At 50.9% G+C, this 57,671-nt stretch carries 52 protein-coding genes (2 of these 52 running past the window's edge); 28 read left to right on the top strand and 24 right to left on the bottom strand.

What is annotated here, in order from left to right:
• Both selD and VGN67_RS07450 read left to right on the top strand, forming a co-directional pair.
• Positions 1-49: the end of a selenide, water dikinase SelD gene (gene selD / locus VGN67_RS07455; RefSeq protein WP_327486169.1), read on the top strand. It extends 995 nt beyond the left edge of the window; the window shows 49 of its 1,044 coding nt (coding positions 996-1,044); the start codon falls outside the window, past its left edge; it ends in the stop codon at positions 47-49.
• A 164-nt stretch (positions 50-213) separates the two neighbouring features.
• Positions 214-984, top strand: coding sequence for an alpha/beta fold hydrolase (locus tag VGN67_RS07450; protein WP_327486168.1), 771 nt, complete (start codon positions 214-216; stop codon positions 982-984).
• A gap of 7 nt (positions 985-991) precedes the next feature.
• Here VGN67_RS07450 and VGN67_RS07445 read toward each other — a convergent pair whose 3' ends face one another.
• On the bottom strand, positions 992-1,420 hold the full coding sequence (locus VGN67_RS07445) for a hypothetical protein (protein ID WP_327486167.1): 429 nt from the start codon (positions 1,418-1,420) through the stop codon (positions 992-994).
• 38 nt (positions 1,421-1,458) lie between these two features.
• Positions 1,459-1,902: a hypothetical protein gene (locus VGN67_RS07440; protein ID WP_327486166.1), complete on the bottom strand. Its 444-nt coding sequence runs from the start codon at positions 1,900-1,902 to the stop codon at positions 1,459-1,461.
• 170 nt (positions 1,903-2,072) lie between these two features.
• On the opposite strand from VGN67_RS07440, the gene VGN67_RS07435 reads away from it, so the two are divergent.
• The 6 genes from VGN67_RS07435 to VGN67_RS07410 all read left to right on the top strand — a co-directional run bounded on the left by VGN67_RS07435 (position 2,073) and on the right by VGN67_RS07410 (position 6,589).
• On the top strand, positions 2,073-2,792 hold the full coding sequence (locus VGN67_RS07435; RefSeq protein WP_327486165.1) for an SAM-dependent methyltransferase: 720 nt from the start codon (positions 2,073-2,075) through the stop codon (positions 2,790-2,792).
• Between the two features lie 142 nt (positions 2,793-2,934).
• On the top strand, positions 2,935-3,636 hold the full coding sequence (locus VGN67_RS07430; RefSeq protein ID WP_327486164.1) for a hypothetical protein: 702 nt from the start codon (positions 2,935-2,937) through the stop codon (positions 3,634-3,636).
• A 154-nt stretch (positions 3,637-3,790) separates the two neighbouring features.
• Entirely contained in the window at positions 3,791-4,435 is a 645-nt protein-coding gene (locus VGN67_RS07425) for an MBL fold metallo-hydrolase (RefSeq protein WP_327486163.1), read from the top strand.
• Positions 4,436-4,486: 51 nt separating this feature from the next.
• A complete protein-coding gene (gene pssA, locus VGN67_RS07420; protein WP_327486162.1) occupies positions 4,487-5,188 on the top strand; it encodes a CDP-diacylglycerol--serine O-phosphatidyltransferase in 702 nt (233 codons plus the stop codon).
• A 95-nt stretch (positions 5,189-5,283) separates the two neighbouring features.
• Positions 5,284-5,535: a phosphoribosylformylglycinamidine synthase subunit PurS gene (purS, locus tag VGN67_RS07415; RefSeq protein ID WP_327486161.1), complete on the top strand. Its 252-nt coding sequence runs from the start codon at positions 5,284-5,286 to the stop codon at positions 5,533-5,535.
• Positions 5,536-5,587: 52 nt separating this feature from the next.
• Positions 5,588-6,589, top strand: a complete 1,002-nt coding sequence (locus VGN67_RS07410; protein ID WP_327486160.1) for a beta-ketoacyl-ACP synthase III — start codon at positions 5,588-5,590, stop codon at positions 6,587-6,589.
• 195 nt (positions 6,590-6,784) lie between these two features.
• Here the strand turns inward: VGN67_RS07410 and VGN67_RS07405 are convergent, their stop codons facing one another.
• A complete protein-coding gene (locus VGN67_RS07405) occupies positions 6,785-7,144 on the bottom strand; it encodes a CoA-binding protein (RefSeq protein WP_327486159.1) in 360 nt (119 codons plus the stop codon).
• Positions 7,145-7,397: 253 nt separating this feature from the next.
• Between VGN67_RS07405 and VGN67_RS07400 the strand changes: the two genes are divergently transcribed.
• On the top strand, positions 7,398-7,970 hold the full coding sequence (locus tag VGN67_RS07400) for an HNH endonuclease (RefSeq protein ID WP_327486158.1): 573 nt from the start codon (positions 7,398-7,400) through the stop codon (positions 7,968-7,970).
• Between the two features lie 15 nt (positions 7,971-7,985).
• Here VGN67_RS07400 and VGN67_RS07395 read toward each other — a convergent pair whose 3' ends face one another.
• Together VGN67_RS07395 and VGN67_RS07390 are read right to left on the bottom strand one after the other, a co-directional pair.
• A complete protein-coding gene (locus tag VGN67_RS07395) occupies positions 7,986-11,708 on the bottom strand; it encodes an ATP-binding protein (RefSeq protein WP_327486157.1) in 3,723 nt (1,240 codons plus the stop codon).
• 59 nt (positions 11,709-11,767) lie between these two features.
• The gene (locus tag VGN67_RS07390) at positions 11,768-12,091 is read right to left on the bottom strand and encodes an iron-sulfur cluster assembly accessory protein (protein ID WP_327486156.1); all 324 of its coding nucleotides are present in this window, start codon (positions 12,089-12,091) and stop codon (positions 11,768-11,770) included.
• A gap of 158 nt (positions 12,092-12,249) precedes the next feature.
• On the opposite strand from VGN67_RS07390, the gene VGN67_RS07385 reads away from it, so the two are divergent.
• A complete protein-coding gene (locus VGN67_RS07385; RefSeq protein ID WP_327486155.1) occupies positions 12,250-12,768 on the top strand; it encodes a hypothetical protein in 519 nt (172 codons plus the stop codon).
• A gap of 22 nt (positions 12,769-12,790) precedes the next feature.
• Positions 12,791-15,199, top strand: a complete 2,409-nt coding sequence (locus VGN67_RS07380; protein WP_327486154.1) for an endonuclease MutS2 — start codon at positions 12,791-12,793, stop codon at positions 15,197-15,199.
• A gap of 163 nt (positions 15,200-15,362) precedes the next feature.
• On the opposite strand, the gene VGN67_RS07375 is transcribed toward VGN67_RS07380, so the two are convergent.
• Entirely contained in the window at positions 15,363-16,622 is a 1,260-nt protein-coding gene (locus VGN67_RS07375; protein WP_327486153.1) for an MFS transporter, read from the bottom strand.
• 240 nt (positions 16,623-16,862) lie between these two features.
• Here VGN67_RS07375 and VGN67_RS07370 point away from each other — a divergent pair, with 240 nt between their 5' ends.
• The 7 genes from VGN67_RS07370 (at position 16,863) to VGN67_RS07340 (ending at position 28,139) form a co-directional block, all read left to right on the top strand.
• A complete protein-coding gene (locus VGN67_RS07370) occupies positions 16,863-17,996 on the top strand; it encodes a Gfo/Idh/MocA family oxidoreductase (RefSeq protein WP_327486217.1) in 1,134 nt (377 codons plus the stop codon).
• 122 nt (positions 17,997-18,118) lie between these two features.
• On the top strand, positions 18,119-19,264 hold the full coding sequence (locus VGN67_RS07365) for a Gfo/Idh/MocA family oxidoreductase (protein ID WP_327486152.1): 1,146 nt from the start codon (positions 18,119-18,121) through the stop codon (positions 19,262-19,264).
• 90 nt (positions 19,265-19,354) lie between these two features.
• Positions 19,355-19,765: a four helix bundle protein gene (locus VGN67_RS07360; RefSeq protein WP_327486151.1), complete on the top strand. Its 411-nt coding sequence runs from the start codon at positions 19,355-19,357 to the stop codon at positions 19,763-19,765.
• Positions 19,766-19,810: 45 nt separating this feature from the next.
• Complete coding sequence (locus VGN67_RS07355) at positions 19,811-20,863, top strand: sugar phosphate isomerase/epimerase (protein ID WP_327486150.1); 1,053 nt, start codon at positions 19,811-19,813, stop codon at positions 20,861-20,863.
• Positions 20,864-21,601: 738 nt separating this feature from the next.
• On the top strand, positions 21,602-23,965 hold the full coding sequence (locus VGN67_RS07350) for a DUF11 domain-containing protein (RefSeq protein ID WP_327486149.1): 2,364 nt from the start codon (positions 21,602-21,604) through the stop codon (positions 23,963-23,965).
• A gap of 188 nt (positions 23,966-24,153) precedes the next feature.
• Entirely contained in the window at positions 24,154-24,579 is a 426-nt protein-coding gene (locus VGN67_RS07345; protein ID WP_327486148.1) for a hypothetical protein, read from the top strand.
• 215 nt (positions 24,580-24,794) lie between these two features.
• Positions 24,795-28,139 carry a ThuA domain-containing protein gene (locus VGN67_RS07340; protein ID WP_327486216.1) on the top strand — a complete coding sequence of 1,115 codons (3,345 nt, stop codon included), beginning with the start codon at positions 24,795-24,797 and terminating at the stop codon, positions 28,137-28,139.
• 82 nt (positions 28,140-28,221) lie between these two features.
• Here the strand turns inward: VGN67_RS07340 and VGN67_RS07335 are convergent, their stop codons facing one another.
• The 5 genes from VGN67_RS07335 to VGN67_RS07315 all read right to left on the bottom strand — a co-directional run bounded on the left by VGN67_RS07335 (position 28,222) and on the right by VGN67_RS07315 (position 31,835).
• A complete protein-coding gene (locus tag VGN67_RS07335) occupies positions 28,222-28,956 on the bottom strand; it encodes a class I SAM-dependent methyltransferase (RefSeq protein ID WP_327486147.1) in 735 nt (244 codons plus the stop codon).
• A gap of 61 nt (positions 28,957-29,017) precedes the next feature.
• Positions 29,018-29,818 (bottom strand): TIGR02757 family protein, encoded by an 801-nt coding sequence (locus VGN67_RS07330; protein WP_327486146.1) that lies wholly within the window; start codon positions 29,816-29,818, stop codon positions 29,018-29,020.
• The gene (locus tag VGN67_RS07325; RefSeq protein ID WP_327486145.1) at positions 29,799-30,017 is read right to left on the bottom strand and encodes a hypothetical protein; all 219 of its coding nucleotides are present in this window, start codon (positions 30,015-30,017) and stop codon (positions 29,799-29,801) included. Before VGN67_RS07325 ends, VGN67_RS07330 begins: the two co-directional genes overlap by 20 nt.
• A 78-nt stretch (positions 30,018-30,095) precedes the next feature.
• Entirely contained in the window at positions 30,096-31,040 is a 945-nt protein-coding gene (locus VGN67_RS07320) for a LysM peptidoglycan-binding domain-containing protein (RefSeq protein WP_327486144.1), read from the bottom strand.
• On the bottom strand, positions 31,041-31,835 hold the full coding sequence (locus VGN67_RS07315) for a DUF4905 domain-containing protein (protein WP_327486143.1): 795 nt from the start codon (positions 31,833-31,835) through the stop codon (positions 31,041-31,043).
• Positions 31,836-32,031: 196 nt separating this feature from the next.
• Between VGN67_RS07315 and kdsB the strand changes: the two genes are divergently transcribed.
• Positions 32,032-32,790, top strand: a complete 759-nt coding sequence (gene kdsB / locus VGN67_RS07310; RefSeq protein ID WP_327486142.1) for a 3-deoxy-manno-octulosonate cytidylyltransferase — start codon at positions 32,032-32,034, stop codon at positions 32,788-32,790.
• A 106-nt stretch (positions 32,791-32,896) separates the two neighbouring features.
• Positions 32,897-34,462 carry a PglZ domain-containing protein gene (locus VGN67_RS07305; protein ID WP_327486141.1) on the top strand — a complete coding sequence of 522 codons (1,566 nt, stop codon included), beginning with the start codon at positions 32,897-32,899 and terminating at the stop codon, positions 34,460-34,462.
• Between the two features lie 260 nt (positions 34,463-34,722).
• On the opposite strand, the gene VGN67_RS07300 is transcribed toward VGN67_RS07305, so the two are convergent.
• From VGN67_RS07300 to VGN67_RS07290, 3 genes are all read right to left on the bottom strand, one after another.
• A complete protein-coding gene (locus VGN67_RS07300) occupies positions 34,723-35,409 on the bottom strand; it encodes a cell division ATP-binding protein FtsE (RefSeq protein WP_327486140.1) in 687 nt (228 codons plus the stop codon).
• Between the two features lie 145 nt (positions 35,410-35,554).
• Positions 35,555-36,211, bottom strand: coding sequence for a fructose-6-phosphate aldolase (fsa, locus tag VGN67_RS07295; protein ID WP_327486139.1), 657 nt, complete (start codon positions 36,209-36,211; stop codon positions 35,555-35,557).
• Positions 36,195-36,461, bottom strand: coding sequence for a hypothetical protein (locus tag VGN67_RS07290; protein ID WP_327486138.1), 267 nt, complete (start codon positions 36,459-36,461; stop codon positions 36,195-36,197). Before VGN67_RS07290 ends, fsa begins: the two co-directional genes overlap by 17 nt.
• Between VGN67_RS07290 and VGN67_RS07285 the strand changes: the two genes are divergently transcribed.
• The 3 genes from VGN67_RS07285 to VGN67_RS07275 all read left to right on the top strand — a co-directional run bounded on the left by VGN67_RS07285 (position 36,460) and on the right by VGN67_RS07275 (position 38,371).
• Positions 36,460-37,167: a tetratricopeptide repeat protein gene (locus VGN67_RS07285; RefSeq protein WP_327486137.1), complete on the top strand. Its 708-nt coding sequence runs from the start codon at positions 36,460-36,462 to the stop codon at positions 37,165-37,167. The two genes, VGN67_RS07290 and VGN67_RS07285, sit on opposite strands and share 2 nt — an antisense overlap.
• 148 nt (positions 37,168-37,315) lie before the next feature.
• The gene (locus tag VGN67_RS07280) at positions 37,316-37,882 is read left to right on the top strand and encodes a T9SS type A sorting domain-containing protein (RefSeq protein ID WP_327486136.1); all 567 of its coding nucleotides are present in this window, start codon (positions 37,316-37,318) and stop codon (positions 37,880-37,882) included.
• Between the two features lie 153 nt (positions 37,883-38,035).
• Positions 38,036-38,371 (top strand): transmembrane 220 family protein, encoded by a 336-nt coding sequence (locus tag VGN67_RS07275; RefSeq protein ID WP_327486135.1) that lies wholly within the window; start codon positions 38,036-38,038, stop codon positions 38,369-38,371.
• Here the strand turns inward: VGN67_RS07275 and VGN67_RS07270 are convergent.
• Positions 38,368-39,198, bottom strand: coding sequence for a biotin--[acetyl-CoA-carboxylase] ligase (locus tag VGN67_RS07270; RefSeq protein WP_327486134.1), 831 nt, complete (start codon positions 39,196-39,198; stop codon positions 38,368-38,370). The genes VGN67_RS07275 and VGN67_RS07270 overlap by 4 nt on opposite strands.
• Before the next feature lie 15 nt (positions 39,199-39,213).
• Between VGN67_RS07270 and rsfS the strand changes: the two genes are divergently transcribed.
• Positions 39,214-39,597, top strand: a complete 384-nt coding sequence (rsfS, locus tag VGN67_RS07265; protein ID WP_327486133.1) for a ribosome silencing factor — start codon at positions 39,214-39,216, stop codon at positions 39,595-39,597.
• Positions 39,598-39,668: 71 nt separating this feature from the next.
• The gene (ftsH, locus tag VGN67_RS07260; RefSeq protein ID WP_327486132.1) at positions 39,669-41,738 is read left to right on the top strand and encodes an ATP-dependent zinc metalloprotease FtsH; all 2,070 of its coding nucleotides are present in this window, start codon (positions 39,669-39,671) and stop codon (positions 41,736-41,738) included.
• A 74-nt stretch (positions 41,739-41,812) separates the two neighbouring features.
• Here the strand turns inward: ftsH and VGN67_RS07255 are convergent, their stop codons facing one another.
• Together VGN67_RS07255 and VGN67_RS07250 are read right to left on the bottom strand one after the other, a co-directional pair.
• Positions 41,813-43,339, bottom strand: coding sequence for an aldehyde dehydrogenase family protein (locus VGN67_RS07255; RefSeq protein WP_327486131.1), 1,527 nt, complete (start codon positions 43,337-43,339; stop codon positions 41,813-41,815).
• A 47-nt stretch (positions 43,340-43,386) separates the two neighbouring features.
• Positions 43,387-44,454: a saccharopine dehydrogenase family protein gene (locus tag VGN67_RS07250; RefSeq protein WP_327486130.1), complete on the bottom strand. Its 1,068-nt coding sequence runs from the start codon at positions 44,452-44,454 to the stop codon at positions 43,387-43,389.
• 296 nt (positions 44,455-44,750) lie between these two features.
• Here VGN67_RS07250 and VGN67_RS07245 point away from each other — a divergent pair, with 296 nt between their 5' ends.
• A complete protein-coding gene (locus tag VGN67_RS07245) occupies positions 44,751-47,192 on the top strand; it encodes a TonB-dependent receptor (RefSeq protein ID WP_327486129.1) in 2,442 nt (813 codons plus the stop codon).
• A 39-nt stretch (positions 47,193-47,231) separates the two neighbouring features.
• Here VGN67_RS07245 and VGN67_RS07240 read toward each other — a convergent pair whose 3' ends face one another.
• Positions 47,232-49,040 (bottom strand): tetratricopeptide repeat protein, encoded by a 1,809-nt coding sequence (locus tag VGN67_RS07240; protein ID WP_327486128.1) that lies wholly within the window; start codon positions 49,038-49,040, stop codon positions 47,232-47,234.
• 213 nt (positions 49,041-49,253) lie between these two features.
• Complete coding sequence (locus VGN67_RS07235; protein WP_327486127.1) at positions 49,254-49,874, bottom strand: DNA-3-methyladenine glycosylase; 621 nt, start codon at positions 49,872-49,874, stop codon at positions 49,254-49,256.
• 296 nt (positions 49,875-50,170) lie between these two features.
• On the opposite strand from VGN67_RS07235, the gene VGN67_RS07230 reads away from it, so the two are divergent.
• Positions 50,171-50,485 carry an HPF/RaiA family ribosome-associated protein gene (locus VGN67_RS07230; RefSeq protein WP_327486126.1) on the top strand — a complete coding sequence of 105 codons (315 nt, stop codon included), beginning with the start codon at positions 50,171-50,173 and terminating at the stop codon, positions 50,483-50,485.
• Between the two features lie 67 nt (positions 50,486-50,552).
• Here the strand turns inward: VGN67_RS07230 and VGN67_RS07225 are convergent, their stop codons facing one another.
• Both VGN67_RS07225 and pdxA read right to left on the bottom strand, forming a co-directional pair.
• On the bottom strand, positions 50,553-51,440 hold the full coding sequence (locus VGN67_RS07225; RefSeq protein ID WP_327486125.1) for a YicC/YloC family endoribonuclease: 888 nt from the start codon (positions 51,438-51,440) through the stop codon (positions 50,553-50,555).
• A gap of 9 nt (positions 51,441-51,449) precedes the next feature.
• Positions 51,450-52,556, bottom strand: a complete 1,107-nt coding sequence (gene pdxA / locus VGN67_RS07220; RefSeq protein WP_327486124.1) for a 4-hydroxythreonine-4-phosphate dehydrogenase PdxA — start codon at positions 52,554-52,556, stop codon at positions 51,450-51,452.
• A 119-nt stretch (positions 52,557-52,675) separates the two neighbouring features.
• Between pdxA and VGN67_RS07215 the strand changes: the two genes are divergently transcribed.
• Entirely contained in the window at positions 52,676-53,632 is a 957-nt protein-coding gene (locus VGN67_RS07215) for a 2-hydroxyacid dehydrogenase (protein ID WP_327486123.1), read from the top strand.
• A 227-nt stretch (positions 53,633-53,859) separates the two neighbouring features.
• Here VGN67_RS07215 and VGN67_RS07210 read toward each other — a convergent pair whose 3' ends face one another.
• The 3 genes from VGN67_RS07210 to VGN67_RS07200 form a co-directional block, all read right to left on the bottom strand.
• Entirely contained in the window at positions 53,860-54,252 is a 393-nt protein-coding gene (locus tag VGN67_RS07210) for a nuclear transport factor 2 family protein (protein ID WP_327486122.1), read from the bottom strand.
• Positions 54,253-54,368: 116 nt separating this feature from the next.
• Entirely contained in the window at positions 54,369-55,721 is a 1,353-nt protein-coding gene (locus VGN67_RS07205; RefSeq protein ID WP_327486121.1) for an MFS transporter, read from the bottom strand.
• Positions 55,722-55,769: 48 nt separating this feature from the next.
• On the bottom strand, positions 55,770-57,671 hold the 3' portion of the coding sequence (locus VGN67_RS07200; RefSeq protein ID WP_327486120.1) for a PQQ-binding-like beta-propeller repeat protein. It continues 360 nt past the right edge of the window; the window shows 1,902 of its 2,262 coding nt (coding positions 361-2,262); the start codon falls outside the window, past its right edge; it ends in the stop codon at positions 55,770-55,772.

Here is a 57,671-nt window from a genome sequence, read left to right as displayed (position 1 = left end):
CATTGGCCAGTTAGTAGCCCCGCGGGAAAAGGTGGTGTATGTACAGTGAGGAGGAAAGGAGGAAGGGTGCGAAAGGAGGAAAGTTACGAAAGGCAGTTTATTGTTGAGTTTCGATTGCAGACGGTTCTCCGTTGCGAATGTTGAATAAAAAGGAAGAAAGGCGGCGGCTCATTCACTCATCCACTCATTCACTCATCCACTCACTAAATACACATGGAGCTTAATTATAAGAAAATAGGAGAAACGGGGCAGCCGCTTCTGATTCTGCACGGCTTGTTCGGGTCGTTGGATAACTGGCTGTCGCTGAGTAAAACCATGGCTGACCAGGGGTACTCGGTATACCTGATTGACCAGCGCAATCACGGTCGCTCGGGGCACCACGAGGATTTTTCCTACGAACACATGGCGGCTGACCTGAAAGCCTTTCTGGAAGAGCACCAACTCAGTAACCCAATACTGCTGGGGCACTCGATGGGCGGCAAGACGGTCATGCAGTACGCGGTTACCTACCCCGGTACCTTTGATAAGCTGGTGGTGGTGGATATGGCCCCCAAAGCCTACCCGGTCCACCACGGGGAAATTCTGAAAGGGCTGAATACTATTCCACTCAACGAACTGGAAGGCCGGAACCAGGCCGATGAGCTATTTGCTCAACACGAGCCTAACCTGGGGGTGCGACAGTTTCTGCTCAAAAACCTGTACCGTACCGACGACGACACCTTTGCCTGGCGGTTTAATCTGCCGGTTCTTACCCGAGATATTGAGAACGTCGGCGTAGCTGTTTCGGCCAGCGGGCCCATTTCGGCCCCTACCCTATTTATGCGCGGTGCGAAGTCCGATTACGTACTGGATTCGGATTGGGAGGCTATTCAGAAAATTTTTCCCAATGCGGTACTTGATACTATAGCCGGAGCGGGACATTGGATTCACGCCGAACAGCCAAAGGCTTTTATGGAGTCATTGGTGAAATTTATGAAGAGCTAGGGAGGTATTACAAGCGGACGAATCTGCTCTTTCCCGAATTGCTGTTCGGGCAGGTGAAGAAAAACTCCTGCCCCTCATTTCGAACGTCAATATGCCATACTTCACAGGTCGCACAAAGGGCAAGCGCGCAGGCAGGATTTTCGGGCAAAGTACCCTTGGGTTGAATCCGAAAAAAATTTCCGTTGATACGCAGCGCCGACGGCCCGCAGCAGATGGGCAGGCCGGCTTCATTCAGCAGTACACCATCTTCCCGGATTTGTAGCGTGTAGCCTTGTCCTGCGGGTAATTCGACCCAGACTGTCTTTCCGTTTTGCGTTTCCTCGTAGGCGGCCAGATGCCAGGTACCTACCAGCGGTTTTACCACTTCCGGTGAAACCTCACGGTCGCGGCAGCCCCACAAAAACAGCAACAGCAAACAATAGTTCAGGTACTTCATCAGTCTGGTCTAATTTATTCTTTACAAGAGTAATGTCTTTATATCCGCACGTACCTGCTCTTCCCGATATTTCCGCTTTGGCAGCTACTTATAAACTCATTACCCGCCACTTCTATATGTAGAACGCCACAACCTATACAATCAATCAGGTGGCATTGAGGATTGTCGGGTAACGCTGCTTTTGGCTCAATAGCAAAGGTTGTACCATTGATACGCAACGCCGATGGACCACAACAGGCAGGCAGCCCTTTGGAATCAAGTACTACGCCATCAAACCGGAAGCTAAGGGTGCTGGCTCCCGCGGCCGTTCCCACGGCGGCGGGTACCTCTACCCATTTAGTTTTTCCGTTAAGCGTTTGCTCGTAGGCTGCCAGTCGCCAGGTACCCGCCAGGGGTTTGAGTACTTCGGGCGTTATGTGCTTGTCCTGGCACCCCCACATCAGCAATAGAAACAGCACAAAGTTCAGGTACCTAAGCATCATAAAGTAGTTGGTATTGTTTAGATAAAGAGCCGATTTCAGGGTAAAAGGTTGGAAGTTACAATAAAGATTTTCTACCACCGGCCGGGAGGTACTTAAGAATAGTACCTCCCGGTAAATGCTTTACCTTTGTACCTACGCAACAACCTAACCAGGTACCTGGTCCGCCACCTATGAATAACCAACAACCCGCTGCTACCACGCTCTACCTCATCCCTACCGTACTGGCGGAAGATACCGCACCGCAGGTACTTAGCCCACAAATTCTGGAAGTAGTAGGCCAACTGGACCATTTTTTGGTGGAGAATGTACGGACCGCCCGCCGCTTTATCAGTAGCCTCCGGCTCGGGAAAGTCATTGATGAACTGCAATTTTTTGAATTGAACAAGGATACCCCCGAGTTCCAGACGTATGAGCACCTTCGTCAGCTTCCGGCGGGCACCCGGGTTGGGATACTGTCGGAGGCGGGCTGCCCCGGCGTGGCCGACCCCGGTGCGGTGGCCGTGGGGCTGGCCCACCAGCTGGGGTATAAGGTAGTACCGCTGGTGGGGCCTTCGTCTATCCTGCTGGCGCTGATGGCCTCCGGCATGAGTGGACAGTCCTTTGCTTTCCACGGGTACTTGCCCATTGATAAGGTACAACGCCGCAAAGCCATTCAGCAGCTGGAGCGGGAAGCCAGCCAGCGGCATCAGACCCAACTTTTTATGGAAACCCCTTTTCGTAACAATCAGCTCCTGGAAGCCATTCTGGAGGCTTGCCTCCCCGATACCCGGCTCTGCATTGCCTGCAACCTTACCGCCCCCGACGAGCTGGTACGTACCCTCCCCATCCGGGCCTGGAAGCAGCAGAAACCCGACCTGCACAAGAAACCGACCATCTTTCTGCTCGGCTAAATTTTTCCGCGCTCTATTTTCCAGTAAGCCAATCATTTATAAAATATTTCGTTTTACCATTCCAACCTCTCCGTCCGGGGGTTGCTCTTTTAGGTAGTTCTTTAATTTTTTAATCACCTAACTCAACAAACAATTTATCGCCATGAAGAAATGGATGTGGTGGGGCTGCGCAGCCCTGGCAGTGGTAAACCTGTCAGCTTGTGACCCTCAGAAAGATGCAGTTGACGCCGAGAAAACAGTAGTCTCAGACTTTGAAAGTGGTACCGACGACTGGTCAGGAGACTTTGCCGAGTACTCTACCCAGCAGGACGACATCATGGAGTTCAAGCTGGAACGGGCTTCGCTTCCGGCGGCGCTGGATGCCAGCAAAAAAGCCATGAAAATTGAAGGCCACAACCGTAGTGATGACATGTTTATGTACCTGAAAAGAAAGGTGACCGGCTTAGACCCCAGCCGTACCTACAAGGTTACGTTCGAGATTGACCTGGGTACCGACTACCCCGCCAATAGCGTAGGTATCGGTGGCTCGCCCGGTAGCTCGGTGTACCTGAAAGCGGGTGCTTCGCCCAACGAGCCGGTTAAAAAACTGGTTGATGATTTCTACACCGTAACCATTGACAAAGGTCAGCAGGCAGTAGGTGGTAAAGAAATGATTGTAATTGGCGATGTAAGCAACGGGGTAGAAGACTTCGTGTATAAACTCGTAAAGCGTACCAACTCCGAAACCCCCGTTTCAGTGAAGCCTAACGCCAACGGTGAAATCTGGCTGTGCGTAGGTACCGACTCCGGATTTGAAGGAAAATCAACCCTTTATTACGACAAGATAAAGGCCGTCATAAAGTAAGGTCCTAACTTTGTTGTCAGGAAAGAGCCGCTCCCGTAGCGGCTCTTTTTTTGTGCCCGGTAAAAATACCGCTCCTTATGAATATACCCCCGGCGCTATTCTGTTTCCCAACAGTTTCTTAACTTCGCCCTCCTACCAACGATTAACCCCAGGTATGATCCATATAGAGTCTTTTACATTTAATCCTTTTGCCGAAAATACGTTTGTACTCCACGACGAAACGGGCGAGGCCATTTTTGTGGACCCAGGCAACCATAATCAGCAGGAGCACGATGTACTTAATACTTATGTACAGAGCAATAACCTGAAGCCGGTACAAATAATTAATACCCACGCCCACATTGACCATGTACTCGGTATAGCCTACCTCAAAAGAAAATACGGTATCCCTTTTAGCCTGCATCCAATTGACGAGCCTCTTCTCAAAGCCGTGAAAGTATACGCGCCTAACTACGGCTTCCCGGGTTTTGATGAGCCCGAGGTAGAACAGTGGTTAGAAGAGGGAGATGTGGTCACATTTGGAAACTCGTCGCTACGGGTCCTGCACGTGCCGGGCCATGCACCGGGTCACGTGGCTTTTGTGCAGGATGAGCAGCGCTTTGTAATGGGGGGAGATGTCCTGTTCCGCCAGAGTATTGGCCGTACCGACCTGCCCGGTGGCGACCACAATACGCTTCTGCGGAGTATTTGTACCAAGCTATTCCCCCTGGGCGACGACTACACTGTATACGCCGGCCACATGGAACCTACCACCATTGGGTTTGAGAAAAAACACAATCCGTTTCTTACCAATTCCTAAGGGTGAATACTTTTCCAGTAGCCAACTAATCGCTCTATTTCTCCTCCTCACATGAAGCGTCACCTACCCAATGCCCTTACCTGCGCCAACCTGCTCTGCGGCTGTGTAGGTATAGTAGAAGCTTTCCACAACAACCTGGTCCTGTCCTGCGCTCTTATTGGCCTGGCGGCAATATTTGATTTTCTGGATGGCTTTGTGGCCCGGCTCCTGCACGTAGCTTCGCCTATTGGCAAAGAACTGGATTCCATGGCCGACATGACTACTTTTGGCGTACTTCCCGCCATTATTGTGTATCAGCTCCTGATGGAAAGTATACCCGACCTGCCGGGCATCTGGCAAGCCTACCTGGCGTTTTCGCTGGCGGTATTTTCGGCCCTGCGACTGGCCAAGTTCAATATTGACCCCCGTCAGAGCGACCAGTTCATTGGGGTACCTACACCCGCCAATGCCCTGCTGGTAGCATCGTTGCCGGTTATTGTTCACTTCTACGGCGAACCCTGGCGGTCCATTATTGTAGATACTACCCATCTGCTGATTTTTACGGCTGTCATGTCTTTTTTACTGGTGGTAGAGCTGCCCTTATTTGCATTAAAGTTTAAATCGTTTGGCTGGCCGGGCAATGAAGTACGTTATTCGTTTTTGCTGGTTTCGCTGGTTTTGTTGCTGTGGCTGGGGGTACTGGCGGTGCCGCTTATAGTTGCGCTTTATGTAGTACTGTCGCTGGTACTTAAGCTTATGTATTCCAAATCGTAATTGGTAATAGATACAATTTGTTGCAATTTTGCGCTTTCATTTACCCACGGGTACTAACAGTGCCGCTGTTTAATTTACTACTTCATAGTTAACTCATGGAATTTATTGCTGATATCAACGTCATGCCGATGAAGGAAATCCTTGATCCACAGGGAAAAGCCGTTAAACTGGGGCTGCACAACCTGGGTATTGATCAGGTAGCCGACGTGCGCATTGGAAAACACATTACCCTACGGCTCGAGGCCGCTGATGCTGCCGAGGCAGAGGGCAAAGTCCGGACTGCCTGCGAAAAGCTGCTGGCCAACCTGATCATGGAAGAATTTACCTTTGAGGTACGCCCCGCGTAGGGCGGCCCGCGTAGCCCCCCTATCCTTTTCTTTTTATTTGCTTATTCAGCACATGACTTACTCCCGGATCACAGGACTTGGCTACTATGTACCTGAGCATGTGGTAACGAACAACGACCTCACTCAATGGATGGAAACCTCTGATGAGTGGATTCAGGAACGGACCGGCATCCGTGAGCGCAGGTACTTCACCTACGGCAAAGATACTAATGCCAGCATGGCAGCGGCAGCTTCGAGGCAGGCCCTCGAACGGGCCCGGCTCACGCCTGCCGACGTGGATGTGATCGTGTACGCAACAATTACGCCGGACTACTTTTTTCCTGGCTCGGCCTTTCTGATGCAGCGGGAACTGGGCATGGATGGCAAACCCGTTATTGATATTCGGGAGCAGTGTTCAGGGTTTGTTTACGCGCTCTCCATTGCCGACCAATTTCTTAAATCGGGTATGTACCGAACAGCCTTGGTGGTAGGTTCGGAGATACAGTCTACCTGGATCAACAAGAGTACCGCCGGTCGTAACGTGGCCGTCATATTCGGCGATGGCGCGGGAGCCGCCGTCCTACAGGCCACTCCGGATGCCGAGCATCGCATTCTTTCCACGCACCTGCACGCCGACGGCCGCTACGCCGAAGACCTCTACGTACGGGAGCCCGGGAGCAGTCGCCCGTCGCGGGCGGCCACCAAAGAAATGGTCGACGAAGGTGGTTTTGATGTGGTCATGAACGGCAACGCCGTTTTCAAGCACGCGGTGGTACGTTTCTCGGAAGTTATTCAGGAAGCCCTGGCCGCCAATGGGCTGCAGGCCGAAGATATTAACCTGCTGGTGCCCCACCAGGCCAACCTACGTATCAGTGAGTACGTCAGGCAGCAAATGGGGCTAGCCGAAGAGCAGGTAGTAAACAATATTCAGCGATTTGGCAATACTACGGCCGCTTCTATACCCATAGCCCTCACCGAAGCCTGGGAACAGGGACGTATACAGGAGGGCGACCTGCTCTGCCTGGCCGCTTTCGGCAGTGGTTTCACCTGGGCCTCGGCCCTCATAAGGTGGTAAAGGTGCGAAAAGTGAATTGTGAATGAGTGAAAGAGCGGTCGTTGTGCGTTGTCTAAACCCGGGTGGAAAAAAGAAAGATTAAAGGTGCCGAAAAGAGTTTTCCTATGGTGCCGCCGCCCAAAGCTCCCTTACCCTACTTCAAAAATCGAATCCGAAATTCTCACTCTTCCGCTCTTTCTCTCTTCCGCATTTGAATCAATACTGCCCCATCGACAGCATCACCAGGGTACAGGCGTGCAGGGGTTGAATACCTTCCTCCCTTAACATCCGTTCCAGTTCATCATTTTCCGTTCCCGGATTAAATATGACCCTTCTTGGCTTGAGCGACAGAATATAGTCGTAGTACTCCGGCTGATTGCGCGGACCTACGTAGAGCGTCACCGTATCAATATCGTCTATCTCAACTTTCTCGGTTTCTATTGTTTCACCGGCTACCTCTCCTTTTTTGAGGCCAATCGGTACTATGGGATGTCCGAATCCTTTTAAACGATGCGCCGCTATGTAGGCATAACGGGCCGGATTGGTACTGGCTCCAAGAATGAGTGTTTTCTTCATAAAAAATCATCTTATCTACACATTTAAACGTATGTTAAGAACAGTTCAAAAAAGGAAAGGTTTCTGTTAGGCTCCGCCAATAGGTTATGTACCCCCTGTACTTGTATAAGTAAGCATGCACAATACCTTACACTATACGTCAGCTAATAGCCTTATAACTAATTTATTTAATTTTTTTATACTTTCAAAAACCTTATCTTTGTTTAAGCAGTTATAGATTAAATTAAACAAACTTATCTTAACGATCAGCCCCATGAATGATTCCAAGAAAAACGGAAATTACTGGAATGAGGTGTGGAAGAGAATCAATTTTCATGAAATTGAAGATGCCCCCCATTATGAAGTTTCGAACTATGGTCGCTTGAAAAGCTTCCAGAACGACCCGAAAGAGGGAAGTATTATTAAAGGTTCGGTGATCCAGGGGTACCGCTCCCTGAATATCCGGGCGGCCGGAGGTCGAACCCTTAACCGCTATGTACACAAGCTGGTAGCGGAGTACTTCTTACCGCAACCGGTGGAAAATCAGAAGTTTGTGATTCACCTGGATTTTAACAAGCAGAACAATTTTCACGAAAACCTGAAGTGGGTGACTAAGGAGGAGATGGCTGACCACAACCGCGAAAATCCGGCTCTGAAAAACCGTGTGATGCCCCGCCGTACCAGCAACTACAAGCTCACCGAAAGTAAGGTAAAGATGATTAAAAAGCTGCTGAAGAATGACAAGAACCGCCTGAAGATGATCGCCAAGCAGTTTGGAATTACCCATACGCAGCTTAACCGGATACGTTCGGGAGAGAACTGGAAACACGTCACCGTAGAAGATTAATCCTTTTTTTAGTAATCAGGATTGGTTTTGGCTGTACTGGTCGTAGTCAGCCAGGGGGATAGACAAGTGAAACGTAGTACCCATATTTTCCTCCGTTTCAAACCAGATACTCCCTCCGGCGTGCTCGATAATCCGCTTGGCCATAGCCAGACCTAGTCCTGTACCTCCTTCGCGCGTAGTAAAGTTCGGCAGAAACACGCGGTTTCTGATACTCTTTGGTATACCCGATCCATTGTCTTTTATTTCAATCAGGACGTCATCGTCGTGCGTATACAGCCGTATACTGATAATAGTTTTCCGGATTTCGGGTACTGACTGCTTGGCATTAATGATCAGGTTGGCAATAGTAGAGCCAAACTGCTTACGGTCGCCGCTGATGTAAACAGGCTCTGCCTGAATATCGCGGTGAAGAATTATCTTATTATCATTGGCGTACAGCTCAGAGGCTTTCCTCAGCACGGACGTTACTTCAAATACTTCCTTTTGGGGCAGCGGCATCTTGGCAATATCCGAAAACGACTGGGCTATATGCCCGATATTATCAATCTGTTCAATAATTGATTCCATGGCCCGGCTTACCTTTTCGAGGGCCTGAGGGTCGTCGCGGCTGATGGTCCGCTGAAGTTGCTGCAGTGTCAGTTTCATGGGGGTAAGCGGATTCTTGATTTCGTGCGCTACCTGTTTGGCCATCTCCCGCCAGGCCGACTGTTTTTCGTTGGCCGAAAGTACCTGCTTGTTCTCTTCCAGGTTAACCAGCATCCGGTTGTACTGCTTTATCAGCAGGCCTATTTCGTCTTTGGATCGCCAGTCAATGGGTTCATTGAGCTTGTTCAGGTTGGTCCTTCCAATTTTCCGGGTTAGTACCTTGAGGGGTTTAATCAGGAGGTTGGAGGCAAAGTAGGAAACCGCCAGAAACACCAGCAGCATGGCCGTAAAGACAATCAGGACTGAGGCCACGATGTCAATAATCTGCCGGTCCAGGTCGGGTTTGGAGTCAAAGTAGGGAATACTTACCACGCCCAGCAGTACCTGGTTGGCGGACTTGAGCCCCACGTAGGCGGTACTGTACTCCTTCGTACCCAACGACTCACTCAGGAGTACCTGATTGTCTTTTTCCTCAATAATCTGTTGATGAGCTTCGGGATTGATAAAAGTAGAAAGCAACCCCGACTGGTACATAAGCGGTTTGGTAGCCAGCAGCAGATTTCCCTGGGTATTGTATACATTAATATCCAGGTCCGCGTCGCGGGCGATTTGCTGCACCTCCTGTTCAAGGTAGGCTTTACTCATGCGGCCCTCGCGGTAATCGGACATGAATCCGCTGATATTAGCGGCAATGTTATGGGTGTTGTTGAGGTACATGCCCTCCTGACTTTCCTCGTAATTGCTGTAAATGACCCTGAGAATAAAAAACAGTACGATCAGCAACGGAAAAATAAAGGCCGCGTTGAGAAGTACCTGAATCTTGGTCGAGTAAGTGAGCTTCATGGTTGAAAGCCCGTGCTTGATGGTATGCCCCGCAATAACAAAAGCGACAAATACCACCAGGATCAGGTACAGAAACGAAAAATTGGCCAGTACACCCTTCCAGGCCCATTCTTTGGAAGACACCACGATTTTTCGGTTACTTCCTCCTTTTTTTCCTACGTGGCGGTAGCTGTTCAGGGAAACCCCCTGGTCGTACAGCACCGAATCGCTCAGCAGGTAAGTCGGGAATTTGCGGTCGTAGTTGTAAGTACCACTACTAAACAGCCTGCGCCTGGGACCATAGATGGCGTAACTGTACTCGCGGGTTTCGGCGGCCTGTACAAAACGCTTGTCCAGTAACAGCTCCGGATAAGCATCCTGAGGTGACGTATCCGTTTGTCGCAGATTCAGTACCACATGCCCAACGGTAGCAGAGTCCTGCTGTACCGTCATAAAACTTACGTACTGCTTCTGTACCCCGTTTTCGGGCTGATTGATAAAGTACACATCCTTGTATTCAGACTGGTAGACCGGCTTGTGGAACCGGCTCTGGTAGTACGACAGGTCATTGGCATCAACCCGGTTGTCCAGCGGCCTGCCGGTAGCATTAAACGAAAGTACTTCAATAGTATACCGGTGCAGGTAGTGGTCCAGATAGGTACTCCTGATTCTCTGCTGGATAATGGCCCACGACAGCACCGAATCACTCGTAAATACGGCCCGCAGGACCGTATCGCCGGCCATGGCGTCATTGGCTTTCTTGAGTAAGAATTCCGCGTAGGGATCGTTTTCATTCAGGAGCTGCTCCCCGAATTCCTTTTTATTCAGGGTATCTTTTTTAACTTCCTGCTGGTGCACCACGTGGGTAGTAGACAGGGCGCAGATAATAGCCCCCAGAAAGTAGTAGATAGTAGTCGGGTGCCGGAAACCGTAAAAAGCCTTCGGCAGACGCATCAGGTACAGGGCAAACAGATAAACCGTGTGCGCCAAAAACACCCATTGGAGCCAGATGTCAAGTACCAGCGCAAGTACCCAGAACACCAGGGTAGCCAGTACGATCAACACGAGTCCTTTCATGACAAACTTGTTCAGGCGCAAAAAAAGGCACATGACCAGGTGCGTAAGCAGAAAGTAAATAATGGACAAACTGACAAATACCAGCAGACAGGCTATTTTGAGCGGACTGAAAGAAATACTCAGGGTTATGTCCAGCGAGAAATTCGACTTTTCGTAGATATTTATCAGCTCACAGTAAAACCCGTAAAACAAGCCGTAGCTGACCAGCAGGATCAGGAACGACCATATATTCCGCGCCCACTCCGACAGATTGATCAGCCACTGGTAACTTAAGGTTCGAAAATAAACACTGGTGGCATAAATAAGCAGCAGGATAACCGCCACGGCGTTGAGCAGCATGTCGCCCAGGGAAGGCACGAGCGTAGAAGCATGGTAGTACTCCGGATTGAACACCTCTCCCCCAAAGAAAACAAAGGGAATGGAAAAAAGGAGCATCAGCCCCCGCAGTACCACCAGGTACACCGCCAGCAGTATCAGGCCGTATCCGTACCGGCGGCGGCTCCGCAACCGCAGTACCGAGAATATGACGTGTACCCCATACAGTACTGCCGACAGTAGCAGCAGGAATATGGTCGTCAGGGAAGTAGAGCGGTTGTAGTAAATGGCCGAGTCGGGCAAGCCCAGGGAGAACAGTTCTTCCCCTCCGGGCCCTACTACTACTTCACGGCCCGTAAAGGGTGGTCCTTTGATAAAACGGGGCGAAACCGGAAACAAAATCTGATTGTAGCCCGACTGTAAGTAGTTGTTTTCCGTCTTATAGCGGCGGAATACGTTTATCAGCGAGAAAACATCGTACCGGCTCCCCCGCTGCACCAGCGAGGCCCGAAGTACCAGGTACTGCCCCTGGGGCAGGGCAACCAGTGCCGGTGCCTGGTAGGGAACCAGCCGCTTGTAATCAGGTACCAGGCGGTGGTCCGACCACATGGCCAGGCGGCCGTTCTGGTATACGTAGTAAGGATGGTGGCTGGTTTGGTAAAAATTGCCTCCCGAGTCCGGATGCTGGGTTTTTATTCTTTCTACTACCTGTAGTACATCCTGCTGGGACAGCTTTATCTGTTCATCCACGCGTTCCTGAACGGCCGCCAGGTAGGCCTTTTGGGTTTCAGAGCCCTTCTCCAGTAAGTAGAAGCCAACTGCCAGCACGAGGGCTATCAGAGCTGCAATAAGAAAAGGATATTTTCTGAAATATTTCAAGGGTTATAAACAGATTTCATCGCCCTATATAAACCTAAAACCGTGCCAAAAAATAGGGGCTAAAAACTTACTTTATCGGGCAAAAAAACGGTAAAACCGCGGCCGTAGGCACCTTCTTCAAAATCAACCACCACGCCCAGTACGTACATCAGGTGCCGCCGGTCTATCAGTACTTTTATCCCGTCGACCAGGTACTCCTGGTCCATCTGCGCGCGGGTATCAAAGCCCAGCAGAAACGTACCGCTGCACCCTCCTCCTTTCAGCCCTACCCTAAGGCCGTACGTATCCGGTATTTTATTGGCACTAAGTGTATCGAAAATTTCGTGTCGGGCCCGGTCGGTCAGGCGAACCGGAGCCACCAAATCATTGTTTTTCTCTGGCATATCCTTGCTTTGTAGTAGCTTGGTTAAGGCACCAACCGGCGGCAGTTTTCCGGTCTGTGCGGCCCCTGGGCGTTTGTACTGCCCCAAATGCTATAACCTCTGCGTAAAAGTGTACTTTTGTATTTTTGTAAGAATACCTATATAACGAATTAACCCGTATGGAACTATACTCTCTGCTCACTATTGCTCTGGTAGCAGGTATTGTCACGTTTGGCCTGTACCTGACCATAACCACGGTGGCCAACAGTGTTTTTGAAAAACAAAGATGGGACATCCGGAGCAAAAATAGTGAAATAGTGTTGCCCCTCCGTTTGCAGGCTTATGAGCGCATGTGTCTCTTTCTGGAACGCATCACGCCCAACAACCTGCTGCTGCGCCTGACAGGCTCCGCTACCAGCGCCCTGGATTTCCAGCAGCTGTTGCTACGCGAAATCCGGGAGGAGTTTAACCACAATCTGGCCCAGCAGGTGTACATGAGCAACGACGCCTGGGAGCAGATCAAAAAAGCCATGAACGAGGTGGTATCGCTGATCAACCAGGCGGCGGGTGAAGTACAAGCCGACGCCCCGGCCAACGAACTGGCCCGGAAAATTTTTGACAAGGTAATTCAACAGGACATACAACCGTCTACGCACGCCCTGAAAGTGCTAAAAAAAGAGATTCAGGCGGTTTTTTAATCGAAGTATTGACCAACAGATAATGCTATATCCCCATAACATAGAACAAAAATTAGGATTTGATCGGCTCCGCGAATGGCTTCTTGACGCTTGCATAAGTCCGCTGGGACGCTCCTTCGTGGAGAAGATCCGCTTCTCGGAAAATTTTGGACTGGTTGACAAGCTGGTGCGGCAAACCGCCGAAATGAAGCAAATAATACAGTACGGTGAAGAGTTCCCGTCCCAGAACTACCTCGACGCTACGCCTTACCTAAAGCGGGCCGCCATTGAAGGTATGCTGCTTACCCAGGAAGAATTTTTCAATATAAAAGTATCCCTGGCTACCATCCGACAGTGCCTGCGGTTCTTTGAGAAACACGAGCCGGAAGAATTTCCGCTGCTGAACGAGTACGCCCAGACCATCCGGATAGAGCGGACCGTAACCGAAGCCATTGACCGGGTTATTGACGATCGGGGACAAGTACGTGACAACGCCTCGGCCGAACTGGCGCAGATTCGCCGCCGACTCATTGCCGAACAGGCCGGTATGCGCAAAAAATTAGATACCATTCTGCGCACCGCCAAAAACAGCGGCTGGATTGGCGATGATGTATCGCTGACGGTACGGAACGGGCGTATGGTTATTCCCATTGCCGCTGAGCACAAGCGCAAGCTGAAGGGGTTTATCCATGATGAGTCCGCTACCGGTCAAACGGTATTTATAGAACCCACCGAAGTATTTGAATCAAACAATGCCATTCGGGAGCTGGAGTACGAAGAGCGACGCGAGATTAACCGGATTCTGGTCCGGCTGACTGACCAGCTGCGCCCGTTCCTGCCCGACCTCAACAAGGCCTACCAGTTTCTGGGCCTGATGGACTTTCTGCGGGCCAAAGCCAAACTGGCCGTTCAGCTGGATGCTATAAATCCGCATTTTGAAAATCGTCAGTTTGTGGCCTGGCGGGAAGCACGACACCCTATTCTGCACCTTTCGTTTCAGAAACAGGGCAAAAAGGTAGTACCACTCAGCGTGGAGCTCAACCAGAAGCAACGTATCCTGATAATCTCCGGGCCTAACGCCGGTGGAAAGTCGGTGTCACTCAAGACCATCGGCCTGATCCAGTACATGTACCAGTGCGGTTTGCTGGTACCTATGGCCGAAGGCTCCACGATGGGTATCTTTCACGATATTTTTATTGATATTGGTGATGAGCAGTCGCTGGACAATGACTTGAGTACCTACAGCTCCCACCTGACCAACATGCGTCAGTTTCTGGCCCGATCTAACAAACGAACCCTGTTTCTCATTGATGAGTTTGGTACCGGTACCGAGCCGGGACTGGGCGGCGCCATTGCCGAGGCCATTCTGGAAGATCTCACCAAGTCGGGCGCTTACGGGGTAGTTAATACGCACTACACCAACCTGAAAGTACTGGCCGACAAAACCGAAGGACTCACAAACGGGGCCATGCGCTTTGACGGGGAGCACCTCGAGCCGCTGTACAAGCTGGAAATCGGAAAGCCGGGAAGTTCGTTTGCTTTTGAGATTGCTTCTAAAATAGGGTTACCCAAAGCGGTGGTAGAGCGGGCGCAGCAAAAACTGGGTACCCAGCAGGTCAATTTTGAGAAGCTGCTGAAAGAACTGGACATCGAACGGCGGGTATTTGCCGAAAAGAACCTGGAACTGGGTATCAAGGAGCGAAAACTGGCCCAGCAACTGGCCGAGTACACTGCCCTAAAAACTGGCCTGGAAAACAACGAGAAGCGGATTGTCAACGAAGCCAAACAAAAAGCCCGCACCTTACTGGCCGAAACCAACCAACGAATTGAGAATACCATTCGGGAAATAAAAGAAAACAAGGCCGAACGGGAAGTTACGCGGGAAGTACGTACCGAACTGGACCAGTTTGTCAAGAAAAACCTGCAGCTGGAAGCCGTAGCCGAGGCCCCGTCGACGGAGGTGGAGTACGAACCCGAGAGCGGAGCTATCACAGTAGGTAGTTACGTACGTATCAATGGACAAACTGCCGTGGGGGAAGTACTGGCCCTGAAAGGGAAAGACGCCGAAATCCGGATCGGCGAGTTGAAATCAAACGTAAAACTGAACCGGCTCGAAAAAGTATCCAACAAAACCTATAAACTGGCAACGGGCGAAAAGAAAACCCGCAGCCAGACCGGCGGAGTGGACCTGAACGAGCGCATGATGAACTTCAGCTTTAACCTGGACATTCGCGGCAAACGCGGAGAGGAAGCTATAATTGAACTGGACCAGTTCATGAACAATGCCGTAATGCTGGGCTACGAAGAAATTCGCGTCGTGCACGGCAAAGGCGACGGTATCCTGCGCAACCTCGTCCGCACGCACCTGCGTACCTACCCTCACGTGGCCTCCATGCAGGACGAGCACGCCGACCGCGGCGGCGCGGGTGTGACGGTGGTGAAGATGCGGTAGGAAGACACACCGGAGTCAATTGTTTAGTAGTAGCTCCTGCGAGACGTTGGTGAATTTCGTTCTGACAAAATAAAAACAGGTACTTACTCAGGTACCTTGTAAAGACAAGGGCCCGTCTCCAATCGGAAAACGGGCCCTTATTTTATTTGTATACCAGAAAACCTTACAGCTGCGGCTGCTGTAACACTTCTGATTTAGGCAAGCCTTCGTTGTTTTTATTACGAGAGCGCACCCAGAAAAGCAGAAGGGTAAAGGCCACGACCAGAATAATCGGGAAGGTCGTCATATTCATCAGTGTGGCTTGTCCCGCCGCTAATTCCAGCGCGTCACCGGAAAGTCCCTGAGCGGCAAAAGTGGCCCGGTGGTCATCGATCCAGCCACCAATGATAGGCTGGAAAATAGAGGTAGAGAACATGCCCATTCCTCCCACAATTGACATTCCCAATGCACCACTCAGCGGTATCTTTTCGGCTACGAAACCAATCATCGTAGGCCAGAAATAGCAAACGCCTAAGGCAAAGAAAATAGCGGCTACGTAGGCCATAGCGCCCGTTTGGGTAGCGAACAGGAAGATACCAATGGTCGTAAATATAGCCGATCCGAGCAGTGTACCCGTTTGGCCGAAACGGCCAATAACGGGTCCGCCGAAAAAGCGTCCTACGGCCATGAGTCCCGTTACAAGTGCCAGAATCAGCATGGGCTCAGCACCGCTCTTGCTCATGATCAGCGCAGTCCACTGCTGCGGACCAAACTCCGAAATAGCGGTCAACGCCATGCAGAAGAATATAAAAATGAACAGCGGGTTAAAAATCATCGCCCTGAAATTCTGTGAAAGCGACATGGCATCTTCTACCTGGGCTTTCGGGAAAGTCTGTCCCCAGAAAAGGAAGGCATAGATCAGCGTAGGGATCATGATTATCCAGATCTGTGCCTGCCAGCTCATACCCATTGAAGTCATAGCCAGGGAGATCAAGCTACCAAGTACGATTCCACCCGGAAACCACATGTGGAAACGGTTGAGCATCTTGTTCATTTTCAGACCGGTATAGGTATCCGCAATCATAGGATTACAGGCAGCCTCAGTACAGCCGTTGCCAATCCCGATGAATAGCGTAGAAATCAGCAATCCATTGTACCCACCTGAATAAATAGTTAGAATAATTCCTAATGCGTGCATCACAAAAGCAACCATCATGATGACTCTGGGTCCAACGGAATGGTACACCAACCCTCCGATAATCATGGAAATAGGGAAGCCCAGAAACCACATTGAATTAATAAAGCCCAGTTGCTCAGCACTCAGGCCAAACTCTTCTCCGAGCTGGGGCAGGATACCCGCCCGAATAGCGAACGAGAATGCTGTGGTAATGAGCGCAAAGCAACTGCCATAAAACAGGCGATCTGCATTGACATTTTGATTCATAAGATTAGTAGCGTTTAAGGTAAAAGGATAGGTTGTAAAGTTTGATTTTATCAGGTTATTGTCCAATTATTTCGTAAAAAAAAGAAATAGGTGTCATTTCTACTAATAATAATCTCAGGTATTATGCGATTTTTTTGAACTTGCTACCTTTGTAAGAAGTAAGAGAGCTAAATGCTACTCTTTTTTCTGGTAATTTCTTTTAAAAACCTAAACCAAACAGTAATGCCAAGAAAAATACGCATGGGTATGGTGGGTGGTAGTATGGATGCCTTTATTGGGGCTGTCCACCGCCGGGCTGCCATCATGGACGGCGAAATAGAGTTAGTTTGCGGAGCATTCAGTTCCAGCCCGGAAAAATCAAAATCTACCGGCGAAGCCTTGTACCTACCCCCCAACCGGGTATACGGCGACTACGAAGAAATGATTCAAAAGGAGAAGGAACTGCCCGAAGGCGACCGGATGGACTTTGTTTGTATAGTAACCCCTAACCATGTACACTACCCTCCGGCCAAACTGGCGCTGGAAAACGGTTTCCACGTAGTCTGTGACAAGCCCCTGGCCCTAAATACCCAGGAAGCCGAAGAACTGGCAGCCCTTGTTGATAAAACCGGTTTGCTCTTTTGCCTTACCCATAACTACACCGGCTACCCGATGGTAAAGGAAGCCCGCCACCTGGTACAATCAGGGGCGCTGGGAGAAGTTCGTAAGGTTATAGTAGAGTACCCGCAGGGCTGGCTGTCGACGCTGCTGGAAAGTACCGGCAACAAGCAGGCCGCCTGGCGTACCGACCCGGCCAAATCCGGGGCTGCCGGTGGTATGGGCGACATAGGTACCCACGCCGAAAACCTGGCCGAATACATTACGGGTCTGAAAATCTCCGAGCTTTGTGCCGACCTGACCATTTTTGTGGAAGGACGCCAACTCGACGACGATGGCAATGTACTCCTGCACTTTGATAACGGTGCCAAGGGTATCCTGCACACCAGCCAGATTGCCAACGGCGAGGAAAACGACCTGAATATTCGTATTTATGGTGAATTTGGGGGGCTGCAGTGGCACCAGATGGAGCCTAATACCCTGGTTCATAAAACCCAGGAAGGGGTACGTCTTCTCCGGACCAACATCGGGCATTTGTCCGATGCCGCCATGGTACATACCCGGCTACCGGCGGGGCATCCCGAAGGGTACCTGGAAGCCTTCGCTAACCTGTATCGTAACTTTGCCCTGGCGGTCAGGGCCTATGCCAAAGGCGAGCAGCCCGACCCGCTCTATGACTTTCCTACTGTACACGATGGTGTTCGCGGCATGAAATTCATTGATACGGTCATTGCTTCCAATGAATCAACCCACAAATGGACGTCGTTTATTCAATGATTGAATGATAGAATGAGTGATTGAGTGAATTATTATTTTATTCTCTCGTTCTCTTATTCTGATCATTGTTCAAATTCCTTATTCTCTCATTCTCTTAATCACTCATTCAAAACTGTTAAAGTATGGACAAAATTAAAGTAGGTGTGGTAGGTACAGGTTTTATCGGACCCGCTCACATTGAAGCGCTCCGTCGTTTACCCAATGTAGAAGTTGCCGCGCTCTGTGAAGTTACCGCCGAGCTGGCCAAAGAAAAAGCGGAGGGCCTGGGTATTGACCGCTACTATACCTTTGAAGAGCTGCTGAAGCAGGATGATATTCAGTGTATCCATATATGTACCCCTAACTTTTTGCACTACTCCCAGTCGAAGGCTGCTCTGGAAGCAGGCAAGCACGTAGTATGCGAAAAGCCGCTGGCCAAAGACCTGGCCGAAGCCGAAGAACTGGTAGCATTGGCCGCCCAGACCGGCCTGGTTAATGCCGTACACTTCAACCTTCGGTACTATCCGCTGGCCCGCCAGATGCGGGTGATGCGGGAGCGGGGCGACCTGGGTGAGGTATACTCCATCATGGGTTCCTACCTACAGGACTGGCTCTTTTACGAAACCGACTACAACTGGCGTCTCGAGCCGGACAAGTCCGGCGACTCGCGGGCTATTGCTGATATCGGCTCTCACCTGATGGATATTATTGAGTACATCACCGGTCTGAAAACCGTAGCCGTTATGGCCGATTTCAATACCATACACAAGACCCGCAAGAAGCCGCTGAAGCCCGTAGAAACGTATTCCGGCAAAATGCTCACGCCCGAAGACTACGCCGATGTACCCATCAACACCGAAGACCACGCCAACGTACTACTTCGCTTTGACAATGGCAACCGGGGCGTTATTACGGTATCGCAGGTATCGGCCGGTCGCAAAAACCAGATGAAACTGGAGATTGCCGGTTCGCGCAAAACGTTCGCCTGGAATTCGGAAGCACCCAATGAAATGTGGATTGGTAACCGCGACGGCTACAATGAATCACTCATGCGTGACCCTTCGCTGGTACATGCCGAAGCGCGCTCGGTGATCAGCTTCCCCGGTGGTCACAACGAAGGCTTCCCCGACACCTCCAAGCAGATGTTCAAGGAAGTGTACGCCGCCGTAGCCGCTGGTAAGCAACCCGAAAACCCCACCTACCCCACCTTTGCCGACGGCTACCGCGAGTTGCTCATCTGCGAAAAAATCCTGGAAAGCAACAAGAAGCAGGCGTGGGTGGAGATTTAATTATGAATGATTGAGGGAGAGAATGAGTGAATTACAGCTTTCATTCGCTCATTCTCTCAACTACTCATTCTCCCAATACAGATATTACTTATGGACAATGACTGGTGGGTGGAGGAAAGTAACGAATACGAGTATCAGGCTAAGTCTGAATTTGCCGATGCAATGAAGCTCAGGACCAAGGAACTGGTACTGCGACATATTAAACTTTTCCAGGCACTACCCCCTACCGAAGAAGCTCGGCTGATTGGCAAACAGCTATTACGCTCAGCATCTTCCACGGGTGCCAACTACCGCGCCGCATGTCGGGCCAGGAGTAAGGCTGAGTTTTTTGCTAAACTATCTGTTACCATAGAAGAAGCTGATGAATCATTGTTTTGGCTGGAAATATTGGAAGAAGCAGATATAGTTGAAGCAAAAAAGTTGGCCTCTTTAAAAACCGAGACAACTACTATTCTAAAAATTCTCGCAAAAGCCCGGCATACCTTAAGAGAACAGAAGTAATTATTCGCTCAACCTCTCAATCACTAATTCACAATCGAACTAACTATGAAAACAATAAAAGGCCCCGCAGTATTTCTGGCTCAGTTTATGGGCGACGAAGCCCCTTTTAATTCATTGGATACCATTGCCCGCTATATGGCGGAGCTGGGGTACAAAGGAATCCAGATTCCCGCCTGGGACAGCCGCTGTATTGACTTGAAACAGGCCGCGGAAAGCAAAACGTACTGCGACGACCTGAAAGGCAAGCTAAGCGAAATCGGCCTGGAAGTAACCGAACTGTCTTCGCACCTGCAGGGGCAACTGGTAGCGGTACACCCGGCCTACGCCCCCATGTTTGCCGGATTCGGCCCGGCCGAACTGGCCAACAACCCCAAAGAACAACAGGAATGGGCTACCCAGCAGCTGAAGTGGGCCGCCAAAGCCAGCCAGAACCTGGGGCTTAAGTCACACCCTACTTTCTCGGGTGCTCTGTTGTGGCCTTTCCTGTATCCCTGGCCGCAGCGTCCGGCCGGTCTGGTTGAGACGGCCTTTACCGAGTTGGGCAAACGCTGGAAGCCTATCCTGGATGCCTTCGACGAGGCCGGAGTAGACGTGTGCTACGAGCTGCACCCCGGCGAAGACCTCCACGACGGTATTACGTTCGAGATGTTCCTGGAAGCGGTAGATAACCATCCCCGCGCCAATATTAACTACGACCCCAGTCACTTTGTACTGCAGCAGCTAGACTACCTGCAGTTTATTGATTTTTACCACGAGCGCATCAAGGCGTTCCACGTCAAGGATGCCGAGTTTAACCCGTCGGGTAAGCAGGGCGTGTACAGCGGGTACCAGGGCTGGGTAGAGCGCGCCGGTCGGTTCCGTTCGCTGGGCGACGGTCAGGTCGACTTTGCCGGTATCTTTTCCAAGCTGTCGCAGTATAACTACGACGGTTGGGCGGTACTTGAGTGGGAGTGCGCTATTAAGTCATCGGAGCAGGGGGCTGCCGAGGGGGCACCGTTCATTGCCGACCATATCATTGAGGTTACGGCCAAAGCCTTTGATGACTTTGCCGGTACCGGTGCCGACGAGGCTTTTAACCGCCAGGTACTGGGCCTCTAACCTCCTAATAGCTACCAACCAAAGCCTTCGGGGAATATTTCTCCGAAGGCTTTTTCTATTGACAATCAGACACCTGCTCATTTTGGCACTTAAATTGCTTGGTTGTTTTTGAATAATAGTAGGTGTACATTTTCACCAAAATTCAAAAACGGGCAAAAGTAACCCCATGCACCCCCTTCTATAACCTTTTGAAAAATAGGTAGTTATAGAACTATATTGTAATATAATAGTCCCTTATTTTGTCCTGGAGTTATCTTTGCTTGAGAAATAAAGAGTAGTAACAGCCGAAGTAACTGGGGCTATTCCGCTGTATTTTTTACTCTTTATTAAATATATTTTTAAGTCAATTAACAATTAACGAAAATTTCAGTTTGAACTAGATAGTGACGAAAGATTGAGGCGAAGGGTATCAGCTAGTTAGCAACAATTTAGCTATATACGACACATACTATTAATATCCACTTGCCTTATTCTCATTTCGCCACTATGGAAAAAAAATTACCAGTCCCTGCGGTAAGAAAAGCACTGTTTAGCAAATTCGTTTTTGTCTGCTTAATAATCGGAGCTTTGTTATCTGGAAGTCTGTCCTACGCTATTCCGTTAGCGGGACCTCCGGTCGAAAACGGAACAGCCGCTAAAAAAGCTTCTGCCACGAAAAGGCTCGTTGTTGCGGGAAACAAAACAGCCAACTCGCTGAACTCCCCCCCGAATGTTGCCTGCGGTATTACTATCACAGAATTGGAGATTTCGAAAAGCGAAATCTGTAATGATGAGTGTGTAACGCTAAAAGTAAAGACCAACACAACCGACTCCATTCGTTTCGTGTACTTTGCCAGTGAAACAGACAACCCGTACGTGGATGGTACTTATATAGGTACCGGCAAGCCCAACGCCGAAGGAGTGGTTGAATTCCCCCTAAATGCTCCCGGCATCAGCCTTCCCGATAACAACGACACGGTATCACTGACCTGCTACGTGTACGCCATTCTGGAAGACACCCCCAGTGATCCGGAGTGTCGGCCTTCTGATGGTGAGCCGGTTGTGGTGTTGGCTAGTCCCAAGGCGACAATTTCCGCTTCGCCCATCTGTGGCAATGAAACCATGGCCCCCGTGCACGTCAAAATCCTTTCGGAAGGTATGTTTCGCATTCACTTTGCCGAGAGTACCTCCCAGGCGGATTGCGAGCAACCCGAGGCAGTTAATATTACCAAGACATTTACGGACTTGCCGGGTGGAGGGAAAGACACGGTTTTGTACGTACCGGAAAGCTTCACGGGTATTATTTTGATTATCAACACGGGGACCGGCTGCCGGACTATTTATGATGCTCCCGAATTTACCAAAGCCCCCAAACCCAATGCCGGAACCGACCTTGTTGACGTATGTACCAGCACCGGTACTGCCCAGCTCACCGGTAGCCCCGGTGGTGGTACCTGGAGCGTGGTAGGTACGCCTCCCGGTGTTGCGGTTACGGCCGGAGGAAACGTTACCGGCCTGGTTAACGTAGGTACTTACCGGTTTGCCTATACGGTCAACGGCTGCTCGGATACCTTATCCCTCAAAACCAAAGACTGTGAAGCCCCCTGTGAGCTTACGATCAGCGACATTGCCACTTCACCCAGCGAACTATGTAACGGTGACTGTGTAACCGTTACTGTTAATACCAATACGGCCGACTCCATCCGGTTTGTCTACTTCGAAAATCCGGTCGATAATCCCTACCAGGGAGGTACTTACCTGGGTACAGTCAAACCCGGTGAGAACGGGGTAGTTCAGTTGCCGAACATAAAACTCACCAATAACGACGGCACCGAAAACATTACCTGCTACATTTACGCCATATTAAATAATCCTCCGGACGAAAATTGCCGTCCTAAGGCCTGTGCCCCTATCGTGTTACTGCCCAGCCCCAAAGCTACCATTACAGCTGAAACAGTTTGTGAAGGAGAGCCGCTGGTGCCGGTACATGTCAACATCGAAACCGCAGGGTCTTTCCGGATTCACTTTGCCGGTAGCGCCACCGACTCTACCTGTAAGCAGGCGCAGCCAGTCGACATCGTCAGGACCTTCGGCGGCATTGCGGGGGGAGGCAAAGATACGGTACTGTACGTACCTTCTAACTTTGAAGGTATAGTTATGATTATCAACACGGCTACCGGCTGCCGGACTGTCATGGATGGTCCCGAATTTACTACTAAACCGAAGCCCAACGCCGGTACTGACCTGACCAACGTATGTACCAGTGCAGGTACCGCCAAACTGACCGGCAGCCCCGGTAGTGGTACCTGGAGTATAGTAGGTACTCCCGCCGGAGTAGCCATCGACGCGAGTGGCAACGTGACCGGCCTTACCAACGAAGGTACCTACCAGTTTGTGTATGCCCTCAACGGCTGCTCGGATACCGTTGCGGTGACGACTATTGACTGTGAAAAAGTGTATGACCTGGCTCTGACCAAAGACGTCAGCAAAAAGCTGGTTATGCTGGGCGAAGACGTAACCTTTACTATCCGGGTCTGGAACCAGGGCGAGTATACCGCTACCGGAATAGAAGTTACTGATTTGCTCAATGGAGGTCTGGAGTACCTTACCCATGCCACCGCTACGGGAAACTATGACAAGACTACCGGCAAATGGACCTTTGGGAGCCTGGCCGTAGGTGATACGGCAACCTTAATGGTAGTAGCCAAAGTGGTTGGTGAGGGCGTGTGGTTCAATACCGCGGAGATTACAAAAATGGACCAGGAAGATATTGACAGTACCCCCGGCAACGAAAAGGAGGGCGAAGACGATATGGACCGCGAATGTATTACGGTACCTATCAAGGTGTGTGCAGGACAGAATATCAGCGTGGTACTTACCATACCCGAGCAGTATACCGGCGTAGTGTGGTTCCGGAAGGCACAGGGTGGTACGCCCCAGCAAGTTGGTACCGGCAACACCTATACCGCCACCGATACCGAACAAGGTTCTTATGAGTACACCTACACCGCCTCGCAGGGAACCTGCCCGGCCGAAGGCTGCTGCCCGGTTATAGTGGTAGTTGAAGAATGCTGCCCCGTTAATGTATGTGTTCCCTTTGTCGTCCGTAAGGTTCGCAAATAGCCATAGTTTCCTACTGGACTTCACCAGAAAGACCGGCTCTAAAAAGGGCCGGTCTTTCTGCTTTTTGAAATACAGGTCACCACTCCCACCTGAATTTCCGTGAGAAAACAATAAAAAGTACCACCTGAAGCTCTGACTCGTTATCTTTATTGGAATTTATAAGGGGTATTCATTCTTAGGAAAAGCGTATGCATCGAATCATAGTAGCTTGGAGTATTGCCTTAACCTTGTTCAGTTGTAGGGCAGCGGAGGTTGAGGAGCAGTATTCGTTGGTGGGCAAATGGAAGTACACGGCCATTCAGGAGCAAAATGCCGACTGGAAGCCGGTTAAAGGTACCTACTATGAAACAGTAGTAGTAGAATTTACCCGCGATCAAAAGATCAGCTATACTATTAACAATGTACCTGCCACTGACCCCTGCCAGGTACCCTGTAGCCCGCGCGCCTACAGGCTTAACAAGGAAGATATTGCTTTTACCGACTGGTTTAGCTGTCCCAATATAGACTGTGCCCCCGTTTCGGGCTGGAAAATCCTACTGCTCACTAATGAAGTACTGGAAGTGGCCCGCCGGGACCAGCCGCCCCACCTGCTCCGGTTGGAACGGGTAAAGTAATTGTACTAATCACAGCAAGTATAACTCAATAAGGCCCTGCTTCTTTAACTAAGCAGGGTTTTCTTATGGAGTACTCTGAAAAATTATAAGATTTCTCTGATATGTAACGTTCTGAGTAGTAACTTTGAAAGAATTTAAAACCAATCCAATCAGTCCAAACAACAATGTGTGACCTTTCTAAAAAATACGTAAAGGGGAGCTTCTGGGCTGTGTGCATGTGCTTACTCACCTTAGGTGGGTACCAGGCCAGCGCCCAGACTACCTCCCCCGGAAAGCGGGTACTTGTGTTTTCAAAAACCAAGGGATTCCGGCACGCTTCCATTCCTACGGGAAAAGCGGCAATAATGCAGATGGGAAAAGAGAATGGATTTGCCGTAGATACAACCGAGAATTCAGCTCTGTTTACCGACCAGAATCTCAAAAAGTACAATGCCATCATATTTCTGAGTACTACCGGTGATGTACTGAACGATGAGCAACAAAATTCCTTCGAGCGCTATATTCAGGCCGGAGGAGGTTACGTGGGAATACACGCCGCAGCGGACACTGAGTACGACTGGCCCTGGTACAACAAGCTGGCGGGTGCCTACTTTGCCAGCCACCCCGGCAATCCCAATGTACAGAACGGTGAAGCCTTTGTCGTCAATCGCGACCACCTTTCCATGAAAGATTTTCCCGACCGTTGGAAGGTAAAGGATGAGTTTTATGACTTCAAGAGCTTCAACAAGAACGTAAAGGTACTGGTGAAGATTGACGAAAAAACCTACAAAGAAGGCAAAATGGGCGACGACCACCCTATGTCGTGGTACCACGAGTACGACGGTGGAAAAGCCTTTTACACCAACTTTGGACATACCGACGAAACCTTCGCCGAACCCGTATTCAAGAAGCACCTGCTGGGTGGTCTTCAGTACGTAATGGCGGGTAAACTTGATTACACCCAGTCCCGCCCCGAAGAGAATCGCTTCACCAAAACAGTACTTGTAGACAAACTCGACGAGCCTACCGAGCTGGTAGTACTTGACAACGGCAAGGTACTCTTTACTGAGCGTAAGGGTGCTATAAAGCTATTTAATCCCAAAACCAACAGCACAGAATTAGTGACAAATTTGCCTGTACACTTTGAGCGTGAGTATGGTCTTATGGGTATTAATATTGATCCCAACTTCAAAGACAACAGCTGGGTGTACCTGTACTACTCGGCCGTTAAGCCGGATACCAACAACCGCCTGGTACGGATGAAGTGGGATGATGCCAATAACAAGCTACAACTAAACACCGAGCAACTAATACTAAACGTGGCTGAGAACCGTATTGGTGGCCAGAACGACTGCTGCCATACCGGGGGCTCCATAGCCTGGGACCGCGAGGGCAACCTGTACCTGTCAACGGGTGACAACACCAATCCTTTCTTCTCAAATGGTTTCGCTCCTATTGACCAGCGTCCGGGACGGGAGAAGTATAGCGCTCTGACATCATCCAGCAATACCAACGACCTGCGCGGTAAAATCCTTCGCATTAAGCCCCGCGCCAACGGTGGTTACGACATTCCGGCCGGTAACCTGTTCCCACAGGGTACGCAGGGCGCCCGTCCTGAAATTTATGTAATGGGTAACCGTAACCCGTACCGTATCGCCGTTGACCAACGTACCGGCTTCCTCTACTGGGGTGAAGTAGGTCCTGATGCCGGAGAAAACAACGAAAAGCGTGGTCCCCGCGGGCACGACGAAGTCAATCAGGCCCGTAAAGCCGGTTATTTTGGCTGGCCGCTCTTTGTAGGTGACAATAAACCCTACCGCGTCTTCAGCTTTGCCGATAGTACCTCGGGCCCTTACTTTGACCCGGCTAAGCCCGTTAACCCTTCTACCCGTATCACCGGACTAAAGGAGCTGCCTCCGGCTCAGAAGGCGTTTATTTACTATCCCTATGCCGAATCTCCCGAGTTTGGCTCCATCGTGGGTAAGGGTGGCCGTAACGCGATGGCCGGACCGGTGTACTACTACGACGACTACGCCGACAGCAAGGTAAAATTCCCCCGCTACTACGACGGTAAGCTCTTTGCCTACGAGTGGATGCGCGGCTGGATTAACCCCGTAACCATGACTAAGGAAGGTGACTTTGTGCAGATGGAGAAATTCATGCCTAACGCCAATTTAAGCCACCCCATGGATATGCAGTTTGCCAAGGATGGATCACTGTATATGCTGGAATACGGCAGCAACTGGTTTGCCCAGAACGACGACGCCCGCCTGTCGCGCATTACCTACAACGCGGGTAACCGTCCGCCGGTAGCCGAGGCCAAAGCTGATAAGGCCGTTGGTGCTGCACCTCTGGCCGTGGCTTTCTCTTCCCAGGGCTCCAAAGATTTTGATGGCGACGCCGTTAAGTACGAATGGACATTCGGCAAAGGGCTTCCCAAGAGCACGCAGGCCAACCCTAAGTTTACCTATACCAAGCCCGGTGAGTATACTGCTACCCTAAAGGTAACCGATGCTGCCGGTAACAGCGGTACTACCAACCTGATTGTTAAAGTAGGTAATGATGTTCCTAAGGTAGATATCGCCATCAAAGGAAACCAGACTTTCTTTTGGGATAATAAACCCGTAGAGTACCAGGTAAAAGTTACTGACAAGGAAGATGGGAGCCTGGACAAAGGTACTATCGCAGCCGATGAGGTAATGTTTAATGCTAACTACATGGAAGGCTTTGATAAGGCTATGCTGGCACAGGGTCACCAAACCAACACCAGCTTTTCGACCGGTCGTCGCCTTATTGAACTGAGTGACTGTAAGGCCTGCCACTCCCTGGATAAAAGATCAGTGGGGCCCGCCTATATGGAGGTAGCCAGCAAGTACCAGAAAGACCGTAATGCCGTAAAAAGACTTTCCGAGAAAGTAATCAAAGGCGGTGGTGGTGTATGGGGCGAGCAGGCCATGAGCGCTCACCCCCAGCTGAAGCAGGAAGAAGCCGAAGAAATGGTGCAGTACATCCTGTCGCTGGCCAGAAACAACAAACCGGAGAATCAAATGGCTCTTCAGGGGACTTTTGTGCCAAAGGCTCAAGCCAAAGATGGCTCCTACATCTTTACGGCTACCTACTCTGACAAAGGCAACGGACAAATTGGCCCGATGACCGGTATGAGCTCGGTGGCGCTGCGCCCGGCCAAAATGAAGGCGAATCTCTACGAAAGCAGCAAGGATATGTTTAAAATTAAACTTCCTAATGCCACCAGCGAAGTTGTAGTAGGCCTGAAAGACGGAAGTTATTTTGGCTTTGACGATATAGATCTGACGGGTATCAGTAACCTTAAAGTGTTTGCGGCCTCTTCCAGTGCCCAAACCGTGGGAGGTACCCTTGAAGTACGCCTCGACTCACCAACCGGACCTTCAATCGGTCAGGCTACAATTGGAGCGGACTTCGCCGGGGAAACGACCATACCTCTAACGGTACCGGCCGATAACCGCCGCCGCAAGCTGATATTTGTATTCAAGAATCCGGACGCCAAGAACAAGCCTTTGTTCTCGGTTGACTGGATTGAATTTATAAACGGAGGAATGTAAGTACTTCCGGCTTTAATAAAAACAGGCGTGGAGCAAAAGCTTCACGCCTGTTTTTTTATGTTGTAGCTGGTAATTCAAAAAATTACTTTTCCCCCGTCTTCTGGTAAACCAAAAAATGCTGAATGGGCAAAAAGTCCCCGCGCTGAACCAACTTAAAGCCATTAGCGGCCAGCTCTTTATCCGCCTGCTTTACACTGAGCTTATGTAGCTTTTTTATGGGAATGGAAGGGTCTTCGGCCCGGTATTCAATGAGCAGGAGCTTTCCGTCTGGTTTCAGGGACTTCCGCAGGGCCTGCAGCATTTCGTAAGGGAATTCCAGTTCGTGGTACACATCCACCATCATGGCCAGATCCACCGAATTTTCCGGCAGGTTCGGCGTAGTAGCTTCTCCTTTGACTACCTCCACATTAGCTAGTCCCAACTCCTTAGCCCGCTTTTCAAGAAACCGGACCGACTCATCCTGCACATCCACGGCGTATACTTTTCCCTGCGGTACCCGGCGGGCAATCCGAAAGGTGTAGTAGCCGGTACCGGCCCCGATGTCCGCGACCACACTGGTAGGTGTAATGGGTAGTTTTTGAATAGCCAGCTCCGTATTTTCCTCCTCCTGTCGTTCATCCCGTTCAAGCCAGGCCGCCCCACCAAACCCCATTACATGCGCAATCTCCCGGCCGAGGTAGGTTTTACCGATACCATCGGAAGAAGCCGGTTGAGACCCATATACCGTACTATCCTGGTTTTTTTTGTTTTGGGAGGTAGATGTGGTGCAACTCAGGGCGGTAAAGCAAAAAATGAGCAGGGTGAGATGGCGTTTCATAGAACAGGCAGTTGGCTTTTGATTTAACCCTGCGCCCCCTCAATTGTTTCCCTTCCGGCGGCTACACATACCCCTCAATGCCCAGTCCGAAGAGGGCGAAATCATACTTTACCGGATCGTGCGGGTCCAGCTGGCGGAGGGAAGCCGTAAGCTCAGTGGCCGTTTGCCAGTCGGTTTGGGGGCGGGTAATGAGGCCCAGGTGTCGCGCCACGCGGTCTACGTGCACGTCGCAGGGACAAACCAGCTGGCCCGGCTGAATGCGCCTCCAGAGGCCAAAGTCTACTCCCCGGTTATCCTGACGTACCATCCAGCGCAAAAACATGTTCAGGCGCTTGCAGGAAGATTTACGGGCGGGCGTAGCAATGTGTTTGCGGGTACGGGCGGAAAAGTCCTCCAGCGAACAGAACAGGTCGTGAAAGCCCCTCAAAGCTCCTTCCACCGTTTGGTCTCCAACATTCATTCCCCGCAGAAATGCCTCTTCCAGCGAGTCATGCTCCCGGTAAAAATCCCGAAAAAAATGGAGAAAATAGAGGGTGTCGGTGGCGTTGAAGGTACGGTGCTTAAAGTGCAGAAAGCGTTTCAAGTCCGACTCCTGGTGATTGACAATAAAGTCATAGGGCGCTCCATCCATCTGCAAAACCAGCTCCGAACATTTAGAAATGATGGTCTTGCGCTGGCCCCACGCCAGAATAGAAGCCCAGAAGCCCATAATTTCAATGTCCTGCCGGAGGCTGAACCGGTTCGGGATACTAATGGGGTCGTGGGGGATAAAGTCCGGACGGTTGTACTGTTCGTACTTTTGGTTGAGCAGGTCGACGATATAGCCCGACAGAGGTACTGGTTCAGTTTCGGGGACTGGCATGATTGCTTCCAAATACATACGCAAGTACCCTCGACACCCCCGAAAAAAACATGACGATGACCGAAAACAGGAACGTAAAAATAGCTATGAAGGGGTACATCAGCGTAAACATCACACTCCATACCTTGTAGCCGGTAGTCTTTTTAAGTTCGGCCCGCTCTTCTTCCCGCTTTGATCTATACTGAGGTGAGTGTTTCATGGTATTTATTTTAATTCAAAGTTCTGGACAGACCTCCGGTAAGGTTATCTATCCGAATAAAATATGGTGTAGCAGGCCTTAGTTGTTAGCCTCAATGTAGCTGATTTCCGCCCTGAAACGGCGGGTATCGGGCGACAGACGCTCGAAAGCCCGGGCCGATAGCTTAATGACGATATCTTCGTTGATACTGGTATTGGGTATCCGGCCTATTACTTTCACCCAGAGGGTCTGCTGATTAAATTCATTCTTTACCTGCACCAGGGTACCTATGGGAGCTGAACGGTGCAACGCCAGAAACTTGCTGGTACTCTCGTTGGTATCAATTACCTCCGCCAGGCCCGACTCACGCATTTTTTTACCCGCCATGGGCTTGGTCGTCACGGGCTCTTCGGTCGGCTTGACGACCTTCTCAGGGACAGCCGCTTTGGCACGGGACGAGTCGGATACATCGTTGGTTGCCACTACTTCGCTGGGCCGACGGGCCAGGTACGCATTTTCGGATACAATCAGCTCCTGTCCCAGCATAACGTTATCGGAAGACAGGTTGTTCCAGCGACGGATATCCGCCATGAGTACCCCGTTCTTTACGGCAATGCTGTACAGGGTCTGGCCCGGCTCCACTTTATGAATACCGGAAGGAGTCGGCGTAGGCTTTTCCGGAGCTGGGGCGGCAGCTACCTTTTCTTCCTTAGGCTTTTGTTCTTTGGGTACTTCTTTGGCAACCTGCGGCCGGGCGGGTGGTCCATCGTAAGGTACCCGTATCACCTGGTCGAACCGCAACTGGTCATTGATTCCGGGATTAGCCTCTTTGATGGCCTGAATGGTGGTTTTGTAGCGGCGCATAACCGCGTACATGGTTTGCCCCTGATTTACCTTGTGCAGGATATACACTCTGCCGTTCACCGTTTCGGTACCTACCGAATCCAACGGCACCGCCTCCGGATGAAAAGTACCACGCGCCCAGGCTGCTTCCCCTCCGGCCAAACATACAAACAACAACGTCAATCGAACCAGGTATTTCATTTAGGATGATAGTTTTATGCCTACAAATTCATTACTATTTCGAAGAAAAACAAGGGTTTCGTCCTTAAAAAGCATGGTATCCCTTCCTACTCCTTCCCGGCCTTCGACCAGGCAGGTATGGTACAGAATTTCCCTTTTCCGGTTTATGACTACTATGTATTGTGCTATCTTTTCTTTCTCGTAAATATAGTAAGAAAATGCTATATAGGGACTGGCTTCCAGATAATCGATGACGGTGACGCCGCTAGTATTCACGGTTTTATCCAAGAACGAAGACAGGGTTTCAAAATATACATCGCCTTTTCGATATCGTATAGGTACCCGGTAGGCGGGCGAGTCGGTAGTGGAGGTCATTTCTTCTTCGGCCAGGGTAGCTAACCGGCCGTTTTCCAGGTGGCATTGCTTGTAAAGTACTTTGTCCTGCTGCCGGGTAGCTACCACAATATTCGCTTCATCAAGTACCTTTACAAAAATATGGTTGGGGGCCGCCCAGCTCAGGAGCCCGTCCTTGGTCGAAAGGGACAGCAGGTCCGTGGGCTCGGGCAGGTCCGGGAAGCGGTAGTTATGCAGGAACAGCTGATCGTCGGCCAGTGCCGTCAGGGTAGTCCACCAGTCGGCGGCTTCGGGCCTGGTTTGCCAGCGGAGGGCTGGCTCGGCCAAATCAATCAGCGCGAAATTGGTTTCTTTGTTGGGAACATCGCGTAGCTCCACGGCCCACTCGTTTCGTCCGGGAGCAGGATGCGGCAGTACCCGCCAGACAGCATAGGGAAATACGTGGGAGAAAAACTCTGTCAAAACTGCAACCGGTTTAGTACCTGACACCACCTCTGAATCTTTACTGCTGAACAACCTACCGTTGACTTTGTTCTTCTACCAGGGCCGGGGCAGGTAGTTGAATTCAGCGCCCTGATATGACCCAGTAGCTGGTCATAAACAAAGATACATTAATTTTAGGCGTTTTTAAAGCTACCCAAATCTAAAAAATATTCCAGTGAAAATCTTAGGTATTATACCCGCCCGCTATGCTTCGTCTCGTTTTCCGGCCAAGGCCCTCGTTGAAATAAGTGGTAAAAGTATGATTCAGCGCGTGTACGAGCAGGCTGCCCAGGCTACCCGGCTGGAGCAGGTGGTAGTAGCCACCGACGACGCGCGCATTTTTTCCCATGTGCAGGAGTTCGGCGGGCGGGCGGTTATGACCTCACCCGACCACCAGAGCGGCACCGACCGCTGCTTTGAAGCGTTACAGGCCATTGGCATGCAAGCCGATTACGTCATAAACATTCAGGGCGACGAACCTTTTATTCACCCCAACCAGATTGACCGCCTGGCTGAGGTACTTGACCAGCAAACCGAGCTGGCTACGCTGGTAAAAGTCATTGAGGACGAAGAAATCCTCTTTAACCCAAATGTACCTAAGGTAGTACTTACCCGCCAGCAGCAGGTACTTTATTTTAGTCGGCAAACGGTACCCTACCTGCGCGGCCTCCCCAGCTCTGACTGGCTCAGTAGCCATACGTTTTATAAACACATTGGTATTTATGCCTACCGGACCGACATTCTGGCGGCCATTACCCGTTTGCCGGTATCGGCCCTGGAAAAAGCTGAGGCGCTTGAACAACTACGGTGGCTCGAAAATGGTTATACCATCAGGGCTGTCATTACCCCCGAAGATTCGCACGGGGTGGATACTCCCGAAGACCTACAGCGCGTGGCACGGAAATTTTTATCCGGTTCGGGGCTTAAGCCTTAAAAAACTGCCGCCTGCATTATTAGCACGCGCTATACAACTTAAGGTTTTCTTTCGTTACATCTATATTCAATTATAATTTAATACCATATCCTAAATACCTTAAAACATGCAATACAACATACTCTGGGCTGATGACGAAATAGATTTGCTCAAACCACATATCATGTTTCTGACCAACAAAGGCTACCAGGTAACGCCCGTTAACAGCGGAGCCGACGCCCTGGATCAGGTCGAAAAAAAGCGCTTCGACATTGTTTTTCTGGACGAAATGATGCCCGGCATGACCGGCCTCGAAACCCTGGCCCAGATCAAGCAGATGCGCCCGGCCTTACCGGTAGTCATGATCACCAAGAGTGAAGAAGAGCATATTATGGAAGATGCCATTGGTTCCAAAATAGCCGACTACCTCATCAAGCCCCTTAACCCGAACCAGATTTTGCTCTCGGTAAAACGGATACTGGACAACAAGCGCCTGGTTACCGAAAAAACCACGCTGAGTTATCAGCAGGAATTTCGGAACCTGGCCATGCAGTACCAGGACCGCATTGGCCACGAGGAATGGGTGGAGATTTATAAAAAACTAATCTATTGGGAGCTGGAACTGGAAACCTCGCAGGACCAAAGTATGGCGGAAGTATTTGCCATGCAGAAAAGCGACGCCAACTCTAACTTTTCTAAATTCATTGAGGAAGAATACGAAGACTGGCTCAACGAACCCCGCGCCGACAAGCCGGTACTTTCACACCAGCTCATGAAGCAAAAGGTATTCCCGCACTTGAAAGGCAGCGGCGAACCGCTTTTCTTCCTGCTCATCGATAACCTTCGCTATGACCAATGGAAAGTCATTCAGTCTATCATGCAGGAGTACTTTACTATTGAAGAAGAGTCGGCCTACTACTCCATACTGCCCACCACTACCGGCTACTCCCGCAATGCCATTTTTTCGGGGATGATGCCCAGCGAAATGGAACGCAAGTACCCGCAGTGGTGGGTGAGTGACGAAAATACGCCCGACGGCGAAGAAGGTCTGAATAATTACGAGAACGAGTTCCTGCAGAAGCAACTGGAAACCAACCGGCTCAATATCAAAGCCTCCTACCACAAAATCCTGAATACGAACCAGGGTAAATCGCTGGTTGATAATTTTAGTAACCTGCTCAACAACCAGCTCAACGTCATTGTCTACAACTTCGTAGATATGCTCTCACATGCCCGTACCGACGTGCAGATGATCAAGGAACTGGCTCCCGACGAGGCCGCCTACCGGTCTATTACCCGCTCATGGTTCCAGCACTCTCCGTTACTTGACTTTATCCGGAAGGTAGCCGAGAAAAAGGGGCGGCTGATCCTGACTACCGACCACGGCATGACCCGTGTGCAAAAGCCGGTCAAGATTATCGGTTACCGCGAAACCAACACCAACCTGCGGTACAAGCACGGCAAAAACCTGGGCTTTGACGATGGGCACGTGCTGGTTTGCCGCAAGCCGGAACGCTTCTTCCTACCCAAGCCCCACATGTCTACAGCCTATGTGTTTACCAAGGAAGATTACTTCTTTGCTTACCCCAACAACTACAACCAGTATGTCAATCTTTATCGGGATACCTTCCAGCACGGCGGTATTTCGCTGGAAGAGGTAATCATTCCCTTTGTGCACATGAAATCGAAGTAGGGAGCTGATCAAGTACTATAATTACGAAAAAAGCAGAGCTGGCAGCTCTGCTTTTTTCGTGCCAGAATGTACCTCAACTACATTTATTTGCCCGCCTATGAAATTTTCAATCCTGGCGGCGGCCTTTTTTGAAAGTACTTTTGCAGTACATGCCTGAGAATAAGTACTACAAACTGGATTCAGGTATGCTAAATTTTTTCTAAAAATAGTTTAGAGCTGAATCCGGTAATTGCCTTCCTAGTTCTTATCAGGTACCATTTTTACTGGGTAACGGCTTCCTTTACCTCTCCGTTTTCGCATTTGAGTATACGGGCGGGAAAATTCCGGAGGAAGTCATAGTTATGGGTAGCCATCAAAATGGCCGTACCGGCATTGTTAATGGTTTGGAATACCTGCATAATCTGCTCGCCTACTTCCGGGTCCAGGTTACCGGTAGGTTCGTCAGCAATCAGGATCTGGGGTTCGTTGAGCATGGCCCTTGCGATTACAACCCGCTGCTGCTCACCACCCGACAGCTGGTGTGGTAGTTTTTTGGGGGAAGTACCTAAACCTACCTGCATAAGTACCTCCGAGATACGCCGGGCTATGTCAGCTTTGTCTTTCCAACCCGTCGCCCGCAGCACAAACGAAAGATTTTCCTCCACCGAACGGTCTGTCAATAGCTGAAAATCTTGAAACACAATGCCAATTTTTCTACGCAGAAAAGGAACATCCTTCCGCCGGATCTTATGCAGCTCATAGCCGGCCACCCGGGCCGAACCGGTATGGAGCCACAAATCGGCATAGAGGGTTTTCAGTAATGAGCTTTTGCCGCTACCCGTACGCCCAATCAGAAATACAAACTCGTCTTTGTTGACCTGAAAGTGTACATCGGCCAACACCAGCTTTTGTCCCTGATAAATATCCGCACGTTCCAGCGCCACGACAGGCTCAGTCGAGAAATCCATGGTAAAGGTAATTAGTAAAGTAGCTGCCCGTTAACAGACCTGAAAAACCCGGAGGTGCAAGGACAAAGTTTGGTCAGCCGGAAAAATCCGGACTTCTTACACACAATCCTATACCCCAGGTTATGGACCTGAATATATACCTTGCTTAGCTGTTTCCTTTCCGGTAGTCAGCCAGGAATTTCTCCAGACCACTGTCAGTGAGCGGGTGCTTCATCAAAGCCAGCATAGCACTTAGCGGACCGGTCATTACATCGGCACCCAGCTGAGCACATTGTAGGATGTGCATCGGATGACGTACCGAAGCCGCCAGTATCTGGGTTTCGAAACCATAATTGCGGTAGATGGTAACAATCTGCTCGATCAGGTCAATACCGTCAGTGGAGATGTCATCAAGGCGACCGATAAACGGAGACACGTAGGTAGCACCGGCCTTGGCGGCTATCAAAGCCTGACCCGCCGAAAATACCAGCGTACAATTGGTTTTGATACCTTTTCCGGAAAAATACTTGAGCGCTTTCACACCCGCCTGGATCATAGGTACCTTCACCACTATTTTCTCATCAATTTCAATGAGTTCTTCTCCTTCCCGGACTATTTCGTTGAAATCCGTAGAAATAACTTCGGCGCTCACATCGCCATCTACCAGGTCACAGATCGCCTTGTAGTGACTCATGATGTTATTTTTGCCGATGATGCCCTCTTTGGCCATCAGTGAAGGATTGGTGGTTACACCATCAAGTACACCCAGCGCTTGGGCTTCTTCTATCTCTTGTAAATTGGCGGTATCAATGAAAAATTTCATGAAAGTAAAGAAGTAAGTTGTTACGAATAGCCGCAAAAATAGGGAAGCAATGGGAAACAAAAAAAGGCAAACCGAGAATCTCACCGCTACGACCACCTACCCTTGCTTCGGTCAAGACCTGGGGGATTCGGCAGGAGCTGGTAGTTCCGATTTGCCCCTGCAAAGATAAGTACATTTTCTTAACAAGAAAAAACATTCGCTCGTCAATCTGTCTTACTTTTGCAGCAATTAACTCCAAATGAGCTACCATGCGCCCTCTGTTTTTTTTTGTAGTAAGTATAGTTCTCCTTTCTGCCTGCTCCCAATCATCTGATGCTTTTCTGGAAAAAGGCCGCAGCCTGATGCGGGAAGGCAAAACGCGGGAAGCCATTGAGTACCTGAATAAAGCCATCGAAAAAAATACTTCCAACGCCGAAGCTTTCAACGTGCGCGGTGTAGCCTACTTTGAAATGAAGGAGTACCCTACCGCCCTGCTCGACTACGAACAGGCCATTCGGCTGGAGCCTGATTTTTATCGTCCTTATTTTAACCGGGCGCTGCTGTACACCTCCCAGAACCGGCTGGATTCGGCCCTCGCCGACTACGACCGCGCCGCCCGCCTCGCCCCCGACACCGCCGATGTATACCTTAACCGCGGCCAGGTGCGGGCTATGCTCGACAGCGTACCCCAGGCAATTGAAGATTTTGAAAAAGCGACCCAACTCGACGCCAAAAATACCCAAGCCTGGTACAACCTGGGCAATACGTACTTTCGGCAGGGCTCCTTCGATAAAGCTGCACTGGCCCTGCGGCAGGCTACCCGCCTGGACCCTCAGTTTAGCAAAGCCTTTTATGGCCTGGGGCTGGCTCAGTGGCAGGGAGGAGAGAAAGAAATAGCCTGCGGTAGTTTCCGGCAGGCCGAAAGGCTCGGCTTTCGGGAGGCGGCAGCCGCCATTGCCCAGTACTGCGGCCAGTAAAAATACCTTGAACAGGTACCCGAACCGGAGAAAATAAAAATAGTGTGACCATTCGATAATTAATGGCCGCATTTTTGCATTCAATTTGAAAAATTCTTATTACTTTGTACTCATCATTTCTTGCCGTTTGTTCACTATTACTGATCCTATGAAGATAACATCTACGCTAAGCATCATCGCAGCAGGTATTCTGTTTGCCTCTACGGCTTTCGCTCAGGACTCCTGCCCCGGTACAGTAAGCCTCACGGCCCCCCTTTCGGGTGCTAAAATCATCGAGCAGGCTGCGGAGCACCTCTCGGCTGCCAACAAAGTACAATCAGGCGACGTAACCTACCAGGCCGGTCAGTCGGTGACCTTAACCGCCGGCTTTGAAGTAAAACCCGGTACAGTATTTAATGCTTCCATTGCCAGGTGTTCGGCCGTGGAGAAGAATCGCCCCGGTCTGGAAGAAAACATACTGACCCTGGGTGCCTATCCCAATCCCTTTGCCCAGAATACCCTGATTGAGTATACGCTGCCCGAAAACGCTAAAGTCACGCTTAGCATCATGACGGTGCAGGGTGTTACCATCTCTAAGCTGGTTTCAGATCAGGAACAGGCTGGTGGTACCCACCGGGTTACGTTCGAGTCAGAGACGCTCCCCGACGGAGTTTATATCTGTACGCTTAATACCCCGCAGGGTCGAAAAACCCATAAGCTCGTAAAGCAGAAGTAAGCATAAAGGTATCTGTTGCACAATAAAGAGGCGAAAGGGTTTCCATCCTTTCGCCTCTTTTCAGGTTTGCCGGCCCACCCCGCCGGATGAAACAAGTAGCATTTCTTACTTTTGTACTTCTTATTCCAAAAGAACCTAGTCCTGATCCTGCTCATGAGGCCCTTTGCTATTGTCTTCGGAATCATATTTGTACTTTTCTCCTACTTCCAGTTCAATGATCCGGATGCTGAAATCTGGATTATAGTCTATGCCGCGGCCGCTCTGGCCTGTTTTATGGCCCTTCGGGAACTCTGGCCGTGGTGGGTGTTTGCGGTACTGGCAGTGGCCTACCTGGTGGGGGCTATCTTCCAGTTGCCGCCGCAGTTTGAAGGGATACTCTTCGATGAAATGGAGATGCGCAGTACAAACATTGAGCTGGCCCGCGAGTCACTGGGACTGGTGACCTGTGCTGCCGCCATGGGAGTACTGGCCTGGATGCAGCGGCGTTAATCTTCCCAAGTCCATTCTATTTCTTTTACGCCAAACTCGGGTCGGGTACCGTCGGCCAGGGTCAGCTGGAGCTTACCCGTGTTGCTGATACCGGCAATCGTCCCCCGGAAGCTTCTCTCGTTGGCCCGGAAGTTGCGTTGTTGCTGGTAGCCCAGCAGGTACTGAAGGTACTCCTGCCGGATCTCCTGCTGCCTTCCCGAACGCAGCCGCAGGTAGTAGCTTTCCAGCCATTGCAGCAGTCGGGGAAATTCTTCGGTCAGCGAATAGGTACTACCGGTTTCCCGGCTCAATGAGCTGGCCCGCACCGCCTCAAACTGTTGCTGGTTTATATTCAGTCCAATACCTACAATGGAATGAGCAAGACGGGTACCCTGGAGGGAATTTTCAATGAGAATTCCCCCAACTTTGCGGGAGTCTATGTACAGGTCATTGGGCCATTTGACGCAACTACCCGGCGCGTACTGCGCCAGGTAGGCTCTTACGCCCAGGGCTACGGCCTGACTGAGTAAAAATTGCTCACTGATTTCCAGAAAATTGGGCTTAAGTACCAGCGAAAAAGTAAAGTTCTGTCCCTGGCTCGTCAACCATTGGTTACCCCGCTGCCCCCGGCCCGCGGTCTGCTGGTCAGTAATGACAACCGTTCCCTCCGAAAAAAATGGCGCGCGTACTATTTCAGCCGCTATGTCGTTGGTAGAATGACAAGTTGGCAGATAAAGGACCTTTTTACCAATAAAGACTGTTTTAGATAGGGAGTCGTACACTTTTTTTGATTTATTTTCTACTTTTATAAATGAGAAATCAGTGCGCCGCACTTTTGTCTTTTTCACTGGTAACAACAACGCATGAAACAACGCAAAAATAAAGAAGTATCTTCACAAGAACTCTGCCAGATGGTGGCGAAAGGAATGATGGAAAAGAAAGCGCAGGAAGTAGCTATTCTGGACCTTCGCAATGTAAAAAATGCAGTAGCTGACTATTTTGTTATTTGCTCAGGAAATTCCGATACTCAAATAGATGCCATTGCTGATTCCATTGAGGAAGAAGTTTACAAAACCTCCAGCATTGATCCATGGCACAAGGAAGGCAAGGCCAACCGCGAATGGATTCTGATTGACTACGTTGACGTAGTAGCCCATGTTTTCAAGAAAGATCGTCGCAAATTTTATGACCTGGAAGAACTCTGGGGCGACGCCAAACTGACCATCATTGAAGAGTCGGTTGCATAAGATATTCCGCGTGAACATTCGTAGTGCGGAATATGTTTCTTATTAATAATTCCTATTAATGCCATACAATAATGTCTGAAAACGATAACAAAAGAAATCCGTTAAACCCAAAAAGTCCTCAGCGGGGGTACCAGGGCTGGATTATAGCCGCCCTCATTGCCACTATTCTGGGGATTACCTATCTCAACCGCTCCTCTACGCTAAGAGAAATTACCCAGAAGCGTTTTGAGAAAATGGTAACTGATGGGGATGTAGCCCGCGTAACCATAGTAAATGATAAGTTGGTGGAGGTTACCCTGGAGCCGGATGCTTTGAAAAAAGACAAATATCAGGTCATATCCAAGGATAATAACTACTTCGGCGGAGAAGCCGGCCCCCACTACCAGTTCCAGATTACCTCAGCAGAAACCTTTAAAAAGGACCTTGAACAGATGCAGGAGGGAGTCGCGGACACCGAAAAGGTTGAATATACCATTGATACGCGCAACGATTGGACCGGTTTTCTGGGCACCTGGGGATTCTTTATCATCATGATTCTGGTGATGTACTTCCTGCTGGGACGAATGTCGGGAGGAGTAGGCCCCGGTGGACAGATCTTTAACATTGGTCGCTCCCGGGCTACGCTATTTGATGCTGAAAATAAGGTAAAAATTACCTTTAACGATGTTGCCGGACTGGACGAAGCCAAGGAGGAAATCAAAGAAATTGTGGATTACCTTAAACACCCCGAGAAGTTCAAGAAACTGGGCGCCAAGATACCTAAGGGTGCGCTGCTGGTAGGACCTCCGGGTACCGGTAAAACCCTGCTTGCCAAGGCGGTAGCCGGTGAAGCGGGTGTTCCGTTCTTTTCACTGTCCGGTTCTGACTTTGTAGAAATGTTTGTGGGGGTGGGTGCCGCCCGGGTGCGTGACTTGTTTAAGCAAGCCAAAGAAAAAGCTCCCTGTATCATATTCATTGATGAAATTGATGCTGTAGGCCGTTCGCGGGGCCGGGGTGGTATGCCAGGCTCCAATGACGAGCGCGAAAACACGTTAAACTCCCTGCTGGTAGAAATGGACGGTTTTGCCACTGACTCCGGTATTATTATCGTAGCGGCTACCAACCGCCCGGATGTTCTTGATTCAGCCCTGTTGCGTCCCGGTCGGTTTGACCGCCAGATATCAGTTGATAAACCCGACGTAGTTGGTCGTGAGGCTATTTTCAAAGTACACCTGAAGCCGCTTAAACTTTCCGAAGACGTAGATATACAGAAGCTCGCTGCGCAGACCCCGGGTTTTGCCGGTGCCGAAATCGCCAACGTTTGTAACGAAGCCGCCCTGATTGCCGCCCGCCGTGACCGCAATGAGGTAACTATGCAGGACTTCCAGGATGCGATGGACCGGGTAATTGGTGGACTTGAGAAAAAGAACAAGCTTATATCGCCCGAAGAGAAGCAGATTGTAGCCTACCACGAAGCCGGCCATGCCGTAGCGGGCTGGTACCTTGAGCACGCCGATCCGTTGGTGAAGGTGACTATAGTACCTCGCGGTGTAGCCGCGCTGGGTTATGCCCAATACCTGCCCCGTGAGCAGTACCTTTACCGGACCGAACAACTCTTTGATGAGATGTGTATGACCCTGGGAGGTCGGGCCGCGGAAGATGTAGTATTCGGTAAAATTTCGACCGGAGCCCTCAGTGACCTGGAGCGGGTTACCAAACTGGCTTACAGCATGGTGACCATGTACGGTATGAACGAAAAGATTGGTAATGTGTCGTACTACGATTCCAAGCAGTCGGACTACGCTTTTACCAAGCCTTACTCAGAGTCAACCTCGGAGGCCATTGACCAGGAAGTCCGCAAACTGATTGACAAGGCTTATCAGCACGTTAGGGCTATGCTAACCGAAAAGCGTGTTGCGCTGGAGAGTATAGCTCAGGAGCTTCTCAAAAAAGAGATCCTTTTCCAGAGTGACCTTGAAAAACTTATCGGACAGCGTCCGTACGAAAAAGAAACCAGCTATCAGGCTTATATTAACCGTAAGTCCAATGAAGAAGCTGCCATTCATAAGGAAGTTGTGAAGCAGGCAGAGGAGCAGCAGAAGGCCGACGAAGATGTCAATGTAATCACCGAAGAAGAGGGTTCTGCCGACAGTAAGGCATAGTTAACTATTCATATTATTCAAAAAAGCTGGCCGGTACCCTACCGGCCAGCTTTTTTATTACCTTGCTGCTGACCTTATAGTTCAAACTTAATACCCTGAGCCAGGGGCAGCGCGTTCCCAAAGTTGAGCGTATTGGTTTGCCGACGCATATAGGCCCGCCAGGCGTCCGAGCCGGACTCACGCCCGCCGCCGGAATCTTTCTCTCCCCCAAACGCTCCGCCAATTTCGGCCCCGGACGTACCAATGTTTACATTGGCAATACCGCAGTCTGAGCCGGCGTGCGACAGGAATAACTCAGACTCCCGCATATCCAGCGAAAACAAGGCTGACGACAGCCCCTGTGGTACCCCATTCTGGATCTCAATGGCCTCTTCAATGGTACTGTACTTCATCAGGTACAGAATGGGAGCAAACGTTTCGTGCTGTACTATCGGGTACTGCTCAGCAACCTCGGCAATGCAGGGAGCCACGTAGCACCCCGATTCGTAGCCCACCCCTTCAAGTACCTTAGGCACCACCAGAAAAGTACCCCCTTCTTTCCTGATTTCTTCCACCGTCGCCAGGTACCCTTCTACCGCCTGCTTGTCAATCAAAGGACCTACGTGGTTGCCTTCGTCCAGCGGGTTTCCGATGCGAAGCTGCGCGTAGGCTTTGGTGAGCCGCTGTTTTACCTCGTCATAAATACTCTCGTGGACAATGAGGCGGCGGGCTGAGGTGCAGCGCTGACCGGCCGTACCGACCGCCCCAAACACGATGCCCGGAATGGCCACGTTCAGGTCGGCCGAAGGAGCCACAATAATGGCGTTGTTACCGCCCAGTTCCAGCAGGCTCCGCCCCAGCCGCCGTCCTACGGCTTCGCCCACGGCTTTGCCCATGCGGGTACTTCCCGTGGCGGAAACCAGCGGCACGCGCGTATCCTCGGCCAGCCACACCCCTACCTCGCGCCCACCGGTTACCAGGCAGGAAACGCCTTCGGGCACTTCATTTTTTATAAGTACTTCCCGGATAATGTGCTGACACGCCAGGGACGATAGTGGTGCTTTTTCGGACGCTTTCCACACACATACATCGCCGCATACCCAGGCCAGCATGGAGTTCCAGGACCAGACTGCAACCGGAAAGTTGAAGGCCGAAATAATACCAACTACCCCCAGCGGATGCCACTGCTCGTACATGCGGTGCAGCGGCCGCTCACTGTGCATAGTCAGGCCGTAGAGCTGGCGCGAAAGTCCCACGGCAAAGTCACAAATATCAATCATTTCCTGCACCTCGCCCATACCTTCCTGCAGGCTTTTGCCCATTTCGTAGCTGACCAGGGTACCCAGCTCGCGCTTGTAACTACGGAGCTGCTCCCCTATCTGCCGCACCACTTCCCCCCGCTTGGGGGCTGGCACCAGCCGCCACTCCGCAAATGCCTCCGTGGCTTTTTCAATAATTCGGTCGTAGTCTTCGCGGCTGGCTTCCCGCACGCTGGCGATCAGCTTGCCGTCTACGGGGGAATAAGACTCTAACACGGAACCACTCCCCTCCCAGCTTTCCTGGCCGGTACTTTGTCCGGCGTTGACGGATTTTATGCCTAATTTATCCAGTATATCTTTCATAATAGTCTGTTGATTGCCCTTCTGTTCTGGAAGGTGAAATTTAATATTTAGTTATGGTTATGGTCCCGAAACAAGCTGCCATTTTGCGTAGCCAGAAATTCCCGAAGCGGAATATCCTCCTGCTTCAGAAAACCCTGCTGCGGCAGGGTACCCGCTGCTACCATCTCCACTACCGCCGCTATGGACCCAGCGGTGGTCCAGGAAATAGCCCGCCAGTGCTGTCCGTCGATCTCGATGGGGTGGTAGGCCCGGTAAAACTCTTCCCGTTCCAGGTGGTCGCCTTTCCAGCCTTCTACCACGGCGTACACGTACACTACATCTTCCTGCACGGGAGGTTTGGCTTCGGTCAGTATTTTTTCAACCAGCTCCCGTTGATTTTTCAGGATCAATTCATACAACATAAACCGCATCAGGCGGCAGTGCCCCGGGTAGCGGATGGTCTTGTAGTTGAGGGTATCGAGCTTTCCTTCGAAGGTTTCACACATAGTACCCAGCCCGCCGGAAGTACTGAACGCCTCAAACTCCTGCCCTTCAATATTTATCATTTCAATCCCTTCCAGCGAAGGTACCATCTTACGTACTCCGTTGTGAATTACTTCGGCATCGTTGATGTATTCATTAATGACCCCGGCGGGCGACCAGGTAAACGAGTAGCCCATCAGTCCGTTGGGGAAGCGGGGAAGCGCCCCTACCCGCAGCTCAATATCGCGCAGTTTGCTGAATCGCCTGGCCAGGTCAGAGCCCACGATACCAATCAGGCCTGGCGCCAGACCGCATTGTGGGGCCATAACCCCCTTGCTATGCTTTGCCATTTCGCGAACAGCCGTAGTAGTAGGGACATCTTCGGTTAAGTCAAAATAGTGAATCCCGGCCTGGTAAGCTGCCCGGGCAATGGGCAGATTAAGATTGTAGGGCATGCAGGAAACTACCGCGTCGAAGTCCGGAATAGTTTGTTCGAGGGTACTTAGGTTGGTGACGTCACCTTTCAGGAGAGGAAAGCTCAGCTCAATGGCGGGGTCATTTTTATCAAAACCGGTAACGTCGAATTGCTTGGCCAGCAAGGTACCCACCAACGAGCCGACCTTACCCATGCCAATGACAAGGATTTTTTTCATAGTAAAGTACTAATCAGGATAAAAGGATGAGGTATGGTAAAGAATTAACTATCCCCGGAAAGAGGATGTTTCACTGACCACAATAAGAATGCTGGAATAAATAATAGGCCCAAAACCTAATAGTAAGTACCCGGAACATGGGAACACATGCTGCGAAGGAAGGCCATGCGGGAAAGTTGTATGTTGATGGTAGGATTCAATCTCTGAACAGCTGTTTTGACAAATATATATTTTATTAGCAATAAATTTAATATTGCACCTGATTTCCAGTTTGACACCCTCTTTTTTACACCTACATGAAAAACTTTACATTCACCATCCTGCTGGTACTTGGCGTAACTTTATCTTCAACGGCCCAAATTACCCAAACCCTGCGCGGCCGGGTGGTAGACAAAGAATCGAAATTCCCACTGGCCGGAGTGACGGTGCTGGTTGACGCAAGTACTTCGATGGGTACCATTACCGATACGGCCGGGGTATTCAGGCTCGAAAATATTCCGGTTGGTCGGCACAGTATCAGGTTTTCATTGGTTGGCTATAAGGAAGTACTGCTGAATAATATTGTACTAGACGCCGGGCGCGAAACTATCCTGAACGTAGAGATGGAGGAGAGCATCACGGAACTAACGGCCGTCACCGTTCGGGCGCGTCGCAACGGTGAAGCGGCCAACGAAATGGCCCTGGTGTCGGCCCGGCAGTTTTCGGTGGAAGAAACCGAGCGCTACGCCGGTAGCCGGGGCGAGCCGGCCCGCATGGCTTCCAACTTCGCGGGGGTACAAGGAGCCGATGACTCGCGCAACGATATTGTAATCCGGGGTAATTCGCCCGCGGGGGTACTGTGGCGGCTGGAAGGCGTAAGCATCCCCAATCCCAACCACTTTGCCATTGCGGGTACTTCGGGCGGTCCGGTGAGCATCATCAACAACCGGTACCTGGCCAACTCTGATTTTTTTACGGGTGCGTTTCCGGCTGAATTTGGCAATTCCATCGCCGGGGTGTTTGACCTGAAGCTACGCAACGGAAATAACCAGAAACACGAGTTCATGGCGCAGTTCGGCTTTCTGGGAACCGAAGGTATGGCCGAAGGACCTATTTCTAAAAAATCGGGCTCGTCGTATCTGGCCAGCTACCGCTACGCCAACCTGGGGCTGTTCAGCAAGGCGGGACTGGACATAGGTACCCAGGCGGTGCCCAGCTATCAGGACGGCTTCTTCCGCCTCAACTTCCCTACCCGCAACGGCGGCAACCTGGCCCTGTGGGGACTGGGCGGTACCAGTACCATCGACATACTTATCAGCGAACAAAAAGCCGATGACCGCAATATATTCGGTCAAAACGACCGTGACCAGTACTATACTTCCAGCATGGGGGCTCTGGGGCTTACCTACAACCAGCCCCTCAGCAAATCAACCTTTTTCCGGGCTACCTTGGCGGTTTCGAACAATACCCAGAATGCCAACCACGACTACCTTTTTCTGCGCAAAGACAGCCAGGGCCGCCCGGTGGTGGAGAACGAACGGTTTGTGGTGGAGCGGAAGGCTCCCATACTCGACTACCGATTCAGTGAAACCAAGGTATCTGCCGTTACGTCGCTGACCCGCAAGTTCAGCGCCCGCTCTACGCTGAAAGCGGGTATCAACGCTGATGTATTCAACTTCGCTGCCTTTGACAGTACCCGAACCTTTACCGACATTACCAATACTCAACTAGGGCCGTGGCGTAGCCGCTGGAATGCGGACGAGGCGTTTGTGATGCTACAGCCTTACATCCAGTGGAAGTACTTCCTGTCCGAAAAGCTGACCCTCAGCCTCGGGGCCAGCAGCCTGTACAATTCTATCAATACCAATAGTTTCTCTCCCTTCGAGCCACGCGCCGGACTATCCTGGGAACTCCCCAACCGCCAGAAACTTACCTTCGCGACGGGCCTGCACAGCCAGTTAATGCCCACCTACACCTACTTTTACGGGGAAGATCTCAGGTCCACCACCGGCTTTGCTAAACTTCCTAACCGGGACGTGGGGCTAACTAAAAGCTGGCACTGGGTAACCGGCTACAGCCGCCTGCTGGGACAAAATATGCGTCTGCTGGCCGAAGCCTACTACCAGCGTCTGTTTGATGTACCCGTGGAGGCAGCACCCGGCAGTTCCTTTTCAGTTCTGAATACGGGTTCGGCCTTTTCGCGCATTTTCCCCGGCCAACTCGTCAACGAAGGCATCGGGCGCAACTACGGCGTAGAGCTGACGCTGGAAAAGTTTTTTAGCGACGGGTACTACTTTTTGGTCACTACCTCGCTTTTTGATTCGAAGTACCAGGCCAAAGACGGCGTGTGGCGCAACACGGACTTTAACGGACGTTACGCTTTTAACGCGCTATTTTCAAAGGAATTTGTGATCAGGGAGCGCTCGCGGCTCAACCTGGGAGCGAAGTTTACGGCCATTGGCGGACGCTGGTACGGACCGGTAGACGAAGCAGCCTCACGAAATCAGCAGGAGATTGTGTACCAGGATGCCGGTCGGAACACGCTACAGTTTGCTCCCTACCGCCGCTTTGATATCAAAACCGAGTACAAAATTAACCGCTCCGGAATTACCCATACTATAGCCATAGACCTGGTGAACGCGCTGGGAATCCAGAACCTGCTGTCGCTTAGCTATGCCCCGCAGCCCGATGGCTCGTTCATTAAACAAGAATACCAGTTGGGGTTCCTGCCGGTGTTCTACTACCGGATTGATTTCTAAAATGGATAAAGAATGGAATAGTACTTGCTGACAAACAGATCAGACGAATACTTTGTGGGGAATCTGTACCTGGATGCAGGTTCCCCGTTCCTTTTTGTCAGCTATTCTGAGGGTACCCCGTAGGCTTCCAACCCGGCTCCTTACGTTACTCAGGCCCACCCCTTCTTTACCCGACGACTTTAACCCCTCACCGTTGTCTTCTACCTGAAGTGTAATCTGCTCTTCGTTATTATGCAGAGAGATAATAGCCTGCGTAGCGCGTGAGTGTTTGATGATATTAGTAGCCAGCTCCTGAATCATACTGTACATTTCAAACTCCGTCTTTCGATCCAGACGCTCCTCAAATCCATCTATTTCCATCCGGAACCGGATACTGCCATTTTCATTTAGTTTCTGCCCCAGTTTCTGCAGGGCTACGCGCAGGCCGTCCTTTTCCAGCTCTTTGGGCAACAGGTTATGGGAAAGACTACGTACCTCCTCGTAAGCCCGTTGTACCATTTGCTGTACACCTTCGTAAATATCTTTTTCGGTCTGGGAGAGGGTTCCCTTATCTAATCCGTACAGGTACCAGTTTATGGTTGAAATCGTTGACCCAAGATTATCGTGTAGCTGGGCCGCTACCCGCTTGCGCTCCAGAGTCTGTCCTTTTACGAGGGCCTCCCGTATTTCCGCGTTTTTGCGACGGAGGGTATTGTTATTCCACCACAGAAGTACCATCACAAACAGGATAAGTATTGAAAAACCAATCAGAAACTTTTGCGTTGCTTCCTGCTTTTCAATTATTTTCCTTTGAATTTCTACGTCTTCCTGCTGGTTGTCAAAGAGAAGCTGGTGAAGCGAAAATTGTCGTCCCACATTGTTTTCCTGTGTCTCCCGTTTGTCATAGGTTACTTTTTCAAGCGCTTCCAATGCTTCCGGAAGTTTCCCCAAGCCTTTATGGGACCTGAATAGGGTCATAAGGGCCCAGTTGCTTTCTTTTTTGGAATGATAAACCTGTGACAGAGACAAAGCTTTCTTGGCGGCGATGATCGCCTTATCGTATTCCTGGGTGTAGTAGTACGCATTGGCAATGTCATTATAAACACTCATCATCCCAAAAATAGACTCCAGCTTTTGAACGATTTCCAGGGAAGTATGGAACTTTACCAGGGCTTCCCTGAACTGCTTTTTTCTGACTAGCATAAACCCTTCGCACCGAAGAACTTCAGCTTTACCATAATCATCTTTTGCCTGGTCATAATGCTTGTAGGCCTGCCTGTAATAATAAAGGGCCTGTGTGTACTGATCCCTGTCACGGTAGGAGTTAGCAATATCTACATAGCCCTCGGCCACTAGACCGTCCTTGCCGACCTCTTTGTAAATTTTCAGGGCCTTGTTATAGTAGTTCCGGGCAGAATCCCAGCGGGCTACGTTCCAGCGGGTATATTCTGTATAACAGAGCCCCATGAAACGGGCCGAATGAGCGCTATAAATTGGCAGATTTTCCTTTTCGGACAGCAGGTATATTTCCGTTGCCATTGCCATAAGAGCGTCATAATCAACCTTATGCAGGTAAGAGTACCCAAGTGCATAATAGGCTATAACCTTACCTTTTTTCCAATTGTTTTTCTGGGCCAGGCGCAGGGCTTTCTGGGCGTATTCCTCTAAAAACCGGCTATCCTTATGCAAGTAGTAGAAAGCAGCATCCGCGTAAGCATGTACCAGCAGGGTATCGCGTTGAAAAGCAGGAGCTTGCTTTTCAAGTTTCTGTATATGATTAAAAAGCCGGGTAGAATCAATCTTACCCGCCCGGGCGGGTAGTAACCCGGCCAAAAAGAAGAAAGCTACTATTGCTAAATATACTCTCATTCGAATCACATAATCCCGAAAGTTATACAAATATTATCGAAGGAGCATGGATTTAATACCTTTTTCGTAGTACTTCTACCACTATACGAATGCAATATACTACTTTTAATTCAAAGACAAAGCTACTCACGCTGCCCTAGAAATCTTATACTAAAAGCGACGTATATACCTCATATACTTGCAGGTACGTTTTTAAAATCTCACCTACTTCCTTTATCTCCTGCTTACGTAGGTATTGTCCCTAACATAAAATCGATAAGGTAGCCCGGCCCCCTGCGTTATACCGATCCGGGTGGTAACAATGGTATCGAAGCCTGATAAGACCGGCGGTGTTATATAGACAGGCCCCGTACTAAGGGAAGAGCAGTTATGCTCCCGAAGCGTAATTCCCATGGCCTGCACCAGCTTGCCCGGTCCGCTGCACAGGTCTTTTTCCAGCAGGGGTCTGGCCCGGCTTAGGGGTACCATTTTTTTGGGATGCAGTTGCCGCCTTTGCTGCATGAGGTCAACGCCTTCGGTGGGCTGCAGGGCCCGGACCAATACCGCCTCCCCTACGCCTACCTCGCCACTAACCACATTGACACAGTAGTACATACCATAAATAAGGTACACATACAGCGTACCGGCGGGACCAAACATGGCCTGGTTGCGGGCCGTTTGGCGGCGGTAGGCGTGGCAGGCGGGGTCGCCCCACAGGTATGCTTCCGTTTCTACTATAATACCGGCCGTTCGGCCCTCCGGACTGTCATGTACCAACTCACAGCCCAGTAGCATCTGCGACAGGGTAAGGGTATCGTGTTGTTGGTATAATTCATGACTAAGTCTTTCCTTCATATTATTGTCAGACTTCTTCTGTTTTGTTTTGGGGTAAAACTTCCCTATTGGTACTTCTCTATAATTTAAAAAAAGTATAGCCAGGATTGTTCAGAAAAGCAAATTTAAAAAATGCAATATACTGATAATAAGTAATTTCCGTACGCAAAACAACAACGCACATTCATTACCCAAAGGTACTTTAAGGCACGCAGACCTTCGGGGCAGGTTAAGGTATATTTCTTTTGCGTTTTAGCTTAAATATTTAATGGTTTCGGATTGAGGCCCTTTTTTAACTTACTAAAAATAGTACTACCATGACTTACAACATGAACATAGAAGGAATACGGCTGGATATTCAGGCCGTTGACTTTGAACTGGACGATAGTTTTCTGGGGCGGATTGAAGCCGCTCTGGCCCGTATCCGGCGCTTTTATAGCGGTGATATAGTGTACGCAGATTTTTATCTAAAGCGGGAAACCAGCCACTCCGTAAACGAGAAATCACTGCACATCAAGCTGGGTATTCCGGGACGTGATCCGTTTGCGGCCGAGAAAGGAGATGACTGGGGACAACTGCTGAAAAATGCTACCGAGCAGATTATCAAACAGGTACAGAAGCAGCACAAATAGTCAGGCTCTACGCAGGTACTTCATGCCGCCCTCTCCCGTGGTTTGACACCGGAGAGGGCGGCCTTTTTTATATGACATTCATGGTCTGCTCTTTAATTTTCTCCAGCTCATCCTTCATCTGCACCACCAGCCGCTGAATGCCCACGTCGTTGGCTTTGGAACCAATGGTATTGATTTCGCGCCCAAGTTCCTGCGCTATAAAGTTGAGCTTCTTTCCGTTGCTGTCGGGAGCGTTGAGGGTTTCCAGAAAGTAGTTAAGGTGGTTACTCAGCCGTACCTTCTCTTCGGAAATATCGTATTTCTCGATGTAGTAGATCAATTCCTGCTCAAAACGGTTCGGGTCAAAGTTTTCGTCCGAAAGCAGCTCGCGAACATTCTTTTCCAGGCGCTCCCGCACGGCGGGGATGCGGTGTACATCCAGCTCAAGTACCTGTTCCAGCAGCGTCCGGATGGTACCGATGTACTCCGTAAATTTGGTAGCCGTCAGCGCGCCTTCGTGCTGCCTGAACTGATTACACTTCTGTAGGGCTTCGGTCACCGCCTGCTTGATCAAACCCCACTCCTGGTCTCGGCGCTCTTCGTTGGCTACTTCTGAGTTATATACATTGGGGAGCTGCAGAGCTATGCGCAACAACTCCGTTGGGTTGGGCTCAAAATTTAGTTCGGTTGCCGTTTGCCTCAAATCGTTGAAGTAGGCTTTTACCAGCGGACGGTTTACTACCGAGGTACCGGCCGCCTCGCCGGCCTGCTGGAAAGTGAGGGTACATTCTACTTTGCCGCGCTCCAGCGCCTGGGTCAGCATGTTTCTGATTTCGATCTCCCGCTCAGAATAGTTTTTGGGAATACGGCAGTAAATGTCCAGAAACTTCGAGTTCAGGGTTTTTATTTCAATGGTAACATTCAGAGAATCCGATTCTACGGTGGCTACCCCGTAGCCGGTCATGGATTTGAGCATGGTATATGGTTAAAATTTATTGCGTTGGTGCTGCTTATTGGACGGATGCTGGCTTTCGGAAGGTTGGGGTTTTTCCTGCAGGGCATTTTTTTTAAGTTCGGTCAGTTCGCGGCGGTACCTCGACACGTCACACGCCAGGTAAATAGCCTGTAGCATGGAGCCCGGCTCGGCCACTCCTTTGCCCGCAATGTCGTAGGCGGTACCGTGGTCGGGCGAGGTACGTACCGCCGACAGCCCAGCCGTAAAGTTGACGCCTTCGTTGAAGGCAATGGTCTTGAAAGGTATCAGGCCCTGGTCGTGGTACATGGCCAATACGGCGTCGTAGTTTTTATAGGTTTTGGCGGCAAAGAATCCATCAGCCGGAAAAGGCCCGAATACCAGGTGGCCGTTCTGACGAAACTCCGTAAGCAACGGGGCAATGATCTCCTGCTCCTCCGTTCCCAGCAGCCCATTTTCACCCGCGTGCGGATTGAGGCCCAAAACCGCTACCCGCGGCTTACCGGCCCCAAAATCTTCTTTCAGCGAGCTCAGTATTTGTTTAATTTTGGCGCTCAGCTTTTCCCTGGTAATATGGGTACGTACATCGGCCAGCGGAATGTGCCCCGTCAGTACGCCTACCCGTAGCTCACCGGATACCATAAACATGAGGGCTTCCTTCGTTTCAAACGCGTCGGCCAGGTACTCGGTGTGGCCGGGAAACTTAAATTCCTCGCTCTGGATATTGTCTTTGTTGATGGGGGCCGTCACCAGCGCCTGTATCTTGCCGGCTTTCAGGTCCTCGACCGCCCTTTTGAGAGAAGCGAGCGCCGCCTGTCCGGCTTCGGGGGTAACCTTTCCCGGCTCTATTTCGGTTTGCTGATCGTTCCAGCAGGTTATGACGTTGGTATTTTTTGGATTGGCCTGTTCGGGCCGCTGAATACCCTGCAGTGACCAGTCTTTCATCTGAAGCAACTGACGGTACCGGTTCAACACCCGCAATGAGCCGTAAATTATTGGGGTACACATGCTCGACAACTGATTGCTTTCCAGGGCTTTCAGTACCACTTCGGGGCCTATGCCATTATAGTCCCCCAAACTAATTCCAATCAATGGCTTTTCGTTGGCTTGTTCACTCATAGTCTAATTCTGATTCGTCATTGACTCCCGGTCGCAGACATATATTTTCGGGTTTACTAAATTCTCCTTCTACTTTTGCACTATAATCAACGGCAAGTTACGAAAATTCCACCGCCCACATGAAAATCCTCATTGTTGATGAAATGCACCCTTCTCTTTTGGGTATGCTGGACGAGCAGGGCTGGCAGTACAACTACCAACCCCGGTTTCGCCGTGACGATATCATCGCTCATATTTCGGCCTACGAGGGGCTTGTAATTCGTAGTAAAACACGGGTTAACGAAGAAGTGTTGGCAAAGGCCGAAAAGCTACGCTTCGTGGCCCGCGCCGGGGCCGGTCTCGACCTTATTGATCTGGATGCCATTGGGGGCCGCGACATCCGGCTGTTTCACGCGGGCGAAGGCAACCGCGACGCCGTGGCCGAACATACGCTCGGGATGCTGCTCTGCCTGTTTAACAATATTCTCAAAGCCGACCGGCAGATACGGCAAGGAACCTGGGACCGCGAAGGCAACCGGGGCATTGAGCTACTGGGAAAAACGGTGGGAATAATTGGCTATGGTAACAATGGCAGCGCTACCGCCCGCCGCCTGAGTGGCTTTGGCTGTAAGGTACTGGCCTACGATAAGTACCGCGATAACTACGGAGACCACTTTGCCGAAGAAGCACCCCTGGAACGGATAAAGCAGGAAGCGGATGTACTGAGCCTGCACGTACCCTTAACCTCCGAAACCCGGCAGTGGGTCAACGAGGATTTCATTGCCGGATTTACAAAACCCTTTTTCCTGAATAATGTGGCCCGGGGTGAAATCGTGAGCCTGGAAGCAGTAGTAAGTGGTCTGGAAAGCGGCAAGCTGCGGGGTGCCTGCCTGGATGTACTGGAAAACGAAAAACTAGGTACCCTGACTCCTGAACAGCAGGCCGCCTTTGACTACCTCCGCACCTCCGACCGCGTGGTACTTACCCCCCACGTAGCCGGTTGGTCACACGAAAGCTACGTCCGGATCAATGAAGTACTGGTCCGGCAGATTCGGGAGTGGGCTAATTCCGCATCCGGGCCAGCTTTTCATAGTTGAACATAGTAATGAAGCTCCCTGACTGATAGCTTCCTGCTCATCATTCCAAACCCCTCTCCGTGCAGAAACTACCAAAAGACACCCATCTGACCGGGAATCTTCTGGTGCTTTTACTCCTGGTCAACAGCAGCGCGTAGGTGGGCAAGGCTGAGAACCAGGACAGTACTTCTTCCTTTGAGTTGAATTTTTGCATGGAAAGTAGTTGATAGATGCTGACTGGCAACAGACTATATCCTGACCGCCTGACGGGCCAGCAGTTTCCACCCTCCTGCCTGTTTTTGCCAGACCGTAAGTATATGCAGTTTTACGGTACCGGGGTCTTTGCCGGCATCGTGGGTATTGGCAAAAAGAGTATGACGAACCAGGGCGGTATTGCCATCTACTTTAATGGTCTGGTCGGACAGGTCAATGGTTTTGAAGTCGTACTTACCCGACACGAGTGACTCAACAAAAGTAGCTTTGTCTTCTATGAGAGCACTGGAATGCCCGTAGCTGAGAGCGGGCAGCGTCAGCTCATCCAGCGCCTTCCGGTCCGGAGTGACCATGTTGGTACGGAGCTTCTCGACGGCCGCCGCCACCGCTTTTTCTTCATTATTCTGGGCATGGGCAAGGTTCATCATTCCTACCATTAAAATTAAAATTTGAAAAATAGATTTCATACTGGGTAAAGGGTTAGCTGTTTATAAAGTACCTGCCGGTGAACCGACAATAGAATAAAGTACCTGGTCACTGTTTACTACCGCAATTCGCTGGCTACGAGCATTCGCGACCGCCGGGTCAGCAGGTGAATGATCAGCCAGGCCACCAGGTAGGTAAATCCGCAGATGGTAAAGATAATGTTGTACCCGCCCGCCAGGTTGCCGGCTGCTTTGTAGGTATCCAGCAAATTACCTATCAGAATGGGAAACAGAATACCGCCCACCGCCCCGGCCATACCGCCTATACCCACTACCGAACTCACCGCCTGCCGTGGGAACAGGTCCGACGGAAGGGTGAAAACATTGGTGGCCCATGCCTGATGCAGGGCTACGGCAAAGCTTATCAACCCGACCGCCACCCATACATTGGTAGCGAACTGGATGAGAATTACGGACAATTCCAGCACCGCAAAAGCCAGCAGCACCGCCTTACGGGCCTTAATAACCGGCCAGCCCCGCTTGATAAGTTGCGAAGAAAACCACCCGCCGCTGATACTCCCCAGCGTGGTAGCGGTATAAATTATCATCAGTTCCGGACTCACCTTTTTCAGATCCAGGTTGAAGGTGGAAGCAAAGTAGGAAGGCAGCCAGAACAAAAAGAACCAGTAAATAGGGTCAATGAGTCCTTTGCCCGTGATGTAGGCCCAGGTTTGGGGAAAAGTAAAGAGCTTGACCCACTTGATTCTGGCCGCCCCCTCGGCCGGGGTTTCTTCCTGCTCCTGCCCGCTCACTATGTACTCGTATTCTCCGGCCGACAACCGCTTTTGCTGAGCGGGTACATCGTAGAAGATGAGCCAGAAAATGAGCCACACAAAGCCCAGCGCCCCCGTGATCCAGAACACCTCCTGCCAGCCGTAACTACCCAGAATCCAGGGTACCAGCAGCAGCGCTACCACTACCCCTACGCTGGTGCCGGCGTTGAAAAGTCCCGTAGCCAGGGCCCGTTCCTTGTTGGGAAACCACTCCGCTACGGTCTTGACGGCGGCCGGATAGTTACCTGCCTCCCCCAGCCCCAGCCCCACCCGGGCTACGCCGAAGCCAAAGGCGCTCCGGGCCACGGCATGCAGCATGCCCGCCACACTCCAGAATACCACCGTAATGGAGTACCCCAGCCTGGTACCTACCCGGTCAATGAACCAGCCCAAAGAAATTAAACCCACGGCATAGGCAGCCGTAAAGGCCATGACAATGCGGGCAAAATCAGTTTCGGTCCAGTTAAATTCGGTTTCGAGCAGCGGCTTCAGCAATCCGATAATCTGGCGGTCGAGGTAGTTGATAGTGGTTGCGGTAAAGAGTAGTACCACAATGAACCAGCGGTAGTTGCCTACTTTGGAAGGACTCGCGGGAGGTGAGGCGGCACCCGTATGGGGATTGGTAGTAGTATTTTGCATAATTTCTCTGGTTGTTCTTTGTATGGAAAAATAGCCGCAAGCCCTAGTCTACGGCAGTGCAAAAGCTACGTAAGTACCTCCCGCTTTCAGTCCCTGCCGGTTGCCCCCGGCAGCTATGGCAATGTACTGCTTTCCGTTTACCATGTACGTTATGGGCGTGGCAAAGCCCCCGGCGGGTAGCTGGTACTCCCACACCACCTTACCGGTTTTGGCATCAAAAGCGCGTAATTTTTCGTCGCGGGTGGCGGCAATAAAAAGCAGCCCACCCGCCGTTACCACGGGTCCGCCGTGGTTTTCAGTACCTGTGGGCGGCATTCCTTTTTTGAGTAGCTCAGGGTACTCGCCCAGGGGTACCTGCCACAGGTAATTGCCCATATTGAGGTCCACCGCGTTAAGGGTACCCCAGGGTGGTTTTATGGCCGGGTACCCTTCGTTGTCCATAAACTGCACGTTGCCGTTGTTGATGTAAGGTGGGGCGTACGGGAATAGCTTATCTTTTTCCGTTTTGACCGCGGCTACGTGGTGGACATCTTCCGGGTTAGTTGGGGTAGGAGGCTCCGTATTCAGCAGGAAATTCACCAGTGCGGTACGGTCGTCTTTGGAGAGGTGTCGAAATTGAGGCATCCGACCCCGTCCCGTTTCCAGAATGGCCGAAATCTCCTGCCGCGACAGCCGCTTGCCCACGTCTTTGAGTACCGGATAGCTTTGGTTGCTGGCTACAACGGGTTCTTTGGCGTCCAGGGCGTGGCAGGCGGCGCAGTTGGCATTGAACAGGAATCCCCCTTTCGTCAGCGCCTTTCCGTCTTTCGCTTCCCGCGTATCCCGCATCTTGAGCCACCAGAGCATGTTATTGCTATTCACGTACATAATACCTTTGGGGTCGGCGGCTGCGCCGCCCCACTCGGCTCCTCCGCCCATGCCGTACATGAGGGTACCTTCCAGGTTGGGCGGAATATTTTTGGGGCCGCTGCGGCCGTGCTCAAAGCGGTCCAGTACGTAGGTGTAGGCTTGGGGGGTGCGGGTGGTCAGGTCGGCTTTGGTAATCTTCTGGTTGGCAAAGGGCGCTGGTTTGGTAGGTACCGGCTGCGTAGGCCAGAGCTCCTCACCGGGCAGGGCGGGTTCGTTGGGTACAGGTACTTCCTTAACCGGAAAAAGAGGGGTGCCGGTATCCCGGTCAAAGACGAAAATATATCCGTCTTTGGTGGCCTGGGCCACGGCCTCCACTATTTTCCCCTTGTGCTTTACCGTAATTAAATTGGGCGGACAGGGTATATCGCGGTCCCAGAGGTCGTGGTGGACGGTCTGGAAGTGCCACTTCCGCTGGCCCGTCCGGGCATCCAGGGCAATGACGCAGTTGGCGAAGAGGTTGCTCCCCTTGCGGACACCTCCGTAAAAGTCTACCGACGGCGAGCCCGTTCCCATAAATACCATCCCCCGCTTTTCATCCACGACCATTCCGGCCCAGCAGTTGGCTCCACCCAATTTTTTGTAGGAATCAGGCTCCCAGGTTTCGTAGCCGTATTCGCCCGGCAACGGTATTGTCCGGAATACCCAGGCCAGGCGACCCGTACGCACGTCAAAGGCCCGGATGTGGCCCGGCAGCGCGTCGCCTCCTTCGGAAAGGGACGAACCCATAATGATAAGGTTCCTGTAAATGACCCCCGGCGTGGTAGAGCGGATGTTGTAGGGATTGACGTCGTACCCCAGGGTGGCTTCATCACCCAGGCCGGCGTGCAGGTCCACGCCTCCGTTATTCCCAAAGCTTTTTATCAGTTCACCGGTCCGGGCATTGATGGCATAAAGCGTGGGTCCCACCGCGTGCAGGATACGCTGGTCGTCTCCGTCTTCCCAGTACACTACGCCCCGAACCGGATGGTAGGTAGGTTTGGCAAAGGGGGAAGCAAAGGGGTCAAATTTCCAGAGCTCCCGGCCCGTGGCGGCGTCTACGGC

Source organism: Telluribacter sp. (assembly GCF_035998675.1).
Classification (GTDB): Bacteria; Bacteroidota; Bacteroidia; order Cytophagales; family Spirosomataceae; genus Telluribacter.
The sequence above is the reverse complement of the archived record's forward strand: the minus strand, read 5'-3'. Positions and strand labels throughout refer to the sequence as shown.

Bases quoted from the DNA above. Each gene is read 5' to 3' on its own strand.
- VGN67_RS07450 (WP_327486168.1), top strand. From the start codon at position 214: ATGGAGCTTAATTATAAGAAAATAGGAGAAACGGGGCAGCCGCTTCTG.
- VGN67_RS07445 (WP_327486167.1), bottom strand. From the start codon at position 1,420: ATGAAGTACCTGAACTATTGTTTGCTGTTGCTGTTTTTGTGGGGCTGC.
- VGN67_RS07440 (WP_327486166.1), bottom strand. From the start codon at position 1,902: ATGATGCTTAGGTACCTGAACTTTGTGCTGTTTCTATTGCTGATGTGG.
- VGN67_RS07435 (WP_327486165.1), top strand. From the start codon at position 2,073: ATGAATAACCAACAACCCGCTGCTACCACGCTCTACCTCATCCCTACC.
- VGN67_RS07430 (WP_327486164.1), top strand. From the start codon at position 2,935: ATGAAGAAATGGATGTGGTGGGGCTGCGCAGCCCTGGCAGTGGTAAAC.
- VGN67_RS07425 (WP_327486163.1), top strand. From the start codon at position 3,791: ATGATCCATATAGAGTCTTTTACATTTAATCCTTTTGCCGAAAATACG.
- pssA (WP_327486162.1), top strand. From the start codon at position 4,487: ATGAAGCGTCACCTACCCAATGCCCTTACCTGCGCCAACCTGCTCTGC.
- purS (WP_327486161.1), top strand. From the start codon at position 5,284: ATGGAATTTATTGCTGATATCAACGTCATGCCGATGAAGGAAATCCTT.
- VGN67_RS07410 (WP_327486160.1), top strand. From the start codon at position 5,588: ATGACTTACTCCCGGATCACAGGACTTGGCTACTATGTACCTGAGCAT.
- VGN67_RS07405 (WP_327486159.1), bottom strand. From the start codon at position 7,144: ATGAAGAAAACACTCATTCTTGGAGCCAGTACCAATCCGGCCCGTTAT.
- VGN67_RS07400 (WP_327486158.1), top strand. From the start codon at position 7,398: ATGAATGATTCCAAGAAAAACGGAAATTACTGGAATGAGGTGTGGAAG.
- VGN67_RS07390 (WP_327486156.1), bottom strand. From the start codon at position 12,091: ATGCCAGAGAAAAACAATGATTTGGTGGCTCCGGTTCGCCTGACCGAC.
- VGN67_RS07385 (WP_327486155.1), top strand. From the start codon at position 12,250: ATGGAACTATACTCTCTGCTCACTATTGCTCTGGTAGCAGGTATTGTC.
- VGN67_RS07380 (WP_327486154.1), top strand. From the start codon at position 12,791: ATGCTATATCCCCATAACATAGAACAAAAATTAGGATTTGATCGGCTC.
- VGN67_RS07375 (WP_327486153.1), bottom strand. From the start codon at position 16,622: ATGAATCAAAATGTCAATGCAGATCGCCTGTTTTATGGCAGTTGCTTT.
- VGN67_RS07370 (WP_327486217.1), top strand. From the start codon at position 16,863: ATGGGTATGGTGGGTGGTAGTATGGATGCCTTTATTGGGGCTGTCCAC.
- VGN67_RS07365 (WP_327486152.1), top strand. From the start codon at position 18,119: ATGGACAAAATTAAAGTAGGTGTGGTAGGTACAGGTTTTATCGGACCC.
- VGN67_RS07360 (WP_327486151.1), top strand. From the start codon at position 19,355: ATGGACAATGACTGGTGGGTGGAGGAAAGTAACGAATACGAGTATCAG.
- VGN67_RS07355 (WP_327486150.1), top strand. From the start codon at position 19,811: ATGAAAACAATAAAAGGCCCCGCAGTATTTCTGGCTCAGTTTATGGGC.
- VGN67_RS07345 (WP_327486148.1), top strand. From the start codon at position 24,154: ATGCATCGAATCATAGTAGCTTGGAGTATTGCCTTAACCTTGTTCAGT.
- VGN67_RS07340 (WP_327486216.1), top strand. From the start codon at position 24,795: ATGTGCTTACTCACCTTAGGTGGGTACCAGGCCAGCGCCCAGACTACC.
- VGN67_RS07335 (WP_327486147.1), bottom strand. From the start codon at position 28,956: ATGAAACGCCATCTCACCCTGCTCATTTTTTGCTTTACCGCCCTGAGT.
- VGN67_RS07330 (WP_327486146.1), bottom strand. From the start codon at position 29,818: ATGCCAGTCCCCGAAACTGAACCAGTACCTCTGTCGGGCTATATCGTC.
- VGN67_RS07325 (WP_327486145.1), bottom strand. From the start codon at position 30,017: ATGAAACACTCACCTCAGTATAGATCAAAGCGGGAAGAAGAGCGGGCC.
- VGN67_RS07320 (WP_327486144.1), bottom strand. From the start codon at position 31,040: ATGAAATACCTGGTTCGATTGACGTTGTTGTTTGTATGTTTGGCCGGA.
- VGN67_RS07305 (WP_327486141.1), top strand. From the start codon at position 32,897: ATGCAATACAACATACTCTGGGCTGATGACGAAATAGATTTGCTCAAA.
- VGN67_RS07300 (WP_327486140.1), bottom strand. From the start codon at position 35,409: ATGGATTTCTCGACTGAGCCTGTCGTGGCGCTGGAACGTGCGGATATT.
- fsa (WP_327486139.1), bottom strand. From the start codon at position 36,211: ATGAAATTTTTCATTGATACCGCCAATTTACAAGAGATAGAAGAAGCC.
- VGN67_RS07285 (WP_327486137.1), top strand. From the start codon at position 36,460: ATGCGCCCTCTGTTTTTTTTTGTAGTAAGTATAGTTCTCCTTTCTGCC.
- VGN67_RS07290 (WP_327486138.1), bottom strand. From the start codon at position 36,461: ATGGTAGCTCATTTGGAGTTAATTGCTGCAAAAGTAAGACAGATTGAC.
- VGN67_RS07280 (WP_327486136.1), top strand. From the start codon at position 37,316: ATGAAGATAACATCTACGCTAAGCATCATCGCAGCAGGTATTCTGTTT.
- VGN67_RS07275 (WP_327486135.1), top strand. From the start codon at position 38,036: ATGAGGCCCTTTGCTATTGTCTTCGGAATCATATTTGTACTTTTCTCC.
- rsfS (WP_327486133.1), top strand. From the start codon at position 39,214: ATGAAACAACGCAAAAATAAAGAAGTATCTTCACAAGAACTCTGCCAG.
- ftsH (WP_327486132.1), top strand. From the start codon at position 39,669: ATGTCTGAAAACGATAACAAAAGAAATCCGTTAAACCCAAAAAGTCCT.
- VGN67_RS07255 (WP_327486131.1), bottom strand. From the start codon at position 43,339: ATGAAAGATATACTGGATAAATTAGGCATAAAATCCGTCAACGCCGGA.
- VGN67_RS07250 (WP_327486130.1), bottom strand. From the start codon at position 44,454: ATGAAAAAAATCCTTGTCATTGGCATGGGTAAGGTCGGCTCGTTGGTG.
- VGN67_RS07245 (WP_327486129.1), top strand. From the start codon at position 44,751: ATGAAAAACTTTACATTCACCATCCTGCTGGTACTTGGCGTAACTTTA.
- VGN67_RS07240 (WP_327486128.1), bottom strand. From the start codon at position 49,040: ATGAGAGTATATTTAGCAATAGTAGCTTTCTTCTTTTTGGCCGGGTTA.
- VGN67_RS07235 (WP_327486127.1), bottom strand. From the start codon at position 49,874: ATGAAGGAAAGACTTAGTCATGAATTATACCAACAACACGATACCCTT.
- VGN67_RS07230 (WP_327486126.1), top strand. From the start codon at position 50,171: ATGACTTACAACATGAACATAGAAGGAATACGGCTGGATATTCAGGCC.
- VGN67_RS07225 (WP_327486125.1), bottom strand. From the start codon at position 51,440: ATGCTCAAATCCATGACCGGCTACGGGGTAGCCACCGTAGAATCGGAT.
- pdxA (WP_327486124.1), bottom strand. From the start codon at position 52,556: ATGAGTGAACAAGCCAACGAAAAGCCATTGATTGGAATTAGTTTGGGG.
- VGN67_RS07215 (WP_327486123.1), top strand. From the start codon at position 52,676: ATGAAAATCCTCATTGTTGATGAAATGCACCCTTCTCTTTTGGGTATG.
- VGN67_RS07210 (WP_327486122.1), bottom strand. From the start codon at position 54,252: ATGATGAACCTTGCCCATGCCCAGAATAATGAAGAAAAAGCGGTGGCG.
- VGN67_RS07205 (WP_327486121.1), bottom strand. From the start codon at position 55,721: ATGCAAAATACTACTACCAATCCCCATACGGGTGCCGCCTCACCTCCC.